Below are 57,671 nucleotides of genomic sequence, written 5' to 3' on the forward strand. Positions count from 1 at the left end.
AACCCACCCCCGCCCCCCGCAAAACCCTAATCCCCGCGGGTCCCCCCTTCCCCCAACCCCCCCCAACCCCCTCTTTTTCATTCTGGGGGGGGGCCCCGCCCCCCCCCCCCCCCCCCACTTCTGTAATCCCGAGTCGATCATCGCGGTGCGTCTCGGCGGCCAGGCCGAAGCGCGCCGGCCCCGGTCAGGCGGTCGGCACGGGCACCAGGGCCGCCGCGAGGGCCTCGGCGTTCTTCTTGTCCACTCGGGGGAAGGTCAGGGTGACGCCGTCTCCCGCGGTGCCGAAGGCGATGCGCAGCAGACTCACGATGCCCATCCTCCTCGCTGAGCGTCATCTCGCCGAAGTCGACGACGGCAAGGTGGCCGAGCGAGTCGCACAACGCCACGGCCAGCGCGGCAACCTCGTCGAGGCTGGTCAACGTGGTCGGCAGGTGGATGATCCAGCGTGGTCGGGTTGCGAAGCTCATGGCAGGATCACCGTTCCTCCAGCGATCAACGTCTGGATCTGCCCGTCGGTCAACCCGCGCACAGCAGTTGGCCAACCGCCGCTGAGCCGCTCGGCGAACTCGTTCACCAGAGATCTTGGAAGAATCCGGCCCCGGGAGGGGCGATTTCCCTCCAAGATCTGTCGCGGTCCGGGTCCGGGTCCGGGTCCGGGTTGGCCGCCCCGCGATTTCTGCGGAGGGGGTGCCGGGTGGACGCCCGGGGGATCGCACCGGCCGCCGCTCGCTGCTGCCCGCAGATCTTGGACACTTTCCGTTTCGCCTTGACGGAAAGTGTCCAAGATCTGCGCGACACCGTGGTCCGTGGGCGGACTGGGTGTGCGATGACGCGCATCTGGGGCTGCGGTGGCTAGGCTGACCTGAGCAGGATGGTCCGCTGAGGGGGTGAGCCCGGATGGCCCAGGCCGCGTTCGCGCCGGAGCCGGCGCCGCAGCACACCGAGCCGTCGTTCGACGTGCTGCGGTGGCACGACGAACCCTGGACCGCGCAGCTCGCCCTCGACCTGTTGCCGGAGACCAACGGCCCCAAGGTTGAGGTCCTGAGCGGAAGCGTGATCGTGACACCACACGCGGGAATCGATCATCAGTCGGTCGAGCGGGAGTTGCCGTACGTGCTGCACCGTGCTGCGCGGAAGGCCGGATTCTGGGTCTACCCGGAGATCAACGTGATCTCCGGGGATGATCTTTTTATCCCGGACATCGCTGTGCTGCGTAACTCGGGCGGTGGCCGCACGACGGTTCCCATCGCCGAGGCGGTGCTGCTGGGGGAGATCGTTTCCCCAGGTAACCGACGCAAGGACGTGATCGACCGGCCTCGAGAGTACGCAGCCGTCGGAGTGCCGTTCTTCCTCCGGGTGGACCTGCGCAACCGGGTGCCGACCATCGCCCTGTTCGAGCTGGTCGACGCGGAGTACCGGCCGCTGGCCGCCGCCGCGGCAGGCAGCACGTTCGCCATGCGCGAGCCGTTCGAGTTCGCCATCGACCCGGCCGAACTGCTCGACGAGGAAGCACCGGACGCGACGCCCACCGACTCGGCCGACGACAACGCTTGATCGACACGGCTTCGTTGAAGTCGGGGTGTCCGGGTGCCGGGGATAGCGCGACTTCCTTGAAGGCGAGTCGATCATCGGCGCGCGGCGCGGGCGGCGGGGCGGAAGCGGTGGGCACGGGGCTGAGGCTCCCAGCGGGCGTTCAGTGACGGTGGGGGAGAATGGCCGCGTGACTTCCCCCCGCGACCTCGTCCTGCTCGGGTCCACCGGTTCGATCGGCACCCAGGCCATCGACATCGTCCGGCGTAACCCGGACCGGTTCCGGGTGGTCGCGGTGGGTGCCGGCGGCGGCAACGTCGAGCTGCTCGCCGCGCAGGCCCTCGAGTTGGGCGTCGAGGCGGTCGGGGTGGCCAAGGCCTCCGCCGCGCAGGACCTGCAACTCGCGTTCTACGCGGAGGCGAGCCGGCGTGGCTGGGCCACCGGAGACTTCAAGCTTCCCAAGATCGTGGCCGGCCCGGACGCCATGACCGAGCTGGCCCAGTGGCCCTGCGACATCGTGCTCAACGGGGTGGTCGGCTCGCTGGGCCTCGCTCCTACGCTGGCCGCGCTGCGTGGTGGTCGTACCCTCGCGTTGGCCAACAAGGAGTCGCTCGTGGCCGGCGGCCCCCTGGTCAAGCGCGCGGTGACGCGGCCGGGGCAGATCGTGCCGGTCGACTCGGAGCACTCGGCGCTGGCCCAGTGCCTGCGCAGCGGGACGCGCGGCGAGGTGCGCCGGTTGATCGTCACGGCCAGCGGCGGCCCGTTCCGGGGTCGGCGACGCGACGAGTTGACGCAGGTCACACCGGAGCAGGCGCTCGCACACCCGACGTGGAACATGGGGCCGGTCGTCACGATCAACTCGGCGACCATGGTCAACAAGGCGCTCGAGGTGATCGAGGCACACGAGCTGTTCGACGTGCCGTACGCCGACATCACCGTCATGGTGCACCCGCAGTCGGTGATCCACTCGATGGTCGAGTTCGTCGACGGGTCGACGATCGCCCAGGCCAGCCCACCGGACATGCGGCTGCCCATCGCGCTCGGCATCGGCTGGCCGGACCGGGTGCCCGAGGCGGCCACGGCGGTCGACTGGACGGCGGCGCACGCCTGGGAGTTCGCGCCGCTCGACGACGAGGCGTTCCCGGCCGTCGCGCTGGCCAAGGCCGCGGGGGAGGCCGGGCGCTGCCGCCCGGCGATCTACAACGCGGCGAACGAGGAGTGCGTGGCGGCGTTCGTGGCGGGCCGACTGCCGTTCCTCGGCATCGTCGACACCCTGGAACGCGTGTTGGAGGACGCTCCGGACTTCGACGAACCAGGTACCGTCGAGGACGTGCTCGCGGCTGAATCGTGGGCACGCGCGCACGCGCAGGAGATCATCGCGGGTTCGGTGGAAGGAGCTTGATGTCGTACCTGCTCGGGGTGGTCCTCTTCGCCCTGGCCATCCTCGTCTCGGTGAGTCTGCACGAGGCGGGGCACCTGCTGACCGCCAAGATGTTCGGGATGAAGGTCACCAAGTACTTCGTCGGATTCGGCCCCACCATCTGGTCGTTCCGGCGGGGTGAGACGGAGTACGGCCTCAAGGGCATCCCGCTCGGCGGCTTCTGCAAGATCGTCGGGATGACGCCGCAGGACGACGACGTCGAGCCGGGCGACGAGTCGCGGGTGATGTGGCGCTACCCGGTGTGGAAGCGCACGATCGTGATGGCCGCCGGGTCGATCACGCACTTCGCGCTCGCCCTGGTCACCATCTGGATCCTCGCCGTCTCCGCCGGCCTGCCCAACCCGGACTTTCCCACCACCGACACGGAGGCCCGCAAGGAGCCCGCCGTGATCCAGCTCAGCCAGTGCGTGGTGCCGGAGAACGCGGTGCGGGCGTGCACCTCCACCGACGCGGCCAGCCCGGCGGCCCAGGGCCAGCTGCGCAACGGTGACCGGATCACCTCGATCAACGGCACCGCGATCGGCAACTACGGCGACCTGCTCACCACCCTGCGCGCGCTCAAGCCAGGAGAGACCGCGCAGATCCAGTACGTGCGTGACGGGCAGCCGGGCAGCACCAGCACGGTGCTCGCGCAGACCCAGCGTCCGCCGCTGGACGACCCGACCGGTGCCACCGTACCGGTGGCCGCGCTCGGCGTCGGGCTCGTCCCCAGCACCCCGACCCGGGTGACGTACGGGCCGGTCGGAGCCTTCGGCGCGACCGCCGACTTCACCGGTGACCTGGCCGTCGGCACCGTACAGGCGCTGCAACGCCTCCCCCAGAAGGTCCCCGCCCTGTGGACCGCGCTCACCGGCGGCGAACGCGACGTCGACACCCCGATCAGCGTGGTCGGCGCCAGCCGGCTCGGCGGCGAGGCGGTGGAGAACAACGCCTGGCTGGTCTTCTTCATGCTCTTCGTGTCGCTGAACTTCTTCATCGGCGTGTTCAACCTGCTGCCGCTGCTCCCGGTGGACGGCGGCCACATCGCCATCGCCTGGTTCGAACGGGCCCGCTCCTGGGTCTACGCGCGGATCGGCCGGACCGACCCCGGCCGGGTGGACTACCTCAAACTGATGCCCTTCACGTACGTGGTGATCCTGATCGGTGGCGCGTTCACGCTGCTGACCATCGCCGCGGACGTCGTCAACCCCATCACGCTCTTCTCAAGGTGAGTGCCTGAAGTGACAGCTATCAGTCTCGGTATGCCCGCCGTGCCGCCCCCGCCACTCGCTCCCCGCCGGGCCAGCCGCCAGATCATGGTCGGTTCGGTGCCGGTCGGTGGCGGCGCGCCGGTGTCGGTGCAGTCGATGACCACGACCCTCACCTCCGACATCAACGCCACGCTTCAGCAGATCGCCGAGCTGACCGCGTCCGGTTGCCAGATCGTCCGGGTGGCCGTGCCCTCGCAGGACGACGTCGAGGCACTGCCCGCGATCGCCAAGAAGTCCCAGATCCCGGTGATCGCCGACATCCACTTCCAGCCCAAGTACGTCTTCGCCGCGATCGACGCCGGCTGCGCGGCCGTCCGGGTCAACCCGGGCAACATCCGGCAGTTCGACGACAAGGTCAAGGAGATCGCTCGCGCGGCGGGCGCGGCCGGCGTGCCGATCCGGATCGGCGTCAACGCCGGGTCGCTGGACAAGCGACTGCTGAGCAAGTACGGCAAGGCCACCGCCGAGGCGCTCGTCGAGTCGGCGCTGTGGGAGTGCTCGCTGTTCGAGGAGCACGGCTTCCGCGACATCAAGATCTCCGTCAAGCACAACGACCCGGTCGTGATGATCCGCGCGTACCGGCAGCTCGCCGAGCAGTGCGACTACCCGCTGCACCTGGGCGTCACCGAGGCTGGCCCGTCCTTCCAGGGCACCATCAAGTCGGCGGTCGCCTTCGGTGCCCTGCTCGCCGAGGGGATCGGCGACACCATCCGGGTGTCGCTGTCCGCCCCGCCGGTCGAGGAGATCAAGGTCGGCAACCAGATCCTGGAGTCGCTGGGCCTGCGTGAGCGGGGCCTGGAGATCGTCTCGTGCCCGTCCTGCGGTCGCGCCCAGGTGGACGTCTACAAGCTCGCCGAGGAGGTCACCGCCGGCCTGGAAGGGCTGCCGGTGCCGCTGCGGGTCGCCGTGATGGGCTGCGTCGTCAACGGTCCCGGTGAGGCCCGCGAGGCCGACCTGGGCGTCGCCTCCGGCAACGGCAAGGGTCAGATCTTCGTCAAGGGCAAGGTCGTCAAGACGGTCCCCGAGGCGCAGATCGTGGAGACGCTGATCGAGGAGGCGCTGCGGATCGCCGACGAGATGGGCGCCGAGCTTCCCGAGGAACTGCGCGGGCTGGTGACCGGCCCGACCGTGACCGTGCACTGATCGTTCACTCGGAAAAGCGGCCGTTCCCCGTGCGGGGAACGGCCGCTTTCGTCTGCACAGGCCTCGCTCGTCACTCGGATTCGGCGAGGATCGCGTACAGCTTGCGCCGGGTCTCGTCGAGCACCTGGGCGGCCCGCTCACGCTGGTCGTCGGTGCCGTTCATCATCACCTGACGCAGGGCGTTCATCGCCTGCGCACCGGAGTCGCGGATGTCGTGCCAACTGGTCACGGTGCCCTGGGCGACGTCCGCCCACGCCGGGGTCTGCGCCGCCTCGGTGGCCTCGGCCTGGCCGGCCTCGGTGACCGTGAACCGCTTCCGCCCGCCGCCGGACTCCTCCGTGCTGGCGACGATCACACCCTCGTCCTCCAGCAGTTGGAGAGTGGGGTAGATCGAGCCCGGACTCGGCCGCCACGCACCGCCGGTGCGGGAGTCGATCTCCTGGATCATCTCGTAGCCGTGCATCGGCCGCTCGGTGAGCAGAGCCAGCACGGCGGCTCGGACGTTGGGGCGTCGGCCCCGACCCCGGCCACGGCCTCGACCGCCCCAGGGGCCGCCGTGTCCGTGCTCGTGGCCATGACCGTGCGGACCGGGCGGGACCGGCGGGAAGCCGAATCCCCGCATCCGGGCCTCGTGCAACGGGTGGTGCTGTCGGTGGAACCGCATCGGGTTCTTCCTTCCGTAGGACTATCGCTGATGCATCAACGATATATCGGCAATGCATCGCCGACAAGTCCCCGGGCGATTGACGCGGTGGCTGCTCGCCGCGGGGGTGCTCACTCACCCACCGACCGGGGAGCTGTGGTACTCCGACGCCCTTTTATCCTGGTCTGGGCACTGTGCTCCCGGTCGTACGGTGGGCCGGGCGGACCCGTCCGACCAGCGGGCCGGCCGAGCCGCTGCCGGCCTTGCCACTCGACCGGCGGAGCGGGGGGTCGATCTGGCAGGCTGGTAGGCGTGCTGACGGTGCCGGTACGCCAACTGGGGGAATCGGAGCGCCGCGCGGTCGAGCGTCTACTCGACCATGACCCGTTCGCGGGCGCGCAGGTCGCCGAGCGGATAGCCGCGCGCGGGCTCTCCTGGTGGCGGGCCGAGGGCAGAATCCTGGGGTACGGCGCGCGCCGCAACCTCGAATCGCTGTGCTGGCTCGGTGGCAACCTCACACCGGTGCTGGCGACCGACGCCGCGGTGGCCGCCTTCGCCGACCTGCTCGCCGGCGAGGAGCGGCTCTGCTCCTCCATCGTCGGCCGAGCCGATGCGGTGCTCGGGCTCTGGGACCGGCTCTCGGACACCTGGGGGCCGGCGCGGGACGTCCGCCCCAACCAGCCACTGCTGGCCACCGACACCCTGCCACAGGTACCGGCCGACCCGGAGGTACGCCAGGTCCGCTCCGGCGAGGTCGATCGGCTCTTCCCGGCCGCGGTGGCCATGTACACCGAGGAGGTCGGCGTCTCCCCGCTGGCCGAGGACGCCGGGCGCAGCTACCGTCGACGGGTCAACGACCTGGTCCGGGCCGGTCGGGCGTACGCCCGCTTCGTCGACGGCAAGGTCGTGTTCAAGGCCGAGCTGGCCGTCGTCACCAAGCGGACGGCGCAGGTCCAGGGCGTCTGGGTGGCACCGGAGTGGCGGGGCCGGGGGATCGCGACGGCCGCCATGGCAGCCGTGGTCCGCGACGCGCTGCTGCGGGTCGCCCCCACCGTCAGCCTGTACGTCAACGACTTCAACCTCCCGGCCCGCCGGGTCTACGAGCGCTGCGGCTTCCAGCCGATCGGCACCCTCGCCACCGTCCTCTTCTGACCCCTGCTGCGTGCCGTCGGGTTGCGCGCCGCGCGCCGGGCCGGGTCGGCGTGCCGAGCCGTCGTGCCGGCGTGCCGCGTGCCGGGCCGCGCCGGCGTGCCGCGTGCCGGGCCGCGCCGGCGTGCCGCGTGCCGGGCCGCGCCGGCGTGCCGTGCCGGGCCGGCCGCGTGCCGCGTCGCCGGTAGATCTTGGACAGTTTCCGTTTCCGCGTGAACGGAAACTGTCCAAGATCTCCGAAAAGCCGCCGGCCACGGCCGGGTCATCACCTCTGCGGCACGCCCGACGGCGCGTATCCCATTCGCTCGCGCCGACCAGGCGGCGGATACGCCGCTGGCCGGCACCCCGAGTTGCGGGGCGCCGGCCAGCGGTCGGTGTCGTGCGGGTGGTGCTGGTGTCAGCTGTTCCAGTACTGGGCGACGAGGTCGGTGGCCTGCTGCTCCCACTGGGCGTAGGCGTCGGGGTAGGCGGAGACCTGGACGGTCTGTGCGGCCTCGGTCAGGGGCATGTCCTGCCAGCCGTCGACCTGCTTGAGGCCCTTGAGGAACGCGGTGGTGGAGTAGGCCGGGTCGGTGATCTGCTCCGGCGTGCCCCAACCGCTGGACGGGCGCTGTTGGAACAGGCCCAGCGAGTCGTGGTCGTTCATGTCGCCCAGGTGGCCGAGGTTGTCCAGCTTCGACTCCTGCAGGCTCGTCGCGATCGAGATCACCGCAGCCCGCTCCGGGAGGCCGGCCTTCTTCGTGGCGGCGATGATCGCCTTGACGTTGGCGGTCTTCTCGTCGTTGAGGTCGATGTGCGACTGCTCGCCCTGCGGCTTCGGCGCGGTGGTCTGCACGGCGGCCGCGACGGGCTTGCCCTCGACCGGGGTGGCGGCGTGGGCGGCGATCGGGCCGGCGAACACACCACCGGCGAACGCGAGACCAGCAACGGACAGGACGCTCTTACGCATGATCGTGTTCATGGGGGTAGCTCCTTCGGGGGTAGGAAACACCCCGACCGCCAAAAGGGGGGAACGGCGGCAGGGTGTGAGCACCTCGTCCGGCGCTGCACGTTCACAAGGGGGAAGTCTGAGGGGTGACACCCTGTCGGGCGTCGGAGTCGGCGACCTGCCGAGCGGGGGACTCGGGGCGCCGGGGTTCAGGTGTAACGACCGGCGGGCCGGGGTCATTCCGGGGGGCGGCCCATCCATCGGCACCCACGTGAAGGCGGTGCCCGCGGTCGTTCGTGGGGGCTGTAACGACCCGGCCGGGTCCCGCATTCCCACCCCCGGGGGGCGGGGGCGGCGGGGCGGTGGTCCTGCGATCGTCAGGGTATGTAACGACGCCGCCCCGGCCATGATTCCGCCCCACGGGTGCGGCCGGTCACCACCCAGCGACCCCTTGAATCGGACAAACCTCGCGCCGACCGCCACGCCGGGCATGCGCGGCGCTGGGTGCCGCGCGCTCCGGCACCCAACGGTCACCAAACGGCATGATCCACTCGACGTCACGGATATCGGGGTGTCCGGGACGGGCTGACCCCGCGACGTCACGGAAGCCGAGTCGATCATGGGATCGGCGGAAGCTGATGCCCTGTTCGGGGCCGGAAATTCGGTTGAATCTGGGCGTCGTCGCCGCCAGGCTGAAGTCTCCGCCACCCCACGTCCGGAGGACTTCCATGCGCCTGCTCCGTGATCTGTGGGGCACCTCGGCACGTCGGATGACGGTCGTGGCCGTCCTGATCGTGCTCGGCGCCGCCGGCCAGGCGGGCGCCTCGGCGTTGGCCGGTGCGGTCCTGGTGCACCGGTCGTCCGGTTTCTTCGCCGTGCTGGCCGCGGCGCTGGTCGCGGTGGTGCTCAGCGACCTCGCGGTGAGCCTGCTGATGGCCGGCGTGACGGCGGACTGGTCCGCCGACGTACGCCGCCGGCTCTGCCGGGTCGCTCTCGGGCAGGACCTGCCCACCCTGGAGACCACCCCGGTGGGTGAGCTGCTCGACCGGATCGACGGGGACGTCTACCAGGTGGCCTCGGCGATCCGTAACCAGGGCACCCGGCTCGCCCAGGGCCTCTGCGTCGGCCTGTTGTCGATGGTCGTGGCGTTGGCCGTGTGGTGGCCGGCCGGAGTCGCGATGCTGCTGCTCACGGTGCTGCTCGCCGCCGGCCTGCGGCGGCCCACGGCGCGGATCGCCCCGGCCCGGATGCGCGAGGAGGAGGCGTGGTCCGACCTGGCCGCCGTGATGGAGGAGGCGGTGCACGGCCAGGACGACGTACGTACCAGCCTGGCCCGGCCGTACGTGCTGCGGCTCTACGCCCGGCGGGCCGCCGCCGTGTTGTCCCGGGGCAGCCTGGTCTGGGTGTTGTCCGCCCGGGTGGCCGCGGCCGCCACCGCGACGATCCGCGGCGGCATCGGCGCGGTGGTACTCGGAGGGGCCTGGGCGTTGGCCACCGGCCGGATCGACGCCGCCCGGCTCACCGCCATCTGGCTGCTCGCCCTGGCCTTCGGGGCCACCGCGGAACACGTCAGCCGAATGGTGCCGGAGATCCAGGAGGCTCTGGGCGCATGGGCGCGGGTGCGGCTGCTGCACAGGGCCCGGCAGGAGCCCGTCGGCGGCGCCAGCCCGACCGACGGTGACCTCCGCATCCGCGACCTGACCTTCGAGTACGAGGTGAGTGGCCCCGAGGGTGGCCGGGGTGCCGCGTTGCGCGGGCTCAGCCTCACCTTCGCGCGCGGACGCTCGTACGCGCTCATCGGGCGGACCGGTTCGGGCAAGTCGACGTTGGCGAAGGTGCTCACCAGGGCGGTCGACGTGCCGTCGGGCACTGTCTTCCTCGGTGGCACCGACCTGTGCGACCTCGACGTCGAGCAGTTGCGCCGCTGGGTGGCGCTGGTGCCGCAGCGTACCGAGATCCTGGCGGGCACTCTCGCGGAGAACGTCGCGCTCTACGACCCGGAGCTGCTCGACGCCGCGGCGAAGGCGCTTGACGAGTTGGGCCTGGCCGGCTGGATCGCCGAGTTGCCGGACGGGTTGGCGACCCGGCTCGGGGAGGGCGGGCACGTGCTCTCCGCGGGCCAGGAGCAGCTGGTGGCGTTCGCCCGGATCCTGGTCCGTGACCCGCATGTGGTGGTCCTCGACGAGGCCACCGCGCGTCTGGATCCGGTGACCGAGGCGCGGGTGCAGCGGGCCACCGAACGACTGCTGCGCGACCGGATCGGCATCGTCATCGCGCATCGGCTCTCCTCCGTGCGCCGCTGTGACGAGGTGGTGGTGCTGGCCGACGGCGCGGTGGTCGAGGCCGGTCCACTGGAGACGTCGACGCGTTTCGCCGAGCTGCTGGCGACCAGTCACGCCGCCGCGTACGCCGCGGTGGCACCGATGGGCCGCGCCGTCGCGGGCACCGACCTGCTGGTCGGCCCCGATCCGGCCGATGCCTGGCCGAGCGAACCGCCGACGACCGGTGCCGTCCCGAAGGCCGGGTCGATCGCCGACCAGATCGAGCAGGTCACGCCGGCCGAGCAGGTCGGGCCGACGCGGGCCGATCCGCCGCCGCTGCCGCCCGTGCCGCCGGCCCGGACACTGCGGGAGATCTTCCGGCTCTGCACCAACGATCCCCGGTACGGGCTGGCCGCGATCGGGTTGTTCCTCGGGCTCAGCCTGCTGGGGCTGGACGGCCCGGTGCTGCCCTGGCTCTGGGCCGACCTGGTCGACGGGACCGGCAACCCGTACCTGCCGGCGGTCGGGATCGTGGCCGGGCTGCTGATCACCCTGCCGCTGCCGTTCTACACCCACGTCTGGTTCCCGCAGTGGTGGGTGCGGCAGATGCTGCGGATCAGCCTGCGCCTGGTGCACGGCCAGACCGGGCCGCGCCGGGTCAGCTCGCACACCCCGGCGGAGGTCGTGGCGCAGGGCGGCGACACCGAGCGGGTGGTCCAGCTCGCCGACAACGTGCTGGACCAGGCCGTCGCGCTGGTCCTGGTGGTCGCCATGACGGCGGTCACCGGCAGCGTCGTACCGGGGCTGTTCTTCCTCGGCACGATGGTGGTCTCCGGGCTGGCCGCGACGCTGTTCGGGCCGAAACTCGAACGTGCCGCCCAGGCGACGGTGACGGCGCGCGCCGCCTTCGCCACGGCTCTGGTCTCCGCGCTCTCGGCAGCACGGACGGTGAAGCTCGCCGGCGCGACCACGGCGGTGCTGCGCCACCTGGCGGGTCTGGACGTGCTGCGCAGCGACCGGCAGCGGCGGGAGATCTCGGTGCAGGTGTGGGCGCGCTCGACGCCGTCGATGGCCAGTGGGCTGTTGCCGATCGGCGCGTGGGCGCTCTACCTGAGCGGCTCGCTCTCCGCCGGGGCGGTGCTGGTGGCCGTGTCCACGTTGGGCGCGGCACGCTGGTTCGCCTGGACCACCGCTTCGTTGATCTCCCAGCTACCGTCGGCGCGGGTGTGGACGAGGCGCACGGTGGCGATGACCGGGGTGAGCACGTACTCCGCTGGGGTTGCCGCGGTCGACCTGGCGGCCGGGACGGCGCCCGCGCCGACACCCGCGCCGCGACATCCGCTGCGACGGTTGGAGTTGCGCGGTTTCGGGGTGGTGCACTCCGACGGCACGGTGGCCGTCCGCGACGTGGACCTGACCGTGCGGCGGGGGCAGTTGGTGCTTGTCGTCGGGCCGGTGGGGTCGGGCAAGTCCTCGCTGCTGCGAGGGCTGGCCGGGATCGTGCACCACACCGGGGAGCTGGCCTGGAACGGTGATCCGGTCACCGAGCCGGAACTGTTCCTGCGCCCCAACCAGGTCGGCTACGTCGGCCAGTTGCCCCGGGTGCTGTCCGGCACGGTCGCCGACAACATCGCGCTCGGGCACCAGGTGGACGCGGCCGGCGCGGTCAGCACCGCCCAGCTCGACCACGACCTGGCCGCCGCCGGCGGTGGGCTGGGTCTGCTCATCGGGCACAAGGGCACCCGGCTCTCCGGCGGGCAGTTGCAGCGGTTGGCGCTGGCCCGGGCACTGGCACCGCGTACCGAACTGTTGGTCGCCGACGACGTGTCGTCGGCGCTGGACGTCACCACCGAGTTGGCGTTGTGGCAGGCGTTGCGCGGACACGGGGTGACAGTGGTCGGCTCGACCGCGAAGCGCGCCGCGCTGGTCCGCGCCGACCACGTGGTGGTGCTGATCGGTGGCACGGTGGCCGCCCAGGGCAGCTGGCAGGACCTCGAGGGGGACTGGTCGCACCTGGCGGGCTGACCGGTCGGACGGCTGCGGGACCGGCAGCCGTCCGACGGGCGGGAATCAGGCGCGGGCGTACTGCGGCGGCCCGGAGTAGACGACACCGAGCTTGGCGGCGGCCCGGCGCGGCCAGTACGGGTCGCGCAGCAACTCCCGGCCGAGCAGCACCAGGTCGGCCTCGCCGCCCGCGATGATCTGCTCGGCGTGCTCGGGCTCGACGATCAGGCCCACCGCGCCGGTGGGAACGCCGGCCTCGCGGCGGATCTGGGCGGCCAGCGGCACCTGGTAGCCGGGGCCGAGCGGGATGCGCTGGTCCGTGCTGACGCCACCGGAGGAGGCGTCGACCAGGTCGACGCCGACGCCGGCCAGTTCACCGGCGAGCACCACGCTGTCCTCGATCGTCCAACCGCCCTCGACCCAGTCGGTGGCGGAGATGCGGGTCAGCACCGGCACGTCCTCGCCGACCGCGGCGCGTACCGCGCGGGCCACCTCCAGGGTGAGTCGCATCCGGGCGGCCCGGTCGCCGCCGTAGCCGTCGGTGCGGTGGTTGGTCAGCGGCGAGAGGAACTCGTTGAGCAGGTAACCGTGCGCGGCGTGGATCTCCACGGCCGCGAAGCCGGCGGCCAGCGCGCGTTCGGCGGCCGTCGCGAACGCCTCGACCACACCGGTGATGCCGGCCTCGTCGAGGGCGGTCGGCGTCCGGTAGCCGGCGGTGAACGGCTCCGAGCCGGGCGCGGTGGGCGTCCAGCCGCCCTCGGCGTCCGGCACCCCGCCGCGTTCCGGCGCCCACGGCCGGTAGGTGGAGGCCTTGAAGCCGGCGTGCGCGAGCTGCACGGCCGGCACCGCGCCGTGGGCGGCGACGAACGCGGTCACCGGTCGCCACGCGTCGACGTGCGCGCCGGACCACAGCCCGGTGTCCTGCGGGCTGATCCGGCCCTCGGGGAGCACGGCGGTCGCCTCGGTCAGCACCAGCCCGGCGCCGCCGACCGCGCGGCTGCCCAGGTGGATCAGGTGCCAGTCGGTCGGCAGGCCGTCCGGGCCGGCGGAGTACTGGCACATCGGCGCCATGGCGACCCGGTTGGGCAGGGTGACGGCACGCAGGGCCAGGGGGGTGAACAGGGAACTCATGGGGCCATCCTCTCCGAGACGGCGACAGGCCCCCCGGGGGAGGGCCTGTCGTCGTCGGTGTGCTCTGGTCAGGCGGGAACTGGAGTCAGCTCGGGACGGGTCTCCGCGACCGGCTCCGGCTCGATCAGGTCGCGACGACCGGCGGACTCGTACGCGGCCCGGTCGAGGGTGCCCTCGCGGGCGGCGACCACGGTCGGCACCAGGGCCTGCCCGGCCACGTTGGTGGCGGTGCGGATCATGTCCAGGATCGGGTCGATGGCCAGCAGCAGGCCGGCGCCCGCCAGCGGCAGGCCCAGCGTGCTGAGGGTCAGGGTGAGCATCACGATCGCGCCGGTCAGGCCGGCGGTGGCCGCCGAGCCGACCACCGAGACGAAGGCGATCAGCAGGTAGTCGGTGACGCCGAGGTGCACACCGAAGACCTGGGCCACGAAGATCGCGGCGAGTGCGGGGTAGATGGCGGCGCAACCGTCCATCTTCGTGGTGGCGCCGAAGGGCACCGCGAACGAGGCGTACTCGCGGGGCACGCCGAGCCGCTCGACGGAGCGCTGCGTCACCGGCATGGTGCCGACGGAGGAGCGGGACACGAAGGCCAGCTCGATCGCCGGCCAGGCGCCGGCGAAGAAGCGCAGCGGGTTGAGGCGCCCGGCGAGGATCAGCACCAGCGGGTAGACCACGAACAGCACGATGGCGCAGCCGACGTAGACGGCGGTGGTGAACTTCGCGAGGGGGGCCAGCAGGTCCCAGCCGTACGAGGCGACGGCGTTGCCGATCAGGCCGAGGGTGCCGATCGGGGCGAGGCGGATGACCCACCAGAGTGCCTTCTGGACGATCTCCAGCAGGGAGCGGTTCAGCGCGACGAACGGTTCGGCGGCGTCGCCGACCAGCAGGGCCGCCGCACCCACGACCAGGGCGAGGAAGACGATCTGCAGGACGTTGCCCTCGACGAACGCGCCGACCGGGTTGGTGGGCACGATGCCGGTGAGGAAGTCGGTCCACGAGCCGGTGTTCTTCGGCGGGGTCGCGCCACCCACGTCGAGGGACACGCCCTTACCCGGGTTGGTGAGCAGCCCGAGGCCGATGCCGATGCTCACCGCGATCAGCGCGGTGATGCCGAACCACATCAGGGTCTTGAGCGCGAGCCGCGCGGCGTTGGCCACGCCGCGAAGGCTGACCACGCTGACCACGATGGCCGTGAAGACCAGCGGCGGTACGGCCAGCTTGAGCAGCTGGATGAAGAGGCCACCGACGGTGTGCAGTGTGCTGGTCAGCCAGCTCAGGTCGTTGGCGCGGGCCAGGAAGCCCAGCGCGACGCCGAGCACGAGGCCGAGCAGGATCTGCACGGAGAAGGGAATCTTGCGCAGGCTGAAGGGCATGAGGAATCTATCCAATTGTCCGGTCTGATCGGGGCAGGCGTGGAAACGCAGCTAGCCCGGACAGATGCCACTGGCCTGTAGTCGGAGATCGACATACAGGCGGACAGTGAGGCCCCAGACATTGGTCATCGCTAGGCGAGACTACGCCGCTGCCCGGGTATCGCAAGGAGCGGTCGACGTGAGGATCCTTACAAGGAGCTCGCCTGTCGGTGGTTCAGGGCCAGTACGGTGGCGGTGGCGAGACCCCAGGCGGCCAGCAGCAACAGGACCAGCCGCTCCAGCACACCCACCACCGCGCCCCGGCCGACGACGAGCATGGTCAGCCCGACCGTCGCGCAGAGCGGCAGGGCCAGCGCGGCGGTCGCGCCGGCCAGTCGACGCACCGCCGGGCCAGCCGACCCGGACACGGCGAGCGCGAGCATCGCGAAGACCACCGACGCGGTGGCCGCGATGCTCGCGCCGCCGTGCACCAGATCAGCGGTCGTGGCTCGCTCGAACGGCGGCAACGGACAGCCGGCGGAGCAGGTCACCGCCCCGGACACCGCCGTCAACACGGCACCGGTGGCGAGCAGCGCCGGCGCCGCCGCCCACACCCCGGGAGGCAGCGCGGCACCGAGCAACAGCAACGCGGCGGCCAGGGCGAGGACCCCGATCCGGTACGTCGCCGCGTGTCCACTGCCGGCGATGCCGGCCTCGCTGACGTACCCGGTGAGCCCTGGACCGGGACCGGCGACCACGGCGACCGTCACCGCCACCGCACCGGCCAGCGCGCAACCCGCCGCGGCGGAACCGGCGGCCCGACGGGCGACGTCCGCGCCGACCCTCGGCGCGGACGTGGTGTCGGAACGACCCGGCTCAGCCACGCCCGTGTGGCGTGTGCCAGCCCGACTCGTCCGGCCCGAGCGGCACGATGCCACTGGGGTTGATCTCCCGGTGGGTGCCGTAGTAGTGCCGCTTGATGTGGTCGAAGTCGACCGTCTCGCCGAAGCCGGGGGTCTGGAACAGGTCCCGGGCGTACGCCCACAGGACCGGCATCTCGGTCAGCTTCTGCCGGTTGCACTTGAAGTGCCCGTGGTACGCGGCGTCGAAGCGGACAAGCGTCGTGAACAGCCGCACGTCCGCCTCGGTGATCGCGTCACCCATCAGGTACCGCTGCCCGGCCAGCCGCTCGGAGAGCGCGTCCAGCCGGGCGAAGAGTGTCCGGAACGCCTCGTCGTACGCCTCCTGGGAGGTGGCGAACCCGCACCGGTAGACGCCGTTGTTGACGTCGGTGTGGATCTCGGCCATCAGCGCGTCCATCTCGGGGCGCAGCGCGACCGGGTACAGGTCCGGTGCGTCGGGCGCGTGCAGTGACCGCCACTCGGTGGAGAAGTCGAGGGTCAGCTGCGGGTAGTCGTTGGTGACCACCCGGCCGGTCCGGGTGTCGACGAGCGCCGGCACGGTCACCCGGCCGGTGTAGTCGGGGTCGGTGGCCAGGTACGCCTCGGAGAGGAAGCTCACGCCGAGGACCGGGTCGAAGCCGTCCGGGTCGAGGGCGAACGCCCAGCCCCGCTCGTCGCGGATCGGGTCGACGGTGCCCAGCGAGATCGCCTCGTCCAGCCCGAGCAGGCCACGCACGATCCTCGCCCGGTGCGCCCACGGGCAGGCCCGGCACCAGATCAGCCGGTAGCGGCCGGCCTCCAGGGGCCAGCGGTCCTGCTCGTCCGGGCCGCCGCCGGGCGGGGAGGTCGAGTCGGCGGTGACCCGACCGGTGAACCGGTTGGGTTGGCGGACGAACGCGCCGCCGCCGCTGGTCTCTGCGCTGAACTGGGCCCGGGCCATGCCGTCAACCTATCCGTTGCCCGCGCGGATATCCTGGCGGCCGGCAGCCCCCGCGACCCGGTGGGCGTGCCCCACCCCCGCCGTCTGCACCCCGAAGGACTCGCGATGACCGTGGCATACCTGGTGGCCGGTGTCCGCACCCCGATCGGCCGGTACGCGGGCGCGCTGGCCGCCGTCCGCCCCGACGACCTGGCCGCGCACGTGATCCGTGAACTGGTCGTCCGGCACCCGTCGGTGGACTGGGCGCGGGTGGACGACGTCGTGCTCGGCTGCGCCAACCAGGCCGGCGAGGACAACCGCAACGTGGCCCGGATGGCGGCGCTGCTCGCCGGCCTGCCCGAGGAGGTGCCGGGCAGCACCGTCAACCGGCTCTGCGGTTCGGGCCTGGACGCCCTCGCCACCGCCGCCCGGGCCATCATCGCCGGCGAGGCCGAGTTGATGATCGCCGGTGGGGTGGAGAGCATGAGCCGGGCGCCGTTCGTCCTGCCGAAGGCGACGTCGGCGTACTCCCGCTCGGCCGAGGTGTACGACACCACGCTGGGCTGGCGGCTGGTCAACCCGTTGATGCGCGACGGGTGGGGGATCGACTCGATGCCGGAGACGGCGGAGAACGTGGCCGCCGAGTACGGCGTCAGCCGGGCCGAGCAGGACGCCTTCGCGTACCGCTCGCAGCAGCGCGCGGCCAGGGCGCAGGCCGACGGCCGGTTCGCCGAGGAGATCGTCGCGGTGTCCGTGCCGGCCGGTCGGCGCGAAACCCGGCTGGTCGAGGTCGACGAGCACCCCCGAGAGACCACGCTGGAGAAGTTGGCGGCGCTGCCCACCCCGTTCCGCGACGGCGGCACGGTCACCGCGGGCAACTCCTCGGGCGTCAACGACGGCGCGGTCGCGCTGCTGGTGGCCAGCGAGGCGGCGGTTTCCCGGTACGGCCTCACCCCGCTGGCCCGGATCGTCGGTGCGGCGGCGGCCGGCGTGCCGCCCCGGATCATGGGGATCGGCCCGGTGCCGGCCACCCGCAAGTTGCTCGACCGCGTCGGCGTCGAGCTGGGCGCGGTGGACGTGGTGGAGCTGAACGAGGCGTTCGCCGCGCAGTCCGTGGCGGTGCTGCGGGAGTTGGGTCTGCCCGTGGACGCCGACCACGTCAACCCGAACGGTGGGGCCATCGCGCTGGGACACCCGCTCGGTGCCAGCGGCGCGCGGCTGGCGCTGACGGCCGCCCTGGAGCTGCGCCGCCGCGGTGGCCGCCGGGCTCTGGCCACCATGTGCATCGGCGTCGGTCAAGGCATCTCGCTGATGCTGGAGTCAGCCGCCTAGAGTGGTGCACACCACACGACCCGCGGGTCGGCCGGTGCTCGCGCACGCCCGTCGACGCCGGTGCCGTCCCGCGCCGCGGCGATGAGTTGGGGAGCACACTGATGCCGGACGGACTGCCGACCGAGATCGATCTGACCAGGCCGAGCGCGGCCCGGGTGTACGACTACTTCCTGGGTGGGGCGCACAACTTCGAGATCGACAGGCAACTGGCCGAGCAGATCGCCAGCATGACCCCGAATCTCGCCGCCACCATGCGGGCCGGCCGGGAGTTCCTGCGCCGGGCCGTCCGGGTGCTGCTCGACGCCGGCATCGACCAGTTCCTCGACATCGGCTCCGGAATTCCCACCGTGGGCAACGTGCACGAGGTGGCCCAGGGGGTCAACCCGAAGGCCCGCGTGGTGTACGTCGACATCGACCCGGTGGCCGTCGCGCACAGCCGGGAACTGCTCGCCGGCAACGAGCTGACCGGTGTCATCCACGCCGACCTGCGCGAGCCGGAGCGGATTCTCGCCGAGACCCGGCAGCTCGGGCTGATCGACTTCAACCGGCCGATGGGCATCCTGCTGGCCGGGGTGGTGCACTTCATCCCGGACGGCGACCGGCCCGAGGAGATCCTGGCCGCCCTGCGCGCCGCCGCCGCGCCGGGCAGCTTCCTGGTCGTCTCGCACTCCACCTTCGAGGACCAGCCACAGGAGATGCTGGACGCCCAGCGACTCTCCGCCCGTACCGCCACCGAGATCACCCTGCGCTCCCGCGCGCAGGTCACCGGCTTCTTCGGCGACTGGACCGTCCTGGAGCCGGGTGTGGTGCACATGCCGCTCTGGCGCCCGGACTCACCGTCCGACGTGGACGAGCACCCGGAGCGGTTCGGCGCCTTCGGCGGCGTCGCCCGGTACGACCAGCCCGCCGGCTGATCGACATGACCGCCGTCCCGGACCCCGTCGGCCGGGCCGACGCCCAGGGGTACGCCGCCGACTGGGCCCGCGCGATCCGCCGTCTCGGTTTCGTGCCACTCAGCGTGGCCGAGACCGAGCGGCTGCTGCTGGCGCACACGATCCGGCTGGCGCGGGCGGTGCGGGCGGAACCGTTCAGTGCCGAACCGGCGGAGGAGGTCGGTCGGGCGCTTGTCGAGGCGCACCTCACCGCACCGCAGGCCCTGGACTGGACGCTGCGCGCCCTCGGTACGGACTTCCCGGGCCGGCTGCTTCCCACCGAAGACCGGCCGGCGGACCTGACCGAGCGGATGGCCGCGCTGCAGGGCGGGCTGGCGGCCGGGTTCGCACGCGCGCTGCGTGACCGTACCTTCAGCCAGCAGGAGCAGATCGCCCGCTCCGCCTGGCAGGCACGTGACCGGGTCGAGCAGGCACTGCGCGACAGCGAGGCCCGTTTTCGGGCGGTCTTCAGCGGCGCCGCGATCGGCATCGGCATCGCCGGCGTGGACGGCCAGATCATCGATGTCAACCAGGCGTTCGCCGACATGCTCGGCTACTCGATCGGGGAGTTGCGCGGCAGCAACGTGGCGGCGCTGTTCCACCCCGACGACGCCGCCGGGATGTGGGAGCTGTACGAGGAGCTGGTCGACGGCAAGCACGACGCCGCCCGGGTGGAGAAGCGCTATCACCGCAAGGACGGCAGCGTGGTCTGGACGGATCTGGCCGTCTCGCTGATCCGGCACGGCGACGGGCGTCCCCGGTTCACCGTCGCGATGGTCGAGGACATCACCCAGCGGTACGAACTCCAGCAGCGGCTGCGCTTCCAGGCGCTGCACGACCCGCTGACCGGACTGCCCAACCGGACGTTGTTCTTCGAGACGCTGGGCCGGGTCCTCGACGCCGCGGGCGCCGGGCGGCGGGTCGGGGTGTGCTTCCTCGACCTGGACGGCTTCAAGGCGATCAACGACAGCCTCGGCCACGACCTCGGCGACCGGCTGCTGGTGATGATCGCCCGCAGGCTGGCCGCGTGCGTGGCCGACCATGGCCACCTCGTCGCCCGGATGGGTGGCGACGAGTTCGTGATCCTGGTCGACGGCGGGGACGACATCGACGACGCGGTGGCCGTCGCGGAGTCCGCGTTGGCCGCCGTCGCGGCCCCGGTGCACGTCGGTGACCACCAGCTGGCCGTGTCGGCCAGCGTGGGCATCGTGCAGTGCCTGGCGGCGGAGACCACCGCGTCCGAGCTGATGAAGGCGGCGGACACCACCCTCTACTGGGCCAAGGGGGCGGGCCGGGGCCGCTGGGCGGTCTACGACCCGGAGCGCAGTGCCCGGGACATCGCGCGGTCGGCACTCGTCGCCGGGCTGCCCGCCGCGCTGGACCGGGGCGAGTTCGTGCTGCACTACCAGCCGATCGTGTCGCTGCTGGAGGGCACCATGCTCGCGGTGGAGGCGTTGGTCCGGTGGGAGCACCCGGAGTTGGGCCTGATCGGCCCGGACCGGTTCATCGGCCTGGCCGAGGAGACCGGCCTCATCGTCCGACTCGGCGAGTGGGTGCTGCGGCGGGCCTGTCACGACGCCGAGCGGTGGCGGCGGGAGTTCCCCGACGCCCGGCTGGTGGTCAGCGTCAACCTGGCCGCACGGCAGGCCGACGACCCGGCGATCGTGGACACTGTTGCCGACGTGCTGCACAGCACCGGCCTGCCCGCCGACCTGCTCCAGTTGGAGTTGACCGAGAGCGCCGTGATGGGCAGCGCCGGTGAGCCCCTGCGCAGCCTGTATCGGCTCGCCGCGCTCGGCGTCCGGCTGGCCGTGGACGACTTCGGCACCGGTTACTCGAACCTCGCGTACCTGCGGCGGTTGCCGATCCACTCGCTGAAGCTCGCCGGCCCGTTCGTGGAGGGGATCCGCGCCGACGGGACCGACGTCGCGGCCGACCACCGCGACGAACGGATCGTCGACGCGTTGGTCCGGTTGGCGCACGCACTGGAGCTGTGGGTCACCGCCGAGGCGGTCGAGACCGGGGTGCAGGCCGAACGGCTGCGGGCGCTGCGCTGCGACACCGGGCAGGGCCGGTACTTCGGCGCCCCGGTCCCGGCCGACGCCATCACCGCGCGGCTGCGGGGCGGGGCGGCGTGAGCGGGAATCAGCTCGGATGGCGGCGATGGAAGGTGACGGCGTGGACCTGACAGATTCACAGACGGCGGTGACCGTGGTGGCCGGGTTGGCCATCCTGGCCGGGCTGGCCGGCGTGGTGGTGCCCGGTCTGCCGGCGTTGCCGCTGTGCTGGGGTGGCGTACTGGTCTGGGCGATCTTCGGCGGCGCCGGGATGGGCGGGTGGGCGGTGTTCGCCGCCGCCACGGTCGTCGCGGCGGGCGGCACCGTGATCAAGTACGCGTGGCCGGGCCGGAACCTGAAGAACACCGGCGTGCCGATGTCCACGCTGCTCGCCGGCGGGGTGCTCGGCGTCATCGGGTTCTTCGTGGTGCCGGTCGTCGGGCTGGTGCTCGGCTTCGTCGCCGGGGTGTGGGCGGCGGAGCGGCTGCGGCTGGGCAGCAACCGGCTCGCCTGGCCGTCCACCGTGCAGGCCATCAAGGCGGTCGGCCTGTCGATGCTCGTGGAGTTCCTGGCCGGTCTGACCGTCGCGGCGCTCTGGGTGACCGGCCTCCTCCTGACCTGACCATTCCGGCGTGACGCGCCCGCGGTGCGGCGGCGTTGGAGTGGGCGCGGGGCACTTGTCGGGTACGGCGATGAGCCGTACGTGAGAGAGAGGTGTGCCCCGCGCCGCGGTCCGGGCGGTCCGAGTGCCCGGGGAGTGGCCCGGAGATCGGGCCTGGTCACAGGGTCAAGGATGCGGGTCGGAGCGGCCGGACGGCAACGCAATTAGCCCTCCGCCGGTGAGATTGCCACCCCGGACGTATTGACCGCCTTGATCAGCCGGGACGACACTTTGCGCACTCGCACGCGGAACCACCTCAGGGAGGTGTGCAGTGGCCACGACGCCCGTGCCGACCGCCGAGCAACCGATGGACGACGACGCCCGACGGCTCGCCGAACTCGGCTACAAACAGGAGCTGCGCCGCAAGTGGAGTGGCTTCTCCAACTTCGCCATCTCGTTCTCGATCATCTCGATCCTGGCCGGCTGCTTCACCACCTTCGGTCAGGCGTGGAACAACGGCGGGCCGGTCGCCATCTCCTGGGGTTGGCCGCTGATCTCGCTGTTCATCCTGATCATCGGCTTCTGCATGGCGGAGCTGGTGTCGGCGTACCCGACCGCGGGCGGGATCTACTGGTGGGCGGCCACCATGGGGCGCCCGGTGCACGGCTGGTTCACCGGCTGGCTGAACCTCATCGGTCTGGTGGCGGTCACCGCCTCGGTGGACTACGGCTGCGCGACGTTCCTCAACCTGACCCTGTCGGCGCTCTTCGACGGCTGGGCCGGGACGCTGCGGCAGGCGTTCATCCTCTTCGTGATCATCCTGGTGCTGCACGGGCTGATCAACATCTTCGGGCACCGGATCATCGACGTACTCCAGAACGTCTCGGTCTGGTGGCACGTGGCCGGCGCGGCCGTCGTGGTGGCCATCCTGGTCTTCGTCCCGGACAACCACCAGAGCTTCCAGTTCGTGTTCACCGAGCGCTTCAACAACTCCGGCTTCGGTGACGGGGACGTCGGTGGGCTGACGTTCTGGTTCTACGTGCTGCCGCTGGGTTTCCTGCTGACCCAGTACACGATCACCGGCTTCGACGCCTGCGCGCACGTCTCCGAGGAGACCCGGGGCGCGTCGCAGGCCGCGGCCCGCGGTCTCTGGCAGTCGATCTTCTATTCGGCGGTCGGTGGGTGGATCCTGCTGCTGGCGTTCCTCTTCGCGGCCACCGACGTCGAGGCGGTCAACGCGGCAGGCGGGTTCTCCGGCGCCATCTTCGAGTCGGCGCTGACCCCGGTCTTCTTCAAGATCGTCATCATCATCTCGACCATCGGGCAGTTCTTCTGCGGCATGAGCTGCGTGACGTCGATGAGCCGGATGGCGTACGCGTTCAGCCGGGATCGGGCGGTGCCGGGATGGCGGCTCTGGTCGACTGTCGACCGCAACGGCACCCCGGTCAACGCGATCATCGGCGCCACCCTGGCCGGCCTGGTGCTGACCCTGCCGGCGCTCTACGAGAGCTCGGCCGGTATCCCGATCGCCTTCTACGCGGTGGTCTCCGTGGCGGTGCTCGGGCTGTACCTGTCCTTCCTCATCCCGATCGCGCTGCGGCTGCGGATGGGCGACCGGTTCGTGCCCGGCCCGTGGACGCTGGGCCGCAGGTACAAGCTGCTCGGCTGGATCGCGGTGATCGAGATCGCGATCATCGCCGTCTACTTCGTGCTGCCGATCGTGCCCACCGGGGTGCCCGGCAACGACGGGTTCACCTGGTCGGCGGTGAACTACGCGCCACTCGCCGTCGGTGGAGTGCTGCTGGTGGTCGCCATCTGGTGGTACGCCTCGGCCCGGAAGTGGTTCGCCGGCCCGGTCCGTACCGTCGAGGAGCCGGCGCCCAGGTCAGAGCCGGCGGCGGTCGACGGCTCCGAATGACCGTGCCCTACCGGAGTCAGGGCTGCGCGGTGTCCGCGAGACGGACTCCGACACGGCCGGCGGGCGGTGGCTGCCGCTCGCCGGCCGTGAACCGGAGGATGCGATCGTCCTGCGGCCCCGGCGTGCCGTTGCCGTCGCGGTTGCTGGTGGCCACCCAGAGGGAGCCGTCCGGAGCCACCTCGACGGTACGGAGCCGGCCGTAGGCGCCCACCAGCTCGGCGGACGGTGTGCCGACCGTCCCGGCGGGGCCGATCGGGACGGCCCACAGCCGGGCTCCCCGCAGCGCGGCGACGAACAGGGTGCCGCCCGCGAAGGCGGCCCCACTCGGCGACGCCTGCGCCGGGGGCCAGACGACCACCGGGGCACGGAACCGGGGATCGCTGCTCGGGCCCTCCACGACCGGCCAGCCGTAGTTGCCGCCCGCGACGATCCGATTCACCTCGTCCCAGGCGTTCTGACCGAACTCGGTGGCGAACAATCGGCCCCGCGCGTCCCAGGCCAGACCCTGCACGTTGCGGTGGCCGTAGCTGAACACCGGAGAGCCGGGGAACGGGTTGCCCGCCGGGATGCCCCCGTTCGGCCGGATCCGCAGGATCTTGCCGTTGCGGCTGGCCAGGTTCTGCGCATTGGCGGGGACGCCCGCGTCACCGATGCCGGCATAGAGCAACCCGTCCGGGCCGAAGGCGATCCGGCCACCGTTGTGGACGGACGCCCGCGCGGGACCGCTGAGGATCACCTGCTGGGTCTGCGGCGCGCCGAACCGGAACCGCGTGATCCGGATGTCCGTGGCGGTGGTGAAGCAGACATAGACCCACCGGTCCAGGCGGTACCGGGGGGAGACCGCCAGGCCGAGCAGGCCCCCCTCACCGCCGGCGACCACGCCGGGGATCTGGGCGACCCGCACGGGCGGCTGGTCCGGTCGTATCCGCAACACGCTGCCCTGGTCGCGCTGCGCCACCAGGGCGCTGCCGTCAGGCAGGAAGGCGAGCCCCCAGGGCGCTTCGAGCCCGGTCGCGACGACCTCCGGTTGGCTGAGATCGAACCCGCCGGCACCCGCGGCGGTGACCGACCCGTCCCGTGGACGAACGCCCGCCTCGGCGCTCACCGCCGTGCCGAGCCCGATGGCGAGAGTGACGACCGCCAGGACCGCTCGAAGACGCATGACAACTCCCGCGTGGTTTGCCGCCGACCATGCCGTGGGCATTGACGGTGATCCGGTTTGCCAGTAGACCTTGGTGATGGAGGCCCGCTCATGAGCAGAACGCCGTTGACGCTGGAAGAGTTGCGGGTCGCCGTCGACGCCGGCGAGATCGACACCGTGGTGCTGGCCCTCGTCGACATGCAGGGCCGCCTGCAGGGCAAGCGGTTCCACGCGCCGTTCTTCCTCGACCAGGTGGTGGCCAACGGCAGCGAGGGCTGCAACTACCTGCTCGCCGTGGACGTCGACATGAACACCGTCGACGGGTACGCGATGTCGAGCTGGGAACGCGGCTACGGCGACTTCGCCATGGTGCCGGACTTCGCCACGTTGCGCCGGACGCCCTGGCAGCCGGGCTCCGCGTTGCTGCTGGCCGACCTGACCTGGCTCGACGGCTCCGGCGACGTGGTCGCCTCACCGCGACAGATCCTGCGCCGGCAACTGGACCGGCTGGCCGAGCGCGGGCTGACCGCGTACGCCGGCACCGAGCTGGAGTTCGTGCTGTTCCGCGACTCGTACGAGGACGCCTGGCAGCGCGGCTACCGCGACCTGACCCCGGCCAACCAGTACAACGTCGACTACTCGCTGCTCGGTACCGCCCGGGTGGAGCCGCTGCTGCGCCGGATCCGCACCGAGATGGCCGCTGCCGGGCTCACCCCGGAGAGCGCCAAGGGCGAGTGCAACCTCGGCCAGCACGAGATCGCCTTCCGCTACGACGAGGCGGTGGCCTGCGCCGACCACCACGTGATCTACAAGAACGGCGCCAAGGAGATCGCCGCCCAGGAGGGGATGGCGATCACCTTCATGGCCAAGCCGAACGAGCGGGAGGGCAACTCCTGCCACATCCACTTCTCGTTGCGCGACGCCAGCGGTGACTCGGCGATGCTCGGCGACGGGCCGGCGCACCTGTCGCCGACCGGGCAGCGGGTGCTCGCCGGACTGCTCGCCACCATGCGGGAGTTCAGCCTGCTCTTCGCCCCCAACATCAACTCCTACAAGCGCTACCAACCCGGATCGTTCGCCCCGACGGCGCTGCGCTGGGGGGTGGACAACCGCACGTGCGCGCTGCGGGTGGTCGGGCACGGGCAGGGCATGCGGGTGGAGAACCGGGTGCCCGGCGCCGACGTCAACCCGTACCTGGCGATCGCCGGGCTGGTCGCCGGCGCGCTGCACGGCATCGACGGGGAGCTGGAGCTGGCCGCAGAGTGCACCGGCAACGCGTACGACGACCCGGAGGCCGAGCGCGTCCCCGGCACGTTGCGCGACGCCCTGACCCTCTGGGAGGCGTCGACCGTGGCCCGGGAGGCGTTCGGCGACGAGGTGGTGGCCCACTACGCCAACCAGGCGCGAGTCGAGCTGGCGGCCTTCGACGCCGCGGTGACGGACTGGGAGCTGAAGCGTGGCTTCGAACGCCTCTAACCCGCCACCCCACACCTCACCGGGTCGATCATGGACTTGTGGTGGGCGGAAAGTCGCGTGAGGCGGCTTATGTGGGGCACCACAACTCCATGATCGACTGGGATATCGAGGGGTGGGGCGTGTGACGGTACTGGTGGATCCGGCTTCCGGGGCTGCTCTTCGGGAGGTTGCGGGGACCTCGATCGAGGACGTGGACGCGGCGATCTCTCGGGCCGCGTCGGCCTTTGCGACCTGGCGTCTCGTGGGGCCGGGGGATCGGGCTCGGCTGCTGCGGCGGTTCGCCGCCGTCGTCGACGCGCATCTCGACGAACTGGCCCAGCTGGAGGTGCGCAACTCCGGTCACACCATCGGCAACGCCCGGTGGGAGGCCGGCAACGTCCGCGACGTCCTGGACTACTACGCCGGGGCGCCCGAGCGGCTGACCGGTCGACAGATCCCGGTGCCGGGCGGGTTGGACGTCACCTTCCACGAGCCACTCGGCGTGGTCGGCGTGATCGTGCCGTGGAACTTCCCGATGCCCATCGCCGCCTGGGGTTTCGTCCCGGCCCTCGCCGCCGGCAACACCGTGGTGCTCAAGCCCGCCGAGTTGACCCCGCTCACCGCGCTGCGCCTGGCCGAGCTGGCCCGCGAGGCGGGCCTGCCCGACGACGTGTTCATCGTCGTCCCGGGTGCGGGCTCGGTGGTCGGGGAACGGTTCGTCAGCCACCCGGCGGTCCGCAAGATCTGCTTCACCGGCTCCACCGAGGTCGGCACCCGGATCATGGCCGGCTGCGCGGCCCAGGTGAAACGACTCACCCTGGAACTGGGCGGCAAGAGCGCGAACATCGTGTTCGCCGACGCCGACCTGGAACGCGCCGCCGCGACCGCGCCGGGCGCGGTCTTCGACAACGCCGGCCAGGACTGCTGCGCACGGTCGCGGATCCTGGTCCAGCGCCCGGTGTACGACAGGTTCCTGGAACTGCTCGAACCGGCGGTACGGGCCTTCCGGGTGGAGGACCCGTCCCGGGACACCGCCGAGATGGGGCCGCTGATCTCGGCAGCCCAACGGGACCGGGTCGCCGGCTACCTGCCCGACGCGCGGGTCGCCTTCACCGGCTCCTGCCCCGACGGCCCCGGCTTCTGGCACGCGCCCACGGTGCTGCTGGCCGATTCCCCGGCCGACCGGCACTGGCGGGAGGAGATCTTCGGCCCGGTGGTGTCGGTGCTGCCGTTCGACGACGAGGCCGACGCGGTCCGGCTCGCCAACGACACCGAGTACGGCCTCTCCGGCTCGATCTGGACCCGGGACGTCGGACGCGCGCTGCGGATGGCCCGTGCCGTCGAGGCGGGCAACCTCAGCGTCAACTCGCACTCCTCGGTGCGCTACTGGACTCCGTTCGGCGGGATGAAGCGTTCCGGGCTCGGCCGTGAGCTGGGCCCGGACGCGCTGCACTCCTTCACCGACGTCAAGAACGTGTTCATCGCGACAGAGGAGTGACGCCTGTGCAGGGTCGGTTGCAGGACCGGGTGGCCGTGGTCACCGGAGCGGGCAGCGGCATCGGGTTGGCCACCGTGCGGCGGTTCGCCGCCGAGGGTGCCCGGGTGGTCTGCGTGGACATCGACGCGGCGGCCGGCACGAGGGCCGCCGAGGAGTGCGGCGGCGAGTTCGTGGCCACCGACGTGGCCGACGAGTCGGCGGTACGCGACCTGTTCGACGGGGTGGCCGACCGGCACGGCCGGGTGGACATCGCGTTCAACAACGCCGGCATCTCACCCCCGGACGACGACTCCATCCTGGACACCGGCCTCGACGCGTGGGAGCGGGTGCTGCGGGTCAACACCACAAGCGTCTACCTCTGCTGCAAGTACGCGATCCCGCACATGCGCCGCCAGGGCAAGGGTTCGATCATCAACACGGCGTCGTTCGTGGCGCTGATGGGCGCGGCGACGTCGCAGATCGCGTACACCGCGAGCAAGGGCGGAGTGCTGGCGATGACCCGGGAGCTGGGTGTGCAGTTCGCCCGCGAGGGCATCCGGGTCAACGCGCTCTGTCCCGGGCCGGTGGCCACCCCGTTGCTGCTGGAGCTGTTCGCCGCCGACCCGGAGCGGGCCGCCCGCCGGCTCGTGCACGTACCGATGGGGCGCTTCGGGCAACCCGAGGAGATCGCCGCGGCGGTGGCGTTCCTGGCCAGCGACGACGCCTCGTTCATGACCGCCGCGCAGTTCGTGGTCGACGGCGGCATCACGGGCGCGTACGTCACCCCCCTGTGAGCGCGAGGAGCGAGCTGGTTTTGCGAGCCCCGCAGTCGCGAACGGAGTCGGCCCTGTGCGGAGGCCACTGATCGGGATCAGCGCGTACGTCGAGCCCGCCGACTGGGCGGTCTGGCGGGGCGTGCGGGCCGTGCTGGTGCCGGAGGCGTACGCGCGGGCGGTGACGGCCGCGGGTGGCCGTGCGGTGGTCCTGCCGCCGGACGACGTGGACGCGGACGTGGTGGCCGTCCTCGACGGGCTGCTGCTGGCCGGTGGCGCGGACGTGGGTCCGGGGCGCTACGGCCAGCGGCACCACCCGCGGACCGAGGATCGGCCGGACCGGGATGCCGGTGAGCTGGTGTTGTTGGCCGCCGCGCTCGCCGCCGAACTGCCGGTGCTGGGCGTGTGCCGGGGGATGCAGGTGCTTGCCGTCGCCTACGGCGGCACCCTGCACCAGCACGTGCCCGACGTGGTCGGTCACGACGGGCACCGTCCGGCGCCCGGCGTCTACGGGACCCACCCGGCACGGTTCGCGCCGGGGAGTCTGGCCGCGAGGGTGCTGGCCGGGGTGGACCGGGTCAACTCGTACCACCACCAGGCGGTCGCCGATCCCGGTCGACTCGCGGTCACCGGGTGGGCGGAGGACGGCGTGATCGAGGCCGTCGAGGACCCGGCGCTGCCGTTCCTGCTCGGCGTGCAGTGGCATCCGGAGAACGAGGAGGAGCCGCGGCCGATCACGGCGTTGGTCCGGGCCGCCGCCGAGCGGGTGGGCAGCGGTGTGAGCTAGGTCGCCCCGACGGGTGGTCGGGGCGATGGGAGGATCGCCGCATGGGCAAGGTCTATCCGGAGATCGACGGCCGACTACGTGACTTCATCGCGGACCAGCCGGTCTTCTTCGTGGCCACCGCGCCGTCCGGCGCCGAGGGGCATGTCAACGTCTCCCCGAAGGGCATGCGGGGCACGTTCGTGATCCTCGGCCCGCACCGGGTGGCCTATCTCGACTATCACGGCAGCGGGGCGGAGACCATCGCCCACCTGCGGGACAACGGCCGAATCACGCTGATGTTCTGCGCCTTCGACGGGCCGCCGAAGATCGTCCGGTTGCAGGGACGGGGCCGCAGCGTCTCGGTGAGCGAGGACGGCTTCGCCGACCGGCTCGCCGAGTTTCCCGAGCCGCCGGACGTGCACGGCGTCCGGGCCGTGATCACCGTCGAGGTGGAACGGGTCAGCGACTCCTGCGGCTACGCGGTGCCATTGATGGACTTCCGCGCCGAGCGCGACCTGTTAATCACCTCACACTCCCGTCGTACCGCCGACGACCTGGCGGTCTACCGGGCCACCAGGAACGCGGCGAGCATCGACGGGCTGCCGGTCTTCTGACTCGCCGGGGTCGCTGACGGCGGCCTTTCGACGCCGGCGCGCCCGGCGTACGGTCCGGTGCCCGACAGCTCGGGCGGACGTCAACAGCGTCCAACCGTCGTCTTGCGTTACGTTGCTGGTCCGCTGGGGTACAAGTCGAAGCACGGCGGGTGAAGATCAACGGTCGCGGGGTGCCGGCCGGAGCGGGAGGCTGTATGAGCTCGGCCCAGGGGGGTGCGGACATCGGGCAGTCCGTCGCGCCCGGCCCGAAGGCTCCTCCGATGCTGGCGGCGGCGTTCGCGGCCGGTGGCGAGATGGGGGAGCGGCTGAGCCGCTTCGACTGGTCCACCGGACCGCTCGGCGAGCCCGGCCGCTGGCCGTTGGCGCTCTCCAACGCGGTGGGCATGATGCTCGCCTCCAGCGCGCAGATCGTCATGTTCTGGGGCGACGAGCAACTCGCCTTCTACAACGACGCCTACCGACCGACCATCGGCAGCAAACATCCGGACGTGCTCTGCCAACCGGCCCGCCAGCACTGGGCGGAGACCTGGGCGGTGCTCGGCCCGCTGCTCGAAGGCGTGCGGAGCACCGGGCGCTCCTACCGGGGTGACGACCACCCGTTCCTGCTGGACCGGCACGGCTTCGTCGAGCAGACCTACTTCAACGTCTCGTACGACCCGATCCGTGGTGAGGACGGCTCGGTCACCGGCGTCTACTGCGTCGTCAACGAGACCACCGGACGGGTCCTCGGCGAGCGCCGGCTACGGGCACTTGCCGAACTGGGTGCCGAGGTGACCGACACGGGCAGCGCGGCCGAACTCGGTCGGAGCGCCGCCGGGGTGCTCGGCCGGCACCGGGCGGACGTGCCCTTCGCCCTGATCTACCTGGCCGACGAGAGCGGTCAGCTCGCCCTGGCCGGGTCCACCGGCACCGCCCCGGCCACGCTCGGCGACACCGCCGAGCTGCTGGCCCGGGTCACCGCCGACACCGCGCCCGCGACCGTCGACGTGGCCGATCTGCTCGATCCGCCGCCGGTCGACGCCGCCGACCAGGCCCTCGTGCTGCCTCTCACGGCGACGAACCAGACGGTCGGCGCGCTGGTCGTCGGCGTGGCCCGCCAGCTTCCGCTCAGCGACGACTACCGCAACTTCCTGGAGTTGGTCGCGGCCCAGATCTCCCGGGCGGTCGGCACCCAGCGGGCGTACGAGCAGGAGCGGGCCCGTGCCGCCGAGCTGGCGGCGCTCGATCTGGCGAAGACCAACTTCTTCGCCAACGTCAGCCACGAGTTCCGCACCCCGCTGACCCTGGTGCTCGGCCCGCTGGAGGACATGTTGGCCGACCCGGCCCGGTCCGCGGCCGAGACCGACCGGCTCACCATGATGCACCGCAACGCGCTGCGCCTGCTCAAACTGGTGAACACCGTGCTGGACTTCTCCCGGCTGGAGTCCGGTCGGCTCGCCGCCCGCTACCAGCCCACCGACCTCGCCAGCTACACGGCCCGACTGGCCAGCACCTTCCGCTCGGCCACCGAACGGGCCGGCTTGCGGCTGGTGGTGGACTGCCCACCGCTGCCGGCGCCGGTCGTCGTCGACCGGGACATGTGGGAGAAGATCGTCCTCAACCTGGTGTCGAACGCGGTCAAGTTCACCTTCGACGGCGAGATCCGGGTGCGGGTCCGGGCCGTGGATGGCGTGGCCTGCCTGGAGGTGACCGACACCGGCGTCGGCATCCTGCCGGACGAGCTGCCGTACGTCTTCGAGCGGTTCCACCGGGTGCCGGGGGTGCGCGCCCGCACCCACGAGGGCACCGGGATCGGCCTGGCGCTGGTCCGGGAGTTGGTCGAGATGCACGGCGGCACGGTCGGTCTGACCAGTCAGGTCGACGAGGGCAGCACCTTCACGGTGACCGTTCCGTTCGGTTCGGCGCACCTGCCCGCGGACCGGGTCGCGGCCTTCGACCCGCTGCCCCCGGGTGAGCCCGAGCAGGCCCGGCTCTACGTGGCGGAAACCGCGCTGTGGACCGGCGTCGCGCCGGTACCCGGCCTCGACGGCCGGCCGACGGACGGCGCTCCGGCCGGCCGGATCCTGGTCGTCGACGACAACGTGGACCTGCGCGAGCACGTCACCAGACTGCTCTCCCCGACCTGGGAGGTGGTCACCGCGAGCGATGGCTTGGTCGCCCTGCCACTGGCCCGCGAGGGCGGCTTCGACCTGGTCCTCAGCGACGTGATGATGCCTCGTTTGGACGGATTCGGGCTGGTGAGCGCGTTGCGGGCGGACCCGCGTACCCGGCATGTGCCGATTGTGCTGCTCTCCGCCCGCGCCGGCTCCGCCGAGGCCGTCGCCGGCCTCTCCGCCGGCGCCGACGACTACCTCACCAAGCCGTTCTCCGGCCAGGAGCTGATCGCACGGGTCCGGGCCAACGTCGAGTTGGGGCAGCTCCGCGGCCAGATCATCCGCCGGCTCCGGGCGCTGGCCGACGCGGCGGTGGCCGTGAACACCGCCCGGTCCACCGCCGACGTGCTCCAGGTCGCCGCCCGGCACGCGCTGAGCCTCGTCGAGGCCGCGCGGGTGGTGGTCACCACCAGCGGCGCCCGGTCCGAGGCGGACACCGGGGGCGCCACCGCCGCCGACCCGTCCTTCGTGGCCGAGCTGACCGGCACCGCCGGCGAGCCGCTCGGCGAACTGCGGGTCTGGCGTCCGGCCGGCGACGGCGCGCAGGTCGACGAGGCCGCGTTGACCCAACTGGCCCGGCTGGTCGGGGTCCGCCTGGAGAACGCGCAACTCTACGAAGCCGAACACCGCATCGCGACCACCCTGCAGCACAGCCTGCTGCCCCGGTCGCTGCCGCAGCTACCCGGAGCGGTGGTGGCCAGTCGGTACCTGCCCGGCAGCGCCGACGTCGAGGTCGGCGGTGACTGGTACGACGCCATAAACGTCGAGGACGACGATCTGGTGCTGGTCATCGGCGACGTGGTCGGCAAGGGCGTCCAGGCCGCCGCGGCGATGGGGCAACTGCGCAACGCGCTGCGGGCGTACCTGCTGGAGGGTTACGACCCGGGTGAGTCGTTGACCCGGCTCAACCGGCTGGTCGGCTCCACCGAGGCTCGCTCCTTCGCGACGGTGGTCTGTCTGCTGTTCAACCCGCGCACCGGCCGGCTGCGGTACGCGAGCGCCGGCCACCCGTCCCCGCTGCTGATCAGAGCGGGTGAGGTGACGTTCCTGCACGACCGTGCGCTCGGCCCACCGGTCGGCGCGATCCCCGGGGCGACGTACGAGGCGGTCGAGGGCGAGTTGACGCCCGGCGACCGACTGGTGCTCTACACCGACGGCTTGATCGAGGACCGTCAGCTCGGCATCGATGCCGCGCTGGCCCAGCTCTGCGTCGACGCGGCGACCCCCAGCGAGCACGTGGCGGACCTGATCGACGCGGTCGTCGAGCGGGTCGACGGGCGTCCGCGCCGCGACGACGTGGCGGTCCTCGCCCTCGAAGCGGCCGAGCTGAACCGTTTCGCGCTACGGCTGCCGGCGGACCCGACCCGGCTCAGCGTGCTGCGCAAGCGCCTGGAGGACTTCCTCGTGGCGCACGCGGTCGACGAGACGGACGTGTTCGACCTGACCGTGGCGGTCTCCGAAGCCGCGGCCAACGCCATCGAGCATCCGGTGCACCCCGCCGAGGCGGTGATCAGCGTGGAGGTGGCCATCGAGGATCGGACGGTGACGGCCACGGTGCGCGACAGCGGGCAGTGGCGTGAGTCGACCGGCTCCGGGTTCCGGGGGCGTGGCCTGGCGCTGATCAGGGCGCTGGGTGAGCTGTCGGTGCGGCGTACCGACGAGGGCACCGAGGTGACCCTGCGCCGGGAGCTGCGGAGCTGAGCGTGCGCCCGGCGGCGGCCGGTCGTCGTCTCAGGTGGGCCGGAGCCAGTTCTGCTCGCCCAGACCGGAGATCTCCAGCACCCGGCGGACCTGCCGCGACGGCAGGACGGTGAGCGCGCCCGAGAACTGCTGGGCGAGCCGGACCAGGGCGTGGATGGCGGCCGAGTCGAAGAAGGTGACGGCGCTCAGGTCGAGGGTGATCCGCTCGGCGGGCTCGCGCAGCGCGGCCTGGAGCATGGTGTCGGCCGTTGCCATGTCGACCTCACCGGCCACCACCACCTGGAGGTGGTCACCGTCGATCTCCGCACTGGCGGAGAAGACGGGTGGTGCTCCCCCTTGATCCACGCTGACACCATGGCACAGCCGAACAGGTGGGGCAACAACCCCCTCGGAGCGCCCGTGGCGCGGGTCACCAGCGGCCCCGGCGATAGGCTGGCGGCATGACCGTCCGTCCGCCGCTGACACCAGGCACGCTCTCCCCGACGCGTCCGGTGCCGTCCCAGATCGCCCGACCGGAGTACGTGGGCAAGGAGCGCCCCGTCCAGTGGCGCGGCTCGCACGTGCAGACGCCGGAGACCATCGAGAAGATGCGGGTCGCCAGCCGGCTGGCCGCCCAGGCCACCCAGCTCGCCGGCGAGCACTGCAAGCCTGGCGTAACCACCGACGAGATCGACCGGGTGGTGCACGAGTTCCTCTGCGACCACGGCGCGTACCCGTCGACGCTCGGCTACAAGGGCTTCCCGAAGTCGTGCTGCACCAGCCTCAACGAGGTCATCTGCCACGGCATCCCGGACTCCACCGTGTTGCAGGACGGCGACATCATCAACGTCGACGTGACCGCGTACATCGGCGGGGTGCACGGGGACACCGACGCCACCTTCTGCGTCGGCGCGGTCAGCGAGGAGGCCCGGCTGCTGGTCGAGCGCACCCACGAGGCGATGATGCGCGGCATCCGCGCGGTCGTCCCGGGCCGCCAGATCAACGTGGTGGGCCGGGTCATCGAGTCGTACGCCAAGCGGTTCGGCTACGGCGTGGTCCGCGACTTCACCGGCCACGGCATCGGCGAGGCGTTCCACAGCGGGCTCTACGTGCCGCACTACGACAGCCCGCGGCCCACCGACATCATGGAGCCGGGCATGACGTTCACCATCGAGCCGATGATCACCCTGGGCACCTACCAGTACGACATGTGGGACGACGGGTGGACCGTGGTGACCAAGGACCGCAAGTGGACGGCCCAGTTCGAGCACACCATCGTGGTGACCGACGACGGCCACGAGATCCTGACCCTTCCGTGAGCGCGAGGAACGCAGCGAAGCGGAGTCCCGCAGTCGCGAACGAAGGGCAGACGCCGTGACCGACACCCCAGCGGCGCTGCGTGAGGCGCACCACGCGGACGTCTCCGGCGGCTGGCTGCGCCCGGCCGTCTTCGGTGCGATGGACGGTCTGGTCACCAACATCGCCCTGATCGCCGGTGTCGGCGGCGGCGGGGTGTCACCCCGCAGCATCGTGCTCACCGGCTCCGCCGGCCTGGTCGCCGGTGCCATCTCGATGGGGCTCGGCGAATACACGAGCGTCCGCTCCGCCAACGAGCAGGTCGCCGCCGAGGTGGCCAAGGAGCGGCGCGAGTTGGAACGGCACCCCGAGGCCGAGGCCCGGGAGTTGGCCGACGCCTGGGTGGCCCGGGGTCTTCCCCGGGACCTGGCGACCCAGGTCGCCGAGGCGGTGCGGCGCGACCCGGAGGAGGCCCTGCGGGTGCACGTCCGCGAGGAGTTGGGCGTCGACCCCGACGACCAGCCCAGCCCGTGGGCCGCGGCGATCTCGTCGTTCCTGTTCTTCTCGGTGGGCGCGCTGGTGCCGCTGCTGAGCTACCTGTTCGGCGCCACCGAGCTGTGGTTGGCACTCGGCGTGGGCGGGCTCGGGCTCTTCGCCGCCGGGGCGGTGGTGGCCCGCTTCACCCAACGCCCATGGTGGACCAGCGGGCTGCGTCAACTGCTGCTGGGCGCCGCGGCCGCCGCCGCGACCTACCTGGTCGGCACGCTGATCGGCGTACCGGCCGGGCTGTGACACCGCTCAACCGCTGAGCAGGTCGTCGATCGTGCCGTCGACCGCCCGACCACGGGCGGCCAGGTCCTCGGCCTGTCGACCGAGCACCACACCCACCTCGGTCATGTCCGCGCCGGCCAGCCCGGTCCGCCGGACGGCGTCACCGGGATCCCGGTAGTAGGTGCGGCTCAGCAGGCCCGTCACCGTGGCCGCCGCCAGCCGGGCCTCACCGAGCATCAGCAGGGCCTGGTCGGTCTCGTACCACTCGGCGAGCCGGGCGGCCCGGGCGTGCGCCGCGCTGCCCCGATACCAGGCCTGCCGGGCCGCGGTGCTGAACTCCGCCGGCCGGGCGCGTGCCAGCCGGCCGAGATGCTCGTCGCGCAGCTTCCGCAACCAGCCGGTCGGATCGTGTAGCGGCTGGGTGGTGACATACCGGTCGGCGGTCAGCGGCCAGAGCGGGGAGATCACCCGGGCCTGGGCCAGGTAGTCCTCGGCGGCGGCCACGGTCAGATCCACCAGGACCCCGTCCACCCGCCGGGTCGCCGGCCGGGGGCCGGCCCGGGGCCGGTACGTGACCACCAGCAGGCCCGCCTCGCGGTCCCCGCCGCCGTCGTCGTCACCGTGCGCCAGCGGCCCGTGCACCGCGACCGCGAGCACGTCGGCCGGGAAACGCCGGCGGACCGCCTCGCCGACCCGTTCCGCGACCGCCCACCGACTGTCGTCGAGGCCCCGACCGACCTCGGTCCGCTCATCGCCTGCGCTCATCCGGCCGCCACGGTGCGCGACCGCAGGGCTCGCCACCCCGGCTCAGTGCTCGCGCTCACGGGACCCGCCTCTGTTCGCGACTGCGCGTCAGCCTAGCCAGCCGACGGAGGACCGGCCGGCGCGCCGCGCCCGGCCGGCACGAGCCGGAAGATGTGGATCTCCCGGCCGCCGGCCCGCCGCACGTACGTGTGGTACGCGGGCCACTCGGTGACCAACAGCTGCCACAGCCGGTCCCGTTCGGCGCCGGACGCCCGCTCGGCCCGCACCGGGATCAACCGGCCCTTCAACCGCACCTCGGCGGCGGGATCGGCGAGCAGGTTCATCGCCCAGCCGGGGTGGTGGGTCTGCCCCCAGTTGGAGCCGATCACCACGTAGGCGTCGCCGTCGGGCACGTAGAGCAGCGGGTTGCTGCGGGGCTTGCCCGAGCGGCGGCCGGTCGTGGTGATCACCAGGGACGGGATCAGGCCGAGCGCGACCACCCGCCCCCGGGTGAGTCGACCGACCACCCGGTCGGCGGGGACCAGCAGACGTGCGGCGGCGCCGAACCAGCGATGGTGACCGACTCGACGGGTGAGGGTTCCGAGCACTGACACGCGGATCAGTGTGCCGGCTGCCGGCCCCCGCCGGCACCCCCCGTACGCGCCCGGCCCGCCAACCGCGCGGTCACGCCACCGGGCATCAGTCCAACCGGCGTTCGATCGGCAGCCGGGCGCGTGTGAACAGGCCCGCCCCGAGCATCGCCACGATCGGCACCAGGACCAGCACACCGAGCGCGGGCCACGGCACCACGAACGGGTACGAATCGGGTACCGGCCAGTCGTTGGCGTACTGCCGGTTCGCCGAGAACAGCACGATCGCGGCGGTGCCCAGCCCGGCCACGATGCCGAGCACCGAGCCCAGACCGGCGATCACCCCCGCCTGGCAGATCGCCAGCATCCGGCGTAGCGCCGGTGCCGCGCCGACGGCCGCGAGGGTGGTCAGCTCGGCGCGTCCCTCGGCGGCGGCGAGCGCGGTGGCGATCCCGGCCGCACCCATCGTGATGACGCCGGCCGCCGCCGCGAGCAGCAGCAGCAGCGGGGAGATGTCCTGCGGATCGCGGCCGTACTCCACGGACATCGAGAACGTGCCGAAGGGCCGCAGCGCGCCGGCGAACCGTTCCCGCTGCTGCCGGTCCGGCGGAACGGAGGCGCCGAGCACCCATCCGGCCGGTGACCAGGTCAGGCCGAGCTGCCGGGCCGCGGACGCGGAGAGCAGCAGCCGGGACTGGCCGACCGCCCCGCTCAGCGCGTACCCGGGGAAGTCGGCGGCGGCGCCCGGCCGGTCCGTCCCGGAATCCACCTGGTTCACGCGGACGGTCACCAGGCCGTCGTGCAGGTAACGCGGGTCGGTCACCACCACACCCCCGGCGCGCAGCACGGCGGTGGCGGCGGCTGTCGTCGCCGGGTCCGCACCGGTGAGCAACGGCAGTGCGGTCCCGTCGTCCACGCCCGCCTGCACGTAGCCGCCGTCGTAGCTCAGCGGGCCGATCCGACAACGCCGGTCGGCCCGCGCCTGCCGACGGTCCGCGGCGGAGAGGTTGTCCCCGGGCTGCCAGGGGCAGATCTGCGCGGGCGGAAGCACCGGCGCGACATCGCAGTAACCCGCCGCCGCGGGTGCGCAACTCACCGCGTTGACCGGGGCGATCCGGTCGGCACCCAGCTGGTCCCGGGCCATGTCGGCGAGCTGGGTCGGCGAGGGCTGCCGGACCGACTCGCCCGCGTAGACGAGCACGTGGCCGGTCGGCAGCATCGGCCGGTAGGCGTGCGAGGTGCGGGCGTCGCTGCTGGCCAGGAACCCGCCGAGCGCCACACTGCTGGCGACCGCTGCCATCACGGCGCAGATGGCGGGCGCGGCGGAGGCGCGGTTGCGGCTGGCGTCGCGCAACGCGATACGCGGTGCCAACGGCAGCACCCGGCCGAGCCGGGCGAGCGCGCCGATCAGCGTGGGCGTGCAGCACACCAGGCCCAACTCGCCGAGGATCAGGCCGGTGAGGATCACCACCGTGGAGGTACGGGCCGCCCCGAACGCCGCCAACCCGGCCCCGACGGCCACCAGCGACAGCCCGAAGGCCAACCAGCGGATCCGGGACACCGGGGGAGTGCGTCGCCCGGCGAGGCCGGCGCTGACGTCCTGCCGCGCGGCGGTCCAGGCCGGCGCCAGCGCGGCGAGCACCCCGGCCAGCACCGCGACCCCACCGAGCAGCAGCAGCGCGACCGGCCAGCAGCGGTACCCACCGAAGCGGGCGTCGAAGACGTACTGCTCCATCAGCGGACGACCGGCGAACGCCGCGCCGACGCCGACCAGCAGACCGGTTGCGGCGCCCAGCACACCCAGCACCACGCCGTCGGCCAGCACGACCCGACGGAGCTGGGCGGCATCCCCGCCGGCCACCGCGACGAGCGCCAGATCCCGCCGGCGGCGGCGGACGCCGACCGCGAAGGCCGGCCCGACCAGCAGCACCACCTCCAGCAGCCCGAGGCCCGCGATCAGCACGCTGGTGCCCAGGTCGGTGGTGTCGCCCCGGTCGACGGGGCCGAACCAGGTCCGCTTCCGTTCGTCGGCCGAGTCGGTCGGAGGACGCATGGCGACCAGCACACCCCGGTCGTTGAGTCGGGACACCAGCGCGGCATCGATGGTGCCGGGCACGTCCGCCAGCCAACTGCTCTCCGGTCCGGGATCGGTCCGCGGCACCGCACCGGGATGCAGCGCCACCACCGGACCGAGATCGTCGGGGAACTCGACCACCCCCACCACGGTGTACGCCCTGCTCCCGTCGGCAAGGGCCACGGCGCGGCCAAGGCGCAGGTCCAGACGGCGCAGCGCCGCCGGGCTGACCGCGACCTCACCGGGCTGCTCGGGCGCCCGGCCCGCGCGGAAGCGCACCAGCCCCCGGGCCAACGGGTCGCCGAGGTCCAGCACCCGCCCCTGCACGTCCTCGTCGTGGTGTCGGCCCCGCAGGGTCAGCGGAATGCCGGTGCGCACCTCGGTGACCCGACTGCCCGGCCCGAGCAATGCGCTCACCTGGGCGGAGGTGGCTCGGGCCACGGGTGGCCGCTCGCTGTCCCAGGTGGACCAGCTGTCCCCCCACTCGTCCTGTTGCACCGGGGTGTCCGAGATCCAGCGCAGCTCCGCGTCGGCCACGCCGAGCCGGCGATCCACCTGTTCCCGGGGAGTCAACTCGGCCATGTCGTAGCTGGCGGCCAGGAAGGCCAGCACCGCCACCGGGAGGGCGATCATCGCGAGCACCAGGGCGGTCCGGCGCCGCGCCCGCCGGGACTCCCGCCGAGCGATCCGCAACGCCGCCCGCCACGAGCCGGTCAGCTCGGCGAGGCGACGACGACCGACCCGGACCGGTGGCGCGCCCGGTCCCGACGCGGCGGTGTCGGGTCGGGCAGGTGCCCACCTGGTCCGGCGGACCGTCACCGCTCGCTACCGGACAGCAGCTGTTCGACGCTGCCCAGCGGCGCGGTCGTGTCGACGAGTACGCCGTCGCGGAGGAACACCACCCGATCGGCCCAGCCGGCGTGTCGGGACTCGTGGGTGACGAGCACTCCGGCGGCCCCCGCGTCGATCCGGCGGCGCAGGAGGTGCAGCACCGCCTCGCCGGTCTGCGAGTCCAGGGCACCGGTGGGCTCGTCGGCGAGCACCAGCCGGCGGTCGCCCACCAGCGCGCGGGCGATGGCCACCCGCTGCTGCTGCCCGCCGGAGAGCTGGTCGGGGAAGCGGTCACCCAGTGCGGGCAGGCCCACCTCGGTGAGCGCGGCCATGGCCAGCGCCCGGGCCTGGCGTCCGCCGGCGCCGTCGAGTTCCAGGGGCAGCGCCACGTTCTCCAGCGCGCTCAGGCTGCCCAGCAGGTTGAGCTGCTGGAAGATGTAGCCGATCCGGCGGCGGCGCAGCTGGGCCAGCCCGCGCCGGTCCAGCGCCCCGAGCGGTTGCCCCTCCACCCGGACCTCCCCGCCGGTCGGGCGGTCCAGCCCGCCGGCGAGGGCCAGCAACGTCGACTTGCCGGAGCCGGACGGACCCATCACGGCGACCAGCTCGCCGGGCCGGACGACCAGGCTGACCCCCCGCAGCGCGTGCACCGCAGCCGGTCCGGCGCCGTGGGTGCGGTGGACGGCGCGTAGCTCCAGCACCGCGTCGTCCGACCCGCTCACCGTCGCGCCTCCTCGCCGGCCCACCGGGACGCGTCCCGCGCGTCGGCGTCACCCGGCCGGGGTGGGGGAGGTGCCGCGCCGCTGGGCTGGTGCCGCACCAGACTTGTCTCGCAGTGGTCCAGCCAACGGACCTCGGCCTCGGCCTGGAACACCATCGAGTCCAGCACGAGGCGCCAGGGCAGGTCCTCCGGCCGGTTGCTGACGTACTTCAACCGGGTCAGCTCCTGCAACGCCCGCATCGTCGCGCTCCGCTGGGCCTGTACCACCGAGCGGACATCCACCCCGGGGGTGGTCAGCGCCAGCGCCAGCTTGATCGCCAACTCGTCGCGGGGCCGATCGTTGCGGCTGACCGGGGTGGCGAACCAGAGCGCCAGATCCGCCCGGCCGGCGTCGGTGATCTCGTACGGGCGCTGCCCGGCCTCGCTCTCCGGCAGCGGGCGGACCAGACCATCGCGTTCCAGCCGGGACAGGGTGGTGTAGACCTGCCCGATGTTCAGCGGCCAGGTCGAGCCGGTCGACTCCTCGAACGCGGCGCGCAGCTGGTAGCCGTACATCTGGCCGCGTTCGAGCAGGGCGAGCAACCCGTGACGGATGGACATGGCAACGGAGTATGCATACCTGGTATGCGCTCCGCAACCGGAGGGCAACGGTTCAGGTGGGCCGACCGGGAAACGGGACAGTCAGCGGGGTCGTCCCGGCCGTCTTGCGCCACCGGGTGGCCCGTACCGCGTACTCGACGAGGGCGGCCAGCGCCTGGTCCCGGTCGGCGCCGGTGGTGGACGCCAGAGCCGCTCGCCAGTGCGCGGCCGTGCGCTCCTCCACCTCGGCGGCGAGCCGCAGGGCGCTGGCCCGGTCGGTGACCGGGAACGGCAACGCGTAGCCGGCGCGGTCCGGCGGCACGACGCCACCGGCCGCGCTCAGTTGCACCACGAGCATGTCGCGTCGGCTGCGGTGCGCGGCCTCGGCCTGGTGAGCGGCCTCCCGTGCCGCCCCGGTGAGTCGGACCCCGATCCGCCCGTAGGCGTAGATGGCCGCGTACTCGGCGGACAGGGCGGCGGCGAGCGCCTCCCCGGTGGACGGCTGCCTCACTTCAGTGCCTCCTGGTGGGTGGCGCGGGCGGCGGCGATCGACCCGAGCAGTGCGGCTCGTTCCGCGCTGGCCGCGGCGCAGGCGGCGGTGGCGGACTGCTGGGCGGCCTTCTCCAGGGCGCGCAGCGGGGCGAGCGTGTTCACCAGGTCGACCGCCGGAGCGGCGACCGCGGTGGGCAGGGCGACGCCGATCACCCGGGCCAGCTCGGTGGCGTGCGCGGTGTGCGCCTCGGCGATCGGGCCGAGCCGGTCGGCCAGGTCGGGATGCGCGGCCACGTGGTTCTGGTACGCCGCGGCGAGCCCGAGTGCCTCGTCCACCATCGGCCGCAGCGGGTCCGGTGGTGGCGCCGGCTCGTCGTCACGGTCGAAAAGATCACAGCCGGTCAGCGGCACCGCGGCACCGCCGAGCGCCAGCAGTGCCCCGGCACGCAGGAGCTTTCGCCGGGAATGTCTGGATGCCTGGTCGCGCTGTGTCGTTCTGCCGGTCCCCACCCGGCAAGTCAACACCATCCCCACCGGTCCGGGGACCACCGACGTCGGTGCGCCGCCCGGCCCGCCGCCGGGCAGGCGCGTTACGCTCTGCGCAGCCACCGGCGCGTCCGCTCCGGTGGTGCGCCGGCATGTCGGGACGACCGATCACCGTCGACCAGGGAGAGGGTGCGGAGATGACGCAGCGTGGCCGTGCCACCAGGTCGACGGGGCGACCCCGCGATGCCGTGGGTCCCCGTGGTGGTGATCTCGCGGCGCGACGCACACGGTTGCGGGCCGTGATCGAGCCCGTGGTCAACGACGCCGGCTACGACCTGGAGGACCTGTCGATCTCCCGGGCCGGTCGCCGGCACGTGGTGCGGGTGATGGTCGACGCCGACGGCGGGATCGACCTGGACGCGGTCGCGGTCGTCTCCCGCGCGGTCTCGGCCGCGCTGGACGCCGCCGAGGAGACCGGTGGCGACATCGTCGCCGGGGAATACCAGCTCGAGGTCAGCTCGCCGGGCGTCGACCGGCCACTCACCCTGCCCCGCCACTGGCGGCGCAACGTGGGCCGGCTGGTCAAGGTCACCGCCCGGGGCGCGGCCGCGTTGCCCGGCCAGCGCGGCGAGCAGCCGACCGGAGACCGTCAGCTGACCGGCCGGGTGGTCGCGGCCGACGACGAGGGCGTGCAGCTGGAGACCGGGGAGGGCCGAACGTCCTGGGCGTACGCCCAGCTCGGCCCCGGCCGCGTGCAGGTCGAGTTCACCCGGCTCGCCGAACTCGGCGAGGTGGACGAGGAGTTCGACGACGCGGACGACTCCGACGACATTGACGATTCAGACGACATCGACGACGAAGATGATGTGGAGGACGAGGAGAGGTGAACATCGACCTCGCGGCGCTGCGCGCACTCGAGCGCGAGCGGGAGATCCCGTTCGACACGATTCTCGCGGCGATCGAGACCGCGTTGCTGACCGCCTACCGGCACACCGATGGCGCCGAGCCGCACGCCCGGGTGGAGATCGACCGTAGGTCGGGCGCCGCCCTGGTGTACGCGCAGGAGATGGACGCCGACGGCAGCCTGGTGCGGGAGTGGGACGACACCCCGCACGACTTCGGCCGGATCGCCGCCATGACCGCCAAGCAGGTGATTCTCCAGCGCCTGCGGGAGGCCACCGACGAGGTGCACTTCGGCGAGTACGTGGGCCGCGAGGGCGACCTGGTCACCGGCGTGGTGCAGGCCCACGAGACGCGTACCGAGAAGGGCATCGTCAGCGTCGACCTCGGCAAACTGGAGGGCGTGCTGCCGCAGTCCGAGCAGGTCCCCGGCGAGCGGTACGCCCACGGTGAGCGGGTCCGCTGCGTCGTGGTGCACGTCGCCAAGGGCATGCGCGGGCCGCAGATCACCCTGTCCCGGTCGCACCCGGCGCTTGTCAAGAAGCTGTTCGCGCTGGAGGTGCCGGAGATCGCCGACGGCACGGTGGAGATCGGGGCGATCGCGCGTGAGGCAGGTCACCGTACGAAGATCGCCGTCCGCTCCACCACCCCCGGGGTGAATGCCAAGGGCGCCTGCATCGGCCCGATGGGCCAGCGGGTACGCGCCGTGATGAGCGAACTGCACGGCGAAAAGATCGACATCATCGACTGGTCGGATGACCCGGCCACCTTCGTCGGTAACGCGTTGTCGCCCGCCAAGGCGCTTCGGGTCGAGGTGGTCGACCTGGCCGGTCGGGCCGCCCGGGTGACGGTCCCCGACTTCCAGCTCTCCCTCGCGATCGGCCGGGAGGGGCAGAATGCCCGACTCGCGGCCCGATTGACCGGTTGGCGGATCGACATTCGGTCGGATGCGGAGCAGACCGCTCCCGCCGCGCGTGCGGCAGCTGATCACGTGCGGGAGCCGGGCGGAGCGATCTCGGGCAGCTAGGGGTAGACTTCTTCCAGTGGTACGACGCGCAACGCCGGAACGCACCTGTGTGGGTTGCCGGCAACGTGCGCCGGCCAGCGAATTGCTGCGGATCATCGCGGTTCGGGACGAGGCTGGTCTCAGTCTCCGACCTGATCCACGCCGCAGGCTGCCGGGTCGGGGAGCGAACATGCACCCGGATCCGGCCTGCTTCGCGCTGGCGGTGCGTCGCCGCGCCTTCGGGCGTGCGCTGCGCATCACCGAGGTCCTTGACCACGGTGTGCTGGCGGAGCACGTCGATGCGCCAACCACTACGTCCGGTCAGCCCGACCGGGCGAGGGTCGCTAGCAGGGTAGGACGACCGACATGAGCACACGATGAAGTCCCTGAAATGACCAGGCTTCAAGTGCACGAGTGAGGTCGCTGCGGGTGCTGCCCGCACGACCTCGGAGTGAGGAGTGCAGTGGCAGGCAAGGCCCGCGTACACGAGCTTGCAAAAGAGCTCGGGGTCGAGAGTAAGACCGTTCTCGCCAAGCTGAAGGAAATGGGCGAGTTCGTGAAGTCCGCGTCCAGCACCGTCGAGGCGCCCGTCGCCCGACGGCTGCGCAACGCATTCGTCGCGTCCACCGGTGCTCCGGCACCGGCCGCCGCCCCGTCGGCGCCCGCGTCGACGCCGGCTTCCAACCCGACCCCGACGCTGTCCCCGACCCCGGGCGCGCCGCGGGTCTCGGCCAAGCCGATGCCGCCTCGGCGGCCGGCCGCGCCGGCACCCGGCCCGAAGCCGAAGGGTCCGGTGCCTGGTGCGCCGCAGCCCGCGGCTCCGGTCGCCAAGCCGGCGAGTGCCCACGACATCGAGGTGGCGGCCGCCGAGGCGCGTGCCGCCGCGCTGAAGGCTGAGCAGGAGGCCGCGGTCAAGGCCGCACAGGCCGCCCGCCAGCAGCAGCGGGACAACCCCGTCCGCCGGGAGCCTCCGGCCGACGGCGGCAACCGTCCCGGTCCTCGGCCGGGTCCCGCCGCGATGCCGCCCCGTCCGGGTTCGCCGGCTGCTCGTCCGAGCACGCCGGCTCCGGGTCCGGGTGCGCGTCCCGGTGGTCGCCCACCGGCGCGCGGCGCCGGTAACAACCCGTTCGGCATCCAGGGTGGCCAGCAGCAGCGGCCCCCGGCCGCCGGTGCGGGTGGTCCCCGGCCCAACAGCCCGGCGGGCATGCCGCCGCGGCCGAGCCCGAACTCCATGCCTCCGCGGCCCAGCCCGGCTTCCATGCCGAGCCAGCGTCCGGCTGCCGGTCGTCCCGGTCCTGGTGGCGCTGGTCGCCCCGGTGGCGGTGGCGCCGGTCGTCCCGGTGGTGGTGGCGGCGGTGGCTTCCGTGGCGGTCCCGGCGGTGGCGCCGGCGGCGGTGGCGGTTACCGCGGTGGCCCTGGTGGCGGCGCGGGTGCCGGCGGTGGCGGTGGCTACCGTGGCGGTCCCGGCGGCGGTGGCGGTGCTCCCGGTGGCGGTTTCCGTCCGGGTGCTCCCTCCGGTGGCGGCGGTCGTCCGGGTGCGGGTGGTCGTGGCCGTGGCGGCGGCGCCGCGGGTGCCTTCGGGCGTCCGGGTGGCCGGCCGACGCGCGGTCGCAAGTCCAAGAAGCAGCGCAGACAGGAGTTCGACAACCTGTCGGCTCCGACCATGAGCTCGGGTGCTCCCCGGGGTCAGGGTCAGATCGTGCGGCTCTCCCGTGGCGCCTCGCTGTCGGACTTCGCCGACAAGATCAACGCCAACCCGGGTTCGCTGGTCCAGGAGATGTTCAACCTGGGCGAGATGGTCACCGCGACCCAGTCCTGCTCTGACGACACCCTGCAGCTGCTGGGTGAGCACCTGGGCTTCGACATCCAGATCGTCAGCCCGGAGGACGAGGACCGCGAGCTGCTCGCGCAGTTCAACATCGACCTCGACGCGGAGGTGGCCGAGGAGCGTCTGGTCAGCCGTGCGCCGGTGGTGACCGTCATGGGTCACGTCGACCACGGTAAGACCAAGCTGCTCGACGCCATCCGTAAGGCGAACGTCGTGGCCGGTGAGGCGGGTGGCATCACCCAGCACATCGGTGCGTACCAGGTGCACGTTCCGCACGATGGTGTGGACCGCGCGGTGACCTTCATCGACACCCCGGGTCACGAGGCGTTCACCGCCATGCGTGCTCGTGGTGCCCAGGTGACGGACATCGTGATCCTGGTCGTCGCGGCCGACGACGGCGTGATGCCGCAGACCATCGAGGCGTTGAACCACGCCAAGGCGGCCGACGTGCCGATCGTGGTCGCGGTCAACAAGGTCGACAAGCCGGAGGCCAACCCGGACAAGGTCCGCCAGCAGCTGACCGAGTACGGCCTGGTCGCCGAGGAGTACGGCGGCGAGACCATGTTCGTCAACGTGGCCGCCAAGCCGGGCATCGGCATCGAGGAGTTGCTCGAGGCTGTCCTGCTGACCGCCGACGCGTCGCTGGAGCTGACCGCTCCGATCGACGGGCCGGCGCAGGGTGTGGCCATCGAGGCGCACCTGGACAAGGGCCGCGGTGCGGTGGCGACGGTGCTCGTGCAGAAGGGCACCCTGCGGGCCGGCGACTCGATCGTCGCCGGTGGGGCCCACGGCCGGGTCCGGGCCATGCTCGACGAGAACGGCAACCAGCTCTCCGAGGCTGGGCCGGCGCGTCCGGTCATGGTTCTGGGTCTGACCGCACCGCCCGGTGCGGGTGACACGTTCCTCGCCGCGGCGGACGACCGCACGGTGCGGCAGATCGCCGAGCAGCGGCAGGCACGGCGGCGGGCGGCGGCATTCGCCAACTCCCGTGGTCGGGCCACTCTTGAGACGCTCATGGAGCAGCTCAAGGAGGGCGAGAAGACGTCGCTCAACCTCATCCTCAAGGGTGATGTCTCCGGTTCGGTGGAGGCCCTGGAGGACGCGCTGTTCAACCTCGACATTCCCGAGGAGGTCCAGCTCAAGGTCCTCGACCGGGGCGTCGGCGCGATCACCGAGAGCAACGTCATGCTCGCGAGCGCCTCGTCCGAGCCGGTCACGATCATCGGCTTCAACGTGCGGGCCTCGAACAAGGTCCGTGAGATGGCCGACCGCGAGGGCGTGGAGATCCGGTACTACACCGTCATCTACCAGGCCATCGAGGAGATCGAGGCAGCGCTCAAGGGCCTGCTCAAGCCGGAGTACGAGGAGGCCGAGCTGGGCAGCGCGGAGATCCGCGACGTCTTCCGCTCGTCCAAGATCGGCAACATCTCCGGTTGCATCGTCCGGTCGGGCGTCATCCGACGCAACGCGAAGGCTCGCCTGCTTCGGGACGGGACGGTCGTGGCGGACAACCTCACGATCACCTCGCTCAAGCGGTTCAAGGACGACGCCACCGAGGTCCGCGAGGGCTTCGAGTGCGGTCTGACCCTGGGTGGTTACAACAACGTCCAGGTCGGCGACGTCATCGAGACCTTCGAGATGCGGGAGAAGGTTCGCGCCTGATCCGGCAGTGACACGCTGATCAAGGGGTTTACGCCGAACGGCGTAAACCCCTTGATCATGCGGGGTGGGTTGGCGGTATCGTCCGGGGCGATGTTCACCGGAACCGCGGTCTTCGACCTGCTGCTGCCGGGCGACTCCCGGTCGCTCAAAGCCAAGAGATCATATGTACGGCCGATCGTGGCGGCGTTGCGCCGCTTCGAGGTGTCGGCCGCCGAGGTGGGTGCGCTCGACCTGCATGGTCGAGCGCAGCTCGCGGTGGCCGTGGTGGCCGCCGAGACGGCGCACGTCCGCGAGGTGCTCGACTCCTGTGAGCGCCTGGTGGCCGGTCGCCCCGAGGTCGAGTTGCTGTCCGTTCGGCGCCGGCTGTACGGCGTGGACGACGACTGACCCCGGAGCCGGCTGTGCCGGGCGACCGGTGCGGTCGCGAAGGTAGTGTTCGAGATGTTGGCCGGTCGGCCGGCGACCCCCCGGGTCGCCGGGTCGACCGGGAGCAGGACGCCGTGGAGGTGGCGAGATGTCTGATCCGGCCAAGGTACGCCGGCACGCGGAACGGGTGCGTGAGCTGGTCGCGTCGGTGGTGCGGAGCCAGATCAAGGACCCGCGGCTCGGGATGATCACCATCACCGACGCCCGGATCACCGCGGACCTGCGTGACGCGACGGTCTTCTACACCGTGCTCGGTGACGCGGTGGCCCAGGCGGACACCGCCGCGGCGCTGGAGAGCGCCAAGGGGTTGCTGCGCAGCACGGTCGGCAAGGCCCTCGGGCTGCGTCACTCGCCGACCCTCACGTTCGTCCTCGACGACGTGCAGGACCAGGTCAAGCACATCGACGACCTGCTCGCCGCCGCCCGTAACGCCGACGCCGAGGTGCAGCGGCTGGCCGCCCAGGCGAAGTACGCGGGTGAGGCGCAGCCGTACCGGGTCGACGACGAGACCGATGAGGGCGACGACGCGGACGAGGCCGATGCGGCCACCGACGTGCCGGACGCCGCGCGGGGTGGGGAAACGCGGTGACCAGCACCGCCAGCGTCCCGCTCGCCGGGGCGGCCGGGGTCGGCCCGGCCGAGATGGACTGGGCTGCGGCCGAGGCGCTGGTGCGGGCTGTCCCGCCGGGTGGCCGGGTGCTGCTGATCTGCCACATCAACCCGGACGGTGACGCGCTGGGCAGCATGCTCGGCTTCGGGCTGGGCCTGCGGCAGTTCGGCCTCCGCGAGGTGCAGGCGACCTTCCCCGGGCCGCCGGAGGTGCCCGACCCGTTCCGGGGGTTGCCCGGGTTGGACCTGTTGGTCCCGGCGGACACCGCCGACCCGGCGCCGGACCTGGTGATCTGCTTCGACGCGGCGAGCGAGTCGCGCCTCGGTGAGCTGGCCGGGCGGTTGTCGTCGGCGGGGGCGGCGCTGGTGCTCGATCACCACGCCTCGAACTCCGGCTTCGGCACCGTCAACCTCGTGGACCCGGGCGCCGCGGCGACGTCGGTGGTGGCGGAGCAACTGCTGGCCCGGCTCGGGGTCGTGGTGGATCCGGCCATCGCGGAGTGCCTCTACGTGGCGCTGACCACGGACACCGGCTCGTTCCGGTTCGCGGCGACCACTCCGGCGGTGCACCAGATGGCTGCCCGGTTGCTGGCCACCGGCATCTCGCCCGGAGACATCTCCCGCCGGGTCTTCGACACCCGGCCCTTCGGTGCGGTGCGTCTCTTCGGCGAGGTGCTCGGCCGGGCGCGGCTGGAGTTGGCCGCCGCCGGCGGCCGGGGGTTCGTCTGGACCTTCGCCACGCTCGAGGATCTGGCCCGGCACGACCAGCGGCCGTACGTCCTGGAGGCGCTGATCGACTCGGTGCGCTGCACGGCCGAGGCGGATGTGAGCTGTGTGGTCAAGCAGACCACGCCCGGCGAGTGGGCGGTGTCGATGCGCAGCAAGGGCGCGGTGGACGTCAGCCGGGTCGCGGTGGCGCTGGGCGGTGGTGGCCACCGGTTCGCGGCGGGGTTCACCGGTCGGGGCACCGTCGAGCAGGTGGTCGAGTCGATCCGCGGCCAACTGGACGCGGCGTTGCTCCACCCCGACGCCTGACGGCGACTTTCGTCGTCATCGATAGCCCGGTCCGGAAGGATCAGGGTCAACTCCGGGGAGTGTCGGTCTTCCCGCGCTCGGTGAGACCGGGAAGAATTGCGGGATGGAGCAGCCGCACGACCTCACCGTGGAGGCCCCCCGTGCCTGGGACCGGCCCGCCGTCTCCGTTCCCGTCCTCGTCTGCCTGTCGCTCGTCGGTGGTCGGTTCGCGTCGTTCTCCACCGAGGCGAATCTGTTCACCATTGGCACCGGCGGGGTGCTGATCTGGCTCGGTCTGAGCAATCGGGTGCCCCGCCGACCGGCGCCGCGCCGGCTGGGCTCGGGAGCGGTCTGGTGGGCGGTGCCGGTGGTGGTCTTCGGGGTCTTCGAGGGCGTGACGTTCGTGCTGGCCGCCGGTGACGACTTTCCCACCTTCTCCCGGCTGGCCGATCCTCTCCTGGAGGATCATCTGACCCGGTCGGCGGTGTGGTTCGCCTGGCTGGCCGCCTTCTGGGGGCTGGTGCGTCGATGATGCGGGCGTTCGCCATCGGCGGTTTCCTCACCGCGTTGGTGCTCTTCGCGGTGGTCGAGTGGATGGCCCGGCGGGAGGGTTCCCGGATCCCCACCCTGGGCGAGGTCTGCGCGTACGTGATGCGCTACGAGGTCGGCTCGGTGCCGGTGGGCCGGATCGGTCTGTTCGGGTTCTGGTGGTGGCTGGGCTGGCACTTCCTGGCCCGCTGAGCCGGGTCGCCGCTTGTCCACATGGCGGGAACCGGGAGCAGCATATGGACCTGAACGATAACTTGGGTGAAGGCCGGGCGCCGCGTAGCGGTGCAGGTCATGGGTGGTGGCGCCACACCTCGTGCTGCCTCCCTCCAGGGTCGGATCGACCCGGGCTCACGCTGCCCAGTCGGCTGCTCCGGTAATCCCGGACCGCCGTGGGGCGCGCAGCACGATCGCCCGCGAGGGCCGCCGCGTGTCGGTGGCTCGCTCCCTGGAAGGACCACCACCATGCCGAACAAGCCCAAGCCCGAGACCACCGACGACGCCCGCGAGCAGGCCCGCCGCGCGCTGCAGACCTCGATGGACACCCGGCAGTGAGCCAACCCGCCCGGCGGTGACGTTCGGCATCGCTCCGGAAGCGTAAGTCCCCGGCGGGATTGCGATCCTTACCGCGCTCGTGCCAGGATCGGCGGCGATGAGCCAGATCGCCGCCACCCACCGAACCGCCTCGCCGCGGCGGATCGCCAGCCTCGCCCTGCCGGCCCTCGTGGTGCTCGCCGCCGAGCCGCTCTACGTGCTCGTCGACACGGCGGTGGTCGGGCACCTCGGCCGGGTGCCGCTCGCCGCGCTCGCCGTCGGTGGCACGGTGATGACGCTCACCGCGTGGGTCGGCACCGTTGTCGCGTACGGCACCACCGGGCGCGCGGCCCGCCGCTTCGGCGCGGGTGACCGGGCCGCCGCGGTGGCCGAGGGAGTCCAGTCGTCCTGGCTGGCGTTCGGTGTCGGTCTGCTGATCGCGATCGGCATGCAGGTCGGCGGAGGTGCGCTCGCGCGTACCCTCGCCGGTGGAACTGGCGACGTGGCCGACGCCGCCGCGCACTGGTTGCGGATCGCGGCCCTCGGCGCCCCCGGCCTGCTGCTCGCCGCCGCCGGCAACGGCTGGCTGCGCGGCGTGCAGGACACTCGCCGCCCGTTGTTCTTCGTGCTCGGTCCCAACCTGCTGTCCGCGCTGCTCTGCCCGCTGCTGGTCTACCCCGGCGGCCTGGGCCTGATCGGCTCGGCGGTGGCCAACGTCGTCGCGCAGACGCTCTGCGGGGCGCTGTTCGCCGCGGCGCTGGTCGCCGAGCGGGTGTCGCTGCGGCCCCAGCCCCGGGTGATCCGCCAGCAGTTGGTGCTCAGCCGCGACCTGCTGATCCGTGGCCTGGCGTTCCAGGCCAGCTTCCTCTCCGCGACCGCTGTCGCCGCCCGCTTCGGCGCCGCCGCCGTCGGCGCCCACCAGATCGCCCTGCAACTCTGGTTCTTCACCGCGCTGGTGCTCGACGCCCTCGCGATCGCCGCCCAGTCCCTGGTCGGTGCCGCGCTCGGCGCCGGCGACGACGCGGGCGCCCGGGCGCTCGCCCGCCGGATCGGGCTGCTCGGCGGCGTCTGCGGCGTCGCCTTCGCGCTTGTCGTGGCCGCCGGCGCGGGCGTCGTACCGTCGTGGTTCAGCTCCGACGAGGGGGTACGCGACCAGGCCATGGTGGCCTGGCCGTGGTTCGTCGCCATGCTGCCCCTGGCCGGGGTGGTATTCGCCCTCGACGGCGTGCTGATCGGCGCGGGCGACGTGCGTTACCTGCGCAACCTCACCATCGTGGCGGCGCTCGGCGGCTTCCTGCCGGCCATCTGGCTGGCCTACGTGCTCGACCTCGGGCTGGGCGGCATCTGGGCCGGGCTCACCCTGTTCGTGGCGATTCGGCTGGTCGCCCTGCTGCTGCGCCTGCGCAACGGCAACTGGGCGGTGCCCGGGGCCGTCCGCTGACCCACGTGCCCATCTGGCAGGCTTGGCCGACGTGAGCACCGATGGTCTGATCGTGGTCGACAAGCCCGGCGGCATGACGTCGCACGACGTGGTGGCACGCATCCGCCGACTGGCGAAGACCCGACGGGTGGGGCACGGCGGCACCCTCGACCCGATGGCGACAGGTGTGCTGGTGATCGGCGTCGGCCGGGCCACCCGGCTGCTGACGTACGTGATCGGCGCGGGCAAGAGCTACACCGGCACCATCCGGCTCGGGCAGTCCACCGTCACCGACGACGCCGAGGGCGACGTGACCGCCACCACGCCCGCCGACCAGGTCAGCGACGAGGCGATCAGGTCCGCGCTGGCCGGGCTGAGCGGCGAGGTCGACCAGGTGCCGAGCGCGGTCAGCGCCATCAAGATCGACGGGCAGCGGGCGTACAAGCGGGTCCGCGACGGGGAGAGCGTCGAACTGCCGGCCCGGCGGGTCACCATCTCCCGGCTGGAGGTGCTGGCGATCCGCCGCACCGAGCCGGACGTGGTGGACGTGGACGTGGACGTGACCTGCTCCTCCGGCACGTACATCCGGGCCATCGCCCGGGACGCGGGCCTGGCACTCGGCGTCGGAGGCCACCTCACGGCCCTGCGCCGCACCGCCGTGGGTGGCTTCGCCCTCGCCGAGGCGGCGACCCTCGACCAGTTGGAGCAGCGCGCCCCGGATGTGGTGAACCTGCCGTTGGACGCGGCGGCCGACCGCTTCTTCCCACGCCGGGAGGCCACTCCCGACGAGGCCCGGGTGCTCGCCCACGGTGGGCCGCTGGACCCGGCCGGCCTCACCGGGCCGTACGCCGTCTTCGGGCCGGCCGGCGGCCTGATCGCTATCGTCAGCGAGCGGGACGGGCGGGCCCGCGCGGAGATCGTGCTCGCCCCGGCCTGACGGCGGGGAGCAGGTCCGCCGGCCCGGGGCCGGCGGTGTCGACCCGCCGGACGGCGGGACAGCAGGAGGGAACGGCATGCAGCGGTGGCGGGGGTACGACGCGGCGCCCGGTGGGTGGGGGCGCTCGGTCGTCACCATCGGCGTCTTCGACGGCGTGCACAAGGGGCACCAGGCGACCATCGGGCACACGGTGGCCCGCGCCCGGGAGTTGGGCGTGCAGTCGGTGGTGGTCACCTTCGACCCGCACCCGGCCGAGGTGGTCCGCCCCGGGTCGCATCCGGCGGTGCTCACCGAGCCGGCCCGCAAGGCGGAACTGATCGAGCAGCTCGGCGTGGACGTGCTCTGTGTGGTGCCGTTCACACCGGAGTTCTCCCGGCTGCCGGCCGAACAGTTCGTGCACGACGTCCTGGTCGAGCACCTGCACGGCGCGCTGGTGGTGGTCGGCAGCAACTTCCGGTTCGGGCACCGGGCGGCCGGCGACGTGGCGCTGCTGGAGCGGCTCGGGCAGACCTTCGGCTTCGGGGTGGAGGGCAGCCCGCTGGTCGTCGAGGACGGCACCGTCTTCTCCTCCACGTACATCCGTTCCTGCGTCGACGCGGGCGACGTCGGCGCGGCCGCCGCCGCGCTCGGCCGCCCCCACCGGTTGGAAGGTGTGGTGGTCCGCGGTGACCAGCGGGGGCGGGAACTGGGCTTTCCCACCGCCAACCTGCTCTGCCACCGGTACGCGGCGGTCCCGGCCGACGGGGTGTACGCGGCCCGGCTGATCCGTCGCGGGCAGCACGAGCCGTTGCTGGCGGCGGTGTCGGTGGGCACCAACCCGACGTTCTCCGGGCGGGAGCGGCGGGTCGAGGCGTACGCGCTGGACTTCACCGGCGACCTGTACGGCGAGCGGCTCGCCCTGGACTTCGTGGCGCACCTGCGCGGTCAGATCCGGTACGACTCGATCGAACCGTTGATCGCCCAGATGAATCAGGACGTCGAACGCACCCGGCGCGCGCTGGCCTGAGCGTCGTGGGGTGACGCCGCCAAGGCCCTTCGCCGGGTGTTACCGGCGAGTGCTGGTAGTCTTGCCGAGACGTCGGGTGACCGGCGTGGGGCCTCGCGTGCCTGCTCGACGCCGCGGGTGCGAGGTACCGGTCCGTTCCCGGTCCATCGGGACGACGGACACCTACTTGATCAACCCATCGAAACAGGGAGAACATGGCGCTCGACCAGGAAGCCAAGGCCAGCATCCGCGCGGAGTACGCGACCGCCGAGGGCGACACCGGTTCGCCGGAGGTTCAGGTCGCGGTCCTCACCAAGCGGATCGCCGAGCTCACCGAGCACCTGAAGGTGCACAAGCACGACCACCACAGCCGCCGTGGGCTGCTGCTGCTGGTCGGCCGTCGCCGTCGGCTGCTCAACTACGTCCAGAAGAAGGACATTGCCCGCTACCGGTCGCTCATCGAGCGGCTCGGCCTGCGCCGGTGACGTGACGGGGGAGTGGCCGACCGGCCGCTCCCCCGTACGGCGTCCCACCTGAAGAAACACGGGCCGCGCGACCACCCGAGAGGGAGCCGGTCAGCGTACCGGTCTCCGGTAGTGGCCCCCGGGAACCCCGGCATCGAGCCGGCCCCCGGGCGCTTCGATCGAAGACCGGCCGGCTGAGCAGCTCCCCGATGTCGTGGGCCCACGACGCGAAGGAGCACGACAGCACATGACCGAGACCAAACTCGGCACCGAATCCCGCACCGCTGTGATCGACAACGGGTCCTTCGGCACCCGCGAGATCACCTTCTCCACCGGCCGGCTGGCTCGCCAGGCCGCCGGTTCCGTCATCGCCCAGTTGGGCGAGACGGTCGTTCTCTCCGCCACCACCGCCGGTAAGCACCCGAAGGAGCAGTTCGACTTCTTCCCGCTGACCGTCGACGTCGAGGAGCGGATGTACGCCGCGGGCCGCATTCCCGGCTCGTTCTTCCGCCGTGAGGGCCGGCCCAGCGAGGACGCGATCCTCACCTGCCGCCTGATCGACCGGCCGCTGCGCCCGTCCTTCGTGAAGGGTCTGCGCAACGAGGTCCAGGTCGTCGAGACCATCCTCGCGCTCGACCCGCAGCACCCGTACGACGTCGTGGCGATCAACGCCGCCTCGATGTCGACCAAGCTCTCCGGCCTGCCGTTCTCCGGCCCGATCGGTGCGACCCGCGTCGCCCACATCGACGGCCAGTGGGTTGCCTTCCCGACCCTGGAGGAGCTGGCTCGCGCCACCTTCGACATGGTCGTGGCCGGTCGCACGCTCGAGGACGGTGACGTCGCGATCATGATGGTCGAGGCGGAGGCCACCCCGAACGCCGTCGCCCTGATCTCGGCCGGCGCCACCGCCCCGACCGAGGAGGTCGTGGCCAGCGGTCTGGAGGCCGCCAAGCCGGCGATCCGTGAGCTGTGCCGCGCGCAGAGCGAGCTGGCCGAGGTCGCCGCCAAGCCGGTCACCGAGTTCCCGGTCTTCCTGGACTACCAGGACGACGTGTACGACGCCGTCTCCGAGCTGGCCCGCGGCGAGGTCGCCGAGGCGATCACCATCGCCGGCAAGGCCGACCGCGAGGAGGCCCTGGACCGGGTCAAGGCCCGTGTCGCCGAGGAGCTGGGCGCTCGGTTCGAGGGTCGGGAGAAGGAGCTCAGCGCCGCCTTCCGGTCGCTCACCAAGTCCGAGGTCCGCAACCGCGTGCTGCGCGAGCAGGTCCGCATGGACGGCCGTGGCCCGCGTGACATCCGGGCGCTGACCGCCGAGGTCGGCGTGCTGCCCCGGGTGCACGGTTCGGCGCTGTTCGAGCGGGGCGAGACCCAGATCCTGGGCGTCACCACGCTGAACATGCTCCGCATGGAGCAGATGGTGGACACGCTGTCCCCCGAGAACCGCAAGCGCTACATGCACAACTACAACTTCCCGCCGTACTCGACCGGGGAGACCGGCCGGGTCGGCTCGCCGAAGCGTCGCGAGATCGGGCACGGCGCGCTCGCCGAGCGTGCGCTGATCCCGGTGCTGCCGTCGCGCGAGGAGTTCCCGTACGCCATCCGGCAGGTGTCGGAGGCGCTCGGCTCCAACGGCTCCACCTCGATGGGTTCGGTCTGCGCGTCGACGCTGGGCCTGCTCTCAGCGGGTGTCCCGCTGAAGGCACCGGTCGCCGGCATCGCGATGGGGCTCATCTCCGACGAGGTGGACGGCAAGACCCAGTACGTGACGCTCACCGACATCCTCGGTGCCGAGGACGCGTTCGGTGACATGGACTTCAAGGTTGCCGGCACCCCGGAGTTCGTCACCGCGCTCCAGCTCGACACCAAGCTCAACGGCATCCCGTCGGACGTGCTGGCTGCCGCGTTGCAGCAGGCGAACGAGGCCCGGCAGGTCATCCTCGGTGTCATGAAGGCCGCGATCGAGGCTCCGGCCGAGATGTCGGACTACGCGCCGCGGGTCACCACCGTCAAGATCCCGGTCGACAAGATCGGCATGGTGATCGGCCCGAAGGGGCAGACCATCAACGCGATCCAGGACGAGACCGGCGCCGAGATCTCCATCGAGGACGACGGCACGATCTACGTCGGCGCCACCAACGGCCCGTCGGCCCAGGCGGCCGTCGACCGGATCAACGGCATCGCCAACCCGACGCTGCCGAAGCAGGGCGAGCGGTTCCTCGGCACGGTGGTCAAGACCGCCGCGTTCGGGGCGTTCATCTCGCTGCTGCCGGGCCGTGACGGCCTGCTGCACATCTCCAAGGTGGGCGACGGCAAGCGGGTCGAGCGCGTCGAGGACTTCCTCAACGTCGGTGACCGGGTCGAGGTCGAGATCGCGGACATCGACGCCCGCGGCAAGATCTACCTCGACAAGGTCCGCCCGGAGGGCACCGAGGCTCCGGCCGCCGGTGAGGCCGCCGCTGGCGACCGGCCGGCTGGTCGGGACCGGGGCGACCGGGCTCCGCGTGACCGGGGCGACCGTGAGCGTGGCGGCGACCGAGGTGGCCGTGGCCCCGAGCGTGGCGGCGAAGGCGGCAACGGTGGCGGCGGCGGCGAGGGTGGCGAGGGCGGCGAGCGTCCGCGCCGCCGGACCCGGCACAGCTGATCGTCGTACCTCGCATCACCCACCCCTCGTCGAACCGGGAGCAAGTCGTGAGTCGGGCCTTCAGTGCGCCGTTTCCACCGGATCGACGGGGGGTGGCTGCGTCCCGGGACACCGGGGCGGGCCGCTCCGGCGGCACCGCCCGCGCGGTGACCCGGACGCTCAGCGACGACCCGCTGGGCGGCACGGTACGACGTACCGTGCTGCCCAGCGGCCTGCGCGTCCTCACCGAGGCGATCCCGACGATGCGCAGCGTCTCGTTCGGCGTCTGGGTGGCGGTCGGCTCCCGCGACGAGACCGGCCCGCAGGCCGGTGCCGCGCACTTCCTCGAGCACCTGCTCTTCAAGGGCACCCACAAGCGCACCGCGCTGGAGATCTCCTCGCAGATCGAGGCGGTGGGTGGTGAGACGAACGCGTTCACCACGAAGGAATACACCTGCTACTACGCGCGGGTGCTGGACGAGGATCTGCCGCTCGCGATCGACGTGATGTGCGACGCGGTCGCCGACTCGCTGTTGGAGCCGGCCGACGTCGAGACCGAGCGTGGCGTGATCCTGGAAGAGATCGCC

General features: G+C 72.2%; 50 protein-coding genes (1 of these 50 running past the window's edge). 34 read left to right on the plus strand and 16 right to left on the minus strand.

What is annotated here, in order from left to right; genetic code table 11:
• Positions 1 to 184: 184 nt before the first annotated feature.
• Positions 185 to 307 (minus strand): hypothetical protein, encoded by a 123-nt coding sequence (locus AB0A90_RS15280; protein ID WP_357248083.1) that lies wholly within the window; start codon positions 305 to 307, stop codon positions 185 to 187.
• A 590-nt stretch (positions 308 to 897) separates the two neighbouring features.
• On the opposite strand from AB0A90_RS15280, the gene AB0A90_RS15285 reads away from it, so the two are divergent.
• From AB0A90_RS15285 to ispG, 4 genes are all read left to right on the plus strand, one after another.
• Positions 898 to 1,554, plus strand: a complete 657-nt coding sequence (locus tag AB0A90_RS15285; RefSeq protein ID WP_357247201.1) for a Uma2 family endonuclease — start codon at positions 898 to 900, stop codon at positions 1,552 to 1,554.
• Positions 1,555 to 1,720: 166 nt separating this feature from the next.
• Complete coding sequence (gene dxr / locus AB0A90_RS15290; RefSeq protein ID WP_357247204.1) at positions 1,721 to 2,932, plus strand: 1-deoxy-D-xylulose-5-phosphate reductoisomerase; 1,212 nt, start codon at positions 1,721 to 1,723, stop codon at positions 2,930 to 2,932.
• Positions 2,932 to 4,182 (plus strand): site-2 protease family protein, encoded by a 1,251-nt coding sequence (locus AB0A90_RS15295; RefSeq protein ID WP_357247207.1) that lies wholly within the window; start codon positions 2,932 to 2,934, stop codon positions 4,180 to 4,182. The genes dxr and AB0A90_RS15295 overlap by 1 nt, the downstream gene beginning before the upstream one ends.
• 9 nt (positions 4,183 to 4,191) lie before the next feature.
• A complete protein-coding gene (ispG, locus tag AB0A90_RS15300; protein WP_357247209.1) occupies positions 4,192 to 5,364 on the plus strand; it encodes a flavodoxin-dependent (E)-4-hydroxy-3-methylbut-2-enyl-diphosphate synthase in 1,173 nt (390 codons plus the stop codon).
• A 70-nt stretch (positions 5,365 to 5,434) separates the two neighbouring features.
• Here the strand turns inward: ispG and AB0A90_RS15305 are convergent, their stop codons facing one another.
• Positions 5,435 to 6,028 (minus strand): PadR family transcriptional regulator, encoded by a 594-nt coding sequence (locus AB0A90_RS15305; protein WP_357247212.1) that lies wholly within the window; start codon positions 6,026 to 6,028, stop codon positions 5,435 to 5,437.
• Between the two features lie 291 nt (positions 6,029 to 6,319).
• Here AB0A90_RS15305 and AB0A90_RS15310 point away from each other — a divergent pair, with 291 nt between their 5' ends.
• A complete protein-coding gene (locus tag AB0A90_RS15310) occupies positions 6,320 to 7,159 on the plus strand; it encodes a GNAT family N-acetyltransferase (RefSeq protein ID WP_357247215.1) in 840 nt (279 codons plus the stop codon).
• A gap of 394 nt (positions 7,160 to 7,553) precedes the next feature.
• Here the strand turns inward: AB0A90_RS15310 and AB0A90_RS15315 are convergent, their stop codons facing one another.
• Positions 7,554 to 8,117 carry a hypothetical protein gene (locus AB0A90_RS15315; RefSeq protein ID WP_357247218.1) on the minus strand — a complete coding sequence of 188 codons (564 nt, stop codon included), beginning with the start codon at positions 8,115 to 8,117 and terminating at the stop codon, positions 7,554 to 7,556.
• Positions 8,118 to 8,812: 695 nt separating this feature from the next.
• Between AB0A90_RS15315 and AB0A90_RS15320 the strand changes: the two genes are divergently transcribed.
• The gene (locus tag AB0A90_RS15320) at positions 8,813 to 12,370 is read left to right on the plus strand and encodes an ABC transporter ATP-binding protein (protein ID WP_357247221.1); all 3,558 of its coding nucleotides are present in this window, start codon (positions 8,813 to 8,815) and stop codon (positions 12,368 to 12,370) included.
• 45 nt (positions 12,371 to 12,415) lie between these two features.
• Here AB0A90_RS15320 and AB0A90_RS15325 read toward each other — a convergent pair whose 3' ends face one another.
• The 4 genes from AB0A90_RS15325 to AB0A90_RS15340 all read right to left on the minus strand — a co-directional run bounded on the left by AB0A90_RS15325 (position 12,416) and on the right by AB0A90_RS15340 (position 16,674).
• Positions 12,416 to 13,480: an NADH:flavin oxidoreductase/NADH oxidase gene (locus tag AB0A90_RS15325; protein ID WP_357247224.1), complete on the minus strand. Its 1,065-nt coding sequence runs from the start codon at positions 13,478 to 13,480 to the stop codon at positions 12,416 to 12,418.
• Positions 13,481 to 13,548: 68 nt separating this feature from the next.
• Complete coding sequence (locus tag AB0A90_RS15330) at positions 13,549 to 14,841, minus strand: dicarboxylate/amino acid:cation symporter (RefSeq protein WP_357248025.1); 1,293 nt, start codon at positions 14,839 to 14,841, stop codon at positions 13,549 to 13,551.
• A gap of 200 nt (positions 14,842 to 15,041) precedes the next feature.
• Positions 15,042 to 15,716, minus strand: a complete 675-nt coding sequence (locus AB0A90_RS15335; RefSeq protein ID WP_357247227.1) for a DUF998 domain-containing protein — start codon at positions 15,714 to 15,716, stop codon at positions 15,042 to 15,044.
• The gene (locus AB0A90_RS15340) at positions 15,709 to 16,674 is read right to left on the minus strand and encodes a glutathione S-transferase C-terminal domain-containing protein (protein WP_357247229.1); all 966 of its coding nucleotides are present in this window, start codon (positions 16,672 to 16,674) and stop codon (positions 15,709 to 15,711) included. The genes AB0A90_RS15335 and AB0A90_RS15340 overlap by 8 nt, the downstream gene beginning before the upstream one ends.
• A gap of 105 nt (positions 16,675 to 16,779) precedes the next feature.
• Between AB0A90_RS15340 and pcaF the strand changes: the two genes are divergently transcribed.
• From pcaF to AB0A90_RS15365, 5 genes are all read left to right on the plus strand, one after another.
• Positions 16,780 to 17,985 carry a 3-oxoadipyl-CoA thiolase gene (gene pcaF / locus AB0A90_RS15345; RefSeq protein WP_357247232.1) on the plus strand — a complete coding sequence of 402 codons (1,206 nt, stop codon included), beginning with the start codon at positions 16,780 to 16,782 and terminating at the stop codon, positions 17,983 to 17,985.
• A gap of 101 nt (positions 17,986 to 18,086) precedes the next feature.
• Complete coding sequence (locus AB0A90_RS15350) at positions 18,087 to 18,899, plus strand: SAM-dependent methyltransferase (RefSeq protein ID WP_357247235.1); 813 nt, start codon at positions 18,087 to 18,089, stop codon at positions 18,897 to 18,899.
• Positions 18,900 to 18,904: 5 nt separating this feature from the next.
• Positions 18,905 to 21,055, plus strand: coding sequence for an EAL domain-containing protein (locus AB0A90_RS15355; protein ID WP_357247238.1), 2,151 nt, complete (start codon positions 18,905 to 18,907; stop codon positions 21,053 to 21,055).
• A 40-nt stretch (positions 21,056 to 21,095) separates the two neighbouring features.
• Positions 21,096 to 21,596, plus strand: a complete 501-nt coding sequence (locus AB0A90_RS15360; protein ID WP_357247241.1) for a DUF456 domain-containing protein — start codon at positions 21,096 to 21,098, stop codon at positions 21,594 to 21,596.
• A gap of 310 nt (positions 21,597 to 21,906) precedes the next feature.
• Positions 21,907 to 23,493, plus strand: coding sequence for an amino acid permease (locus tag AB0A90_RS15365; RefSeq protein WP_357247244.1), 1,587 nt, complete (start codon positions 21,907 to 21,909; stop codon positions 23,491 to 23,493).
• 16 nt (positions 23,494 to 23,509) lie between these two features.
• On the opposite strand, the gene AB0A90_RS15370 is transcribed toward AB0A90_RS15365, so the two are convergent.
• Positions 23,510 to 24,655 carry a PQQ-dependent sugar dehydrogenase gene (locus AB0A90_RS15370; protein WP_357247247.1) on the minus strand — a complete coding sequence of 382 codons (1,146 nt, stop codon included), beginning with the start codon at positions 24,653 to 24,655 and terminating at the stop codon, positions 23,510 to 23,512.
• A 90-nt stretch (positions 24,656 to 24,745) separates the two neighbouring features.
• On the opposite strand from AB0A90_RS15370, the gene AB0A90_RS15375 reads away from it, so the two are divergent.
• The 6 genes from AB0A90_RS15375 to AB0A90_RS15400 all read left to right on the plus strand — a co-directional run bounded on the left by AB0A90_RS15375 (position 24,746) and on the right by AB0A90_RS15400 (position 33,573).
• Positions 24,746 to 26,110 (plus strand): glutamine synthetase family protein, encoded by a 1,365-nt coding sequence (locus AB0A90_RS15375; RefSeq protein ID WP_357247250.1) that lies wholly within the window; start codon positions 24,746 to 24,748, stop codon positions 26,108 to 26,110.
• A 121-nt stretch (positions 26,111 to 26,231) separates the two neighbouring features.
• The gene (locus AB0A90_RS15380; protein WP_357247253.1) at positions 26,232 to 27,587 is read left to right on the plus strand and encodes an aldehyde dehydrogenase family protein; all 1,356 of its coding nucleotides are present in this window, start codon (positions 26,232 to 26,234) and stop codon (positions 27,585 to 27,587) included.
• A gap of 5 nt (positions 27,588 to 27,592) precedes the next feature.
• A complete protein-coding gene (locus tag AB0A90_RS15385) occupies positions 27,593 to 28,360 on the plus strand; it encodes a 3-oxoacyl-ACP reductase (protein ID WP_210784710.1) in 768 nt (255 codons plus the stop codon).
• Positions 28,361 to 28,415: 55 nt separating this feature from the next.
• Positions 28,416 to 29,126: a gamma-glutamyl-gamma-aminobutyrate hydrolase family protein gene (locus AB0A90_RS15390; protein ID WP_357247258.1), complete on the plus strand. Its 711-nt coding sequence runs from the start codon at positions 28,416 to 28,418 to the stop codon at positions 29,124 to 29,126.
• 41 nt (positions 29,127 to 29,167) lie between these two features.
• Positions 29,168 to 29,719, plus strand: a complete 552-nt coding sequence (locus AB0A90_RS15395) for a pyridoxamine 5'-phosphate oxidase family protein (RefSeq protein ID WP_357247260.1) — start codon at positions 29,168 to 29,170, stop codon at positions 29,717 to 29,719.
• 194 nt (positions 29,720 to 29,913) lie between these two features.
• On the plus strand, positions 29,914 to 33,573 hold the full coding sequence (locus AB0A90_RS15400; RefSeq protein WP_357247263.1) for a SpoIIE family protein phosphatase: 3,660 nt from the start codon (positions 29,914 to 29,916) through the stop codon (positions 33,571 to 33,573).
• 30 nt (positions 33,574 to 33,603) lie between these two features.
• Here the strand turns inward: AB0A90_RS15400 and AB0A90_RS15405 are convergent, their stop codons facing one another.
• Complete coding sequence (locus tag AB0A90_RS15405; protein WP_357247266.1) at positions 33,604 to 33,918, minus strand: STAS domain-containing protein; 315 nt, start codon at positions 33,916 to 33,918, stop codon at positions 33,604 to 33,606.
• 95 nt (positions 33,919 to 34,013) lie between these two features.
• On the opposite strand from AB0A90_RS15405, the gene map reads away from it, so the two are divergent.
• A complete protein-coding gene (map, locus tag AB0A90_RS15410; protein ID WP_357247269.1) occupies positions 34,014 to 34,871 on the plus strand; it encodes a type I methionyl aminopeptidase in 858 nt (285 codons plus the stop codon).
• Between the two features lie 55 nt (positions 34,872 to 34,926).
• Positions 34,927 to 35,640: a VIT1/CCC1 transporter family protein gene (locus tag AB0A90_RS15415; RefSeq protein WP_357247272.1), complete on the plus strand. Its 714-nt coding sequence runs from the start codon at positions 34,927 to 34,929 to the stop codon at positions 35,638 to 35,640.
• A gap of 6 nt (positions 35,641 to 35,646) precedes the next feature.
• Here the strand turns inward: AB0A90_RS15415 and AB0A90_RS15420 are convergent, their stop codons facing one another.
• From AB0A90_RS15420 to AB0A90_RS15450, 7 genes are all read right to left on the minus strand, one after another.
• Entirely contained in the window at positions 35,647 to 36,384 is a 738-nt protein-coding gene (locus AB0A90_RS15420) for a nucleotidyltransferase domain-containing protein (RefSeq protein WP_357247274.1), read from the minus strand.
• 92 nt (positions 36,385 to 36,476) lie between these two features.
• Positions 36,477 to 36,977 (minus strand): nitroreductase/quinone reductase family protein, encoded by a 501-nt coding sequence (locus tag AB0A90_RS15425; RefSeq protein WP_357247277.1) that lies wholly within the window; start codon positions 36,975 to 36,977, stop codon positions 36,477 to 36,479.
• 85 nt (positions 36,978 to 37,062) lie between these two features.
• Positions 37,063 to 39,846 carry an ABC transporter permease gene (locus AB0A90_RS15430; protein WP_357247279.1) on the minus strand — a complete coding sequence of 928 codons (2,784 nt, stop codon included), beginning with the start codon at positions 39,844 to 39,846 and terminating at the stop codon, positions 37,063 to 37,065.
• Positions 39,843 to 40,577 carry an ABC transporter ATP-binding protein gene (locus AB0A90_RS15435; RefSeq protein ID WP_357247282.1) on the minus strand — a complete coding sequence of 245 codons (735 nt, stop codon included), beginning with the start codon at positions 40,575 to 40,577 and terminating at the stop codon, positions 39,843 to 39,845. The genes AB0A90_RS15430 and AB0A90_RS15435 overlap by 4 nt, the downstream gene beginning before the upstream one ends.
• Positions 40,574 to 41,176, minus strand: coding sequence for a PadR family transcriptional regulator (locus AB0A90_RS15440; protein WP_357247285.1), 603 nt, complete (start codon positions 41,174 to 41,176; stop codon positions 40,574 to 40,576). Before AB0A90_RS15440 ends, AB0A90_RS15435 begins: the two co-directional genes overlap by 4 nt.
• A 52-nt stretch (positions 41,177 to 41,228) precedes the next feature.
• Entirely contained in the window at positions 41,229 to 41,666 is a 438-nt protein-coding gene (locus AB0A90_RS15445; RefSeq protein ID WP_357247288.1) for a ferritin-like domain-containing protein, read from the minus strand.
• A complete protein-coding gene (locus tag AB0A90_RS15450) occupies positions 41,663 to 42,175 on the minus strand; it encodes a hypothetical protein (protein ID WP_357248027.1) in 513 nt (170 codons plus the stop codon). The genes AB0A90_RS15445 and AB0A90_RS15450 overlap by 4 nt, the downstream gene beginning before the upstream one ends.
• Positions 42,176 to 42,330: 155 nt before the next feature.
• Here AB0A90_RS15450 and rimP point away from each other — a divergent pair, with 155 nt between their 5' ends.
• The 15 genes from rimP to AB0A90_RS15525 all read left to right on the plus strand — a co-directional run.
• The gene (gene rimP, locus AB0A90_RS15455; protein ID WP_357248030.1) at positions 42,331 to 43,020 is read left to right on the plus strand and encodes a ribosome maturation factor RimP; all 690 of its coding nucleotides are present in this window, start codon (positions 42,331 to 42,333) and stop codon (positions 43,018 to 43,020) included.
• The gene (gene nusA, locus AB0A90_RS15460) at positions 43,017 to 44,060 is read left to right on the plus strand and encodes a transcription termination factor NusA (protein ID WP_357247291.1); all 1,044 of its coding nucleotides are present in this window, start codon (positions 43,017 to 43,019) and stop codon (positions 44,058 to 44,060) included. The genes rimP and nusA overlap by 4 nt, the downstream gene beginning before the upstream one ends.
• 16 nt (positions 44,061 to 44,076) lie before the next feature.
• The gene (locus tag AB0A90_RS15465) at positions 44,077 to 44,409 is read left to right on the plus strand and encodes a YlxR family protein (RefSeq protein WP_357247294.1); all 333 of its coding nucleotides are present in this window, start codon (positions 44,077 to 44,079) and stop codon (positions 44,407 to 44,409) included.
• Positions 44,410 to 44,502: 93 nt separating this feature from the next.
• On the plus strand, positions 44,503 to 47,529 hold the full coding sequence (gene infB, locus AB0A90_RS15470; protein ID WP_357247297.1) for a translation initiation factor IF-2: 3,027 nt from the start codon (positions 44,503 to 44,505) through the stop codon (positions 47,527 to 47,529).
• A gap of 90 nt (positions 47,530 to 47,619) precedes the next feature.
• Positions 47,620 to 47,916, plus strand: coding sequence for a DUF503 domain-containing protein (locus AB0A90_RS15475; protein WP_030489481.1), 297 nt, complete (start codon positions 47,620 to 47,622; stop codon positions 47,914 to 47,916).
• Positions 47,917 to 48,043: 127 nt separating this feature from the next.
• Positions 48,044 to 48,544 (plus strand): 30S ribosome-binding factor RbfA, encoded by a 501-nt coding sequence (rbfA, locus tag AB0A90_RS15480; RefSeq protein ID WP_357247299.1) that lies wholly within the window; start codon positions 48,044 to 48,046, stop codon positions 48,542 to 48,544.
• A gap of 53 nt (positions 48,545 to 48,597) precedes the next feature.
• Complete coding sequence (locus AB0A90_RS15485; RefSeq protein ID WP_357248033.1) at positions 48,598 to 49,599, plus strand: bifunctional oligoribonuclease/PAP phosphatase NrnA; 1,002 nt, start codon at positions 48,598 to 48,600, stop codon at positions 49,597 to 49,599.
• A 103-nt stretch (positions 49,600 to 49,702) separates the two neighbouring features.
• On the plus strand, positions 49,703 to 50,110 hold the full coding sequence (locus AB0A90_RS15490; protein WP_357247302.1) for a hypothetical protein: 408 nt from the start codon (positions 49,703 to 49,705) through the stop codon (positions 50,108 to 50,110).
• On the plus strand, positions 50,110 to 50,319 hold the full coding sequence (locus AB0A90_RS15495) for a DUF6186 family protein (protein ID WP_357248036.1): 210 nt from the start codon (positions 50,110 to 50,112) through the stop codon (positions 50,317 to 50,319). The genes AB0A90_RS15490 and AB0A90_RS15495 overlap by 1 nt, the downstream gene beginning before the upstream one ends.
• A 457-nt stretch (positions 50,320 to 50,776) precedes the next feature.
• Complete coding sequence (locus AB0A90_RS15500; RefSeq protein WP_357247305.1) at positions 50,777 to 52,099, plus strand: MATE family efflux transporter; 1,323 nt, start codon at positions 50,777 to 50,779, stop codon at positions 52,097 to 52,099.
• A 31-nt stretch (positions 52,100 to 52,130) separates the two neighbouring features.
• Positions 52,131 to 53,015 (plus strand): tRNA pseudouridine(55) synthase TruB, encoded by an 885-nt coding sequence (truB, locus tag AB0A90_RS15505; RefSeq protein ID WP_357247309.1) that lies wholly within the window; start codon positions 52,131 to 52,133, stop codon positions 53,013 to 53,015.
• Between the two features lie 76 nt (positions 53,016 to 53,091).
• A complete protein-coding gene (locus tag AB0A90_RS15510) occupies positions 53,092 to 54,021 on the plus strand; it encodes a bifunctional riboflavin kinase/FAD synthetase (RefSeq protein ID WP_357247312.1) in 930 nt (309 codons plus the stop codon).
• A 194-nt stretch (positions 54,022 to 54,215) separates the two neighbouring features.
• Positions 54,216 to 54,485, plus strand: coding sequence for a 30S ribosomal protein S15 (gene rpsO / locus AB0A90_RS15515; RefSeq protein WP_030337594.1), 270 nt, complete (start codon positions 54,216 to 54,218; stop codon positions 54,483 to 54,485).
• 226 nt (positions 54,486 to 54,711) lie between these two features.
• The gene (locus AB0A90_RS15520) at positions 54,712 to 57,105 is read left to right on the plus strand and encodes a polyribonucleotide nucleotidyltransferase (RefSeq protein ID WP_357247315.1); all 2,394 of its coding nucleotides are present in this window, start codon (positions 54,712 to 54,714) and stop codon (positions 57,103 to 57,105) included.
• A 47-nt stretch (positions 57,106 to 57,152) separates the two neighbouring features.
• On the plus strand, positions 57,153 to 57,671 hold the start of the coding sequence (locus AB0A90_RS15525) for a pitrilysin family protein (protein WP_357247317.1). Its footprint extends 879 nt past the window's final position; 519 of the gene's 1,398 nt are visible here — the first part of the coding sequence; its start codon is at positions 57,153 to 57,155; the stop codon falls past the right edge of the window.

The organism is Micromonospora sp. NPDC049204 (assembly GCF_040647935.1).
Taxonomy (GTDB): Bacteria; Actinomycetota; Actinomycetes; order Mycobacteriales; family Micromonosporaceae; genus Micromonospora.

Excerpts from the sequence above, each read along its gene's own strand:
- AB0A90_RS15520 (WP_357247315.1), top strand. The coding sequence starts at position 54,712 with ATGACCGAGACCAAACTCGGCACCGAATCCCGCACCGCTGTGATCGAC.
- AB0A90_RS15400 (WP_357247263.1), top strand. The coding sequence starts at position 29,914 with ATGAGCTCGGCCCAGGGGGGTGCGGACATCGGGCAGTCCGTCGCGCCC.
- AB0A90_RS15355 (WP_357247238.1), top strand. The coding sequence starts at position 18,905 with ATGACCGCCGTCCCGGACCCCGTCGGCCGGGCCGACGCCCAGGGGTAC.
- AB0A90_RS15490 (WP_357247302.1), top strand. The coding sequence starts at position 49,703 with ATGGAGCAGCCGCACGACCTCACCGTGGAGGCCCCCCGTGCCTGGGAC.
- AB0A90_RS15420 (WP_357247274.1), bottom strand. The coding sequence starts at position 36,384 with ATGAGCGCAGGCGATGAGCGGACCGAGGTCGGTCGGGGCCTCGACGAC.
- rimP (WP_357248030.1), top strand. The coding sequence starts at position 42,331 with ATGACGCAGCGTGGCCGTGCCACCAGGTCGACGGGGCGACCCCGCGAT.
- AB0A90_RS15475 (WP_030489481.1), top strand. The coding sequence starts at position 47,620 with ATGTTCACCGGAACCGCGGTCTTCGACCTGCTGCTGCCGGGCGACTCC.
- pcaF (WP_357247232.1), top strand. The coding sequence starts at position 16,780 with ATGACCGTGGCATACCTGGTGGCCGGTGTCCGCACCCCGATCGGCCGG.
- AB0A90_RS15395 (WP_357247260.1), top strand. The coding sequence starts at position 29,168 with ATGGGCAAGGTCTATCCGGAGATCGACGGCCGACTACGTGACTTCATC.
- AB0A90_RS15295 (WP_357247207.1), top strand. The coding sequence starts at position 2,932 with ATGTCGTACCTGCTCGGGGTGGTCCTCTTCGCCCTGGCCATCCTCGTC.
- AB0A90_RS15495 (WP_357248036.1), top strand. The coding sequence starts at position 50,110 with ATGCGGGCGTTCGCCATCGGCGGTTTCCTCACCGCGTTGGTGCTCTTC.
- AB0A90_RS15375 (WP_357247250.1), top strand. The coding sequence starts at position 24,746 with ATGAGCAGAACGCCGTTGACGCTGGAAGAGTTGCGGGTCGCCGTCGAC.
- rpsO (WP_030337594.1), top strand. The coding sequence starts at position 54,216 with ATGGCGCTCGACCAGGAAGCCAAGGCCAGCATCCGCGCGGAGTACGCG.
- AB0A90_RS15370 (WP_357247247.1), bottom strand. The coding sequence starts at position 24,655 with ATGCGTCTTCGAGCGGTCCTGGCGGTCGTCACTCTCGCCATCGGGCTC.
- AB0A90_RS15325 (WP_357247224.1), bottom strand. The coding sequence starts at position 13,480 with ATGAGTTCCCTGTTCACCCCCCTGGCCCTGCGTGCCGTCACCCTGCCC.
- AB0A90_RS15320 (WP_357247221.1), top strand. The coding sequence starts at position 8,813 with ATGCGCCTGCTCCGTGATCTGTGGGGCACCTCGGCACGTCGGATGACG.
- AB0A90_RS15285 (WP_357247201.1), top strand. The coding sequence starts at position 898 with ATGGCCCAGGCCGCGTTCGCGCCGGAGCCGGCGCCGCAGCACACCGAG.
- AB0A90_RS15340 (WP_357247229.1), bottom strand. The coding sequence starts at position 16,674 with ATGGCCCGGGCCCAGTTCAGCGCAGAGACCAGCGGCGGCGGCGCGTTC.
- AB0A90_RS15305 (WP_357247212.1), bottom strand. The coding sequence starts at position 6,028 with ATGCGGTTCCACCGACAGCACCACCCGTTGCACGAGGCCCGGATGCGG.
- map (WP_357247269.1), top strand. The coding sequence starts at position 34,014 with ATGACCGTCCGTCCGCCGCTGACACCAGGCACGCTCTCCCCGACGCGT.
- AB0A90_RS15500 (WP_357247305.1), top strand. The coding sequence starts at position 50,777 with ATGAGCCAGATCGCCGCCACCCACCGAACCGCCTCGCCGCGGCGGATC.
- AB0A90_RS15350 (WP_357247235.1), top strand. The coding sequence starts at position 18,087 with ATGCCGGACGGACTGCCGACCGAGATCGATCTGACCAGGCCGAGCGCG.
- AB0A90_RS15315 (WP_357247218.1), bottom strand. The coding sequence starts at position 8,117 with ATGAACACGATCATGCGTAAGAGCGTCCTGTCCGTTGCTGGTCTCGCG.
- AB0A90_RS15440 (WP_357247285.1), bottom strand. The coding sequence starts at position 41,176 with ATGTCCATCCGTCACGGGTTGCTCGCCCTGCTCGAACGCGGCCAGATG.
- AB0A90_RS15510 (WP_357247312.1), top strand. The coding sequence starts at position 53,092 with ATGCAGCGGTGGCGGGGGTACGACGCGGCGCCCGGTGGGTGGGGGCGC.
- AB0A90_RS15450 (WP_357248027.1), bottom strand. The coding sequence starts at position 42,175 with ATGGTGTTGACTTGCCGGGTGGGGACCGGCAGAACGACACAGCGCGAC.
- rbfA (WP_357247299.1), top strand. The coding sequence starts at position 48,044 with ATGTCTGATCCGGCCAAGGTACGCCGGCACGCGGAACGGGTGCGTGAG.
- AB0A90_RS15485 (WP_357248033.1), top strand. The coding sequence starts at position 48,598 with ATGGACTGGGCTGCGGCCGAGGCGCTGGTGCGGGCTGTCCCGCCGGGT.